This window comes from Amphritea atlantica, from assembly GCF_018860855.1.
Taxonomy (GTDB): Bacteria; Pseudomonadota; Gammaproteobacteria; order Pseudomonadales; family Balneatricaceae; genus Amphritea; species Amphritea atlantica_A.
In genome coordinates this window covers 1-54,865 of sequence record NZ_JAHKQE010000042.1, presented here as the reverse complement: position 1 = coordinate 54,865, position 54,865 = coordinate 1, and the positions used below count along the sequence as shown (strand labels likewise).

General features: G+C 48.6%; 56 protein-coding genes. 42 read left to right on the top strand and 14 right to left on the bottom strand.

Annotation, left to right across the window (positions count from 1 at the left end; genetic code table 11):
* Positions 1 to 59 precede the first annotated feature (59 nt).
* Together KO512_RS17705 and KO512_RS17700 are read right to left on the bottom strand one after the other, a co-directional pair.
* Positions 60 to 491: a DNA polymerase III subunit chi gene (locus tag KO512_RS17705; RefSeq protein ID WP_215953649.1), complete on the bottom strand. Its 432-nt coding sequence runs from the start codon at positions 489 to 491 to the stop codon at positions 60 to 62.
* Positions 492 to 564: 73 nt separating this feature from the next.
* Positions 565 to 2,061, bottom strand: coding sequence for a leucyl aminopeptidase (locus KO512_RS17700; RefSeq protein WP_215953648.1), 1,497 nt, complete (start codon positions 2,059 to 2,061; stop codon positions 565 to 567).
* Between the two features lie 178 nt (positions 2,062 to 2,239).
* Here KO512_RS17700 and lptF point away from each other — a divergent pair, with 178 nt between their 5' ends.
* Positions 2,240 to 3,343, top strand: a complete 1,104-nt coding sequence (gene lptF / locus KO512_RS17695; protein WP_215953647.1) for an LPS export ABC transporter permease LptF — start codon at positions 2,240 to 2,242, stop codon at positions 3,341 to 3,343.
* Entirely contained in the window at positions 3,333 to 4,394 is a 1,062-nt protein-coding gene (lptG, locus tag KO512_RS17690; protein ID WP_252735102.1) for an LPS export ABC transporter permease LptG, read from the top strand. Before lptF ends, lptG begins: the two co-directional genes overlap by 11 nt.
* A 46-nt stretch (positions 4,395 to 4,440) precedes the next feature.
* Here the strand turns inward: lptG and KO512_RS17685 are convergent, their stop codons facing one another.
* The 3 genes from KO512_RS17685 to gloA form a co-directional block, all read right to left on the bottom strand.
* The gene (locus tag KO512_RS17685) at positions 4,441 to 4,878 is read right to left on the bottom strand and encodes an RDD family protein (RefSeq protein WP_215953646.1); all 438 of its coding nucleotides are present in this window, start codon (positions 4,876 to 4,878) and stop codon (positions 4,441 to 4,443) included.
* A gap of 181 nt (positions 4,879 to 5,059) precedes the next feature.
* On the bottom strand, positions 5,060 to 5,866 hold the full coding sequence (locus tag KO512_RS17680; RefSeq protein ID WP_215953645.1) for a tetratricopeptide repeat protein: 807 nt from the start codon (positions 5,864 to 5,866) through the stop codon (positions 5,060 to 5,062).
* A 270-nt stretch (positions 5,867 to 6,136) separates the two neighbouring features.
* Positions 6,137 to 6,532 carry a lactoylglutathione lyase gene (gene gloA / locus KO512_RS17675; RefSeq protein ID WP_215953644.1) on the bottom strand — a complete coding sequence of 132 codons (396 nt, stop codon included), beginning with the start codon at positions 6,530 to 6,532 and terminating at the stop codon, positions 6,137 to 6,139.
* A 144-nt stretch (positions 6,533 to 6,676) separates the two neighbouring features.
* Here gloA and KO512_RS17670 point away from each other — a divergent pair, with 144 nt between their 5' ends.
* Together KO512_RS17670 and fldB are read left to right on the top strand one after the other, a co-directional pair.
* On the top strand, positions 6,677 to 7,003 hold the full coding sequence (locus tag KO512_RS17670; protein WP_215953643.1) for a phasin family protein: 327 nt from the start codon (positions 6,677 to 6,679) through the stop codon (positions 7,001 to 7,003).
* A gap of 35 nt (positions 7,004 to 7,038) precedes the next feature.
* Positions 7,039 to 7,557 carry a flavodoxin FldB gene (fldB, locus tag KO512_RS17665; RefSeq protein WP_215953642.1) on the top strand — a complete coding sequence of 173 codons (519 nt, stop codon included), beginning with the start codon at positions 7,039 to 7,041 and terminating at the stop codon, positions 7,555 to 7,557.
* Positions 7,558 to 7,611: 54 nt separating this feature from the next.
* Here the strand turns inward: fldB and nhaD are convergent, their stop codons facing one another.
* Entirely contained in the window at positions 7,612 to 9,075 is a 1,464-nt protein-coding gene (nhaD, locus tag KO512_RS17660; protein ID WP_215953641.1) for a sodium:proton antiporter NhaD, read from the bottom strand.
* 211 nt (positions 9,076 to 9,286) lie between these two features.
* Here nhaD and prfB point away from each other — a divergent pair, with 211 nt between their 5' ends.
* From prfB to KO512_RS17630, 6 genes are all read left to right on the top strand, one after another.
* Entirely contained in the window at positions 9,287 to 10,381 is a 1,095-nt protein-coding gene (gene prfB, locus KO512_RS17655; RefSeq protein WP_215953640.1) for a peptide chain release factor 2, read from the top strand.
* A 121-nt stretch (positions 10,382 to 10,502) separates the two neighbouring features.
* Positions 10,503 to 12,005 (top strand): lysine--tRNA ligase, encoded by a 1,503-nt coding sequence (gene lysS, locus KO512_RS17650; RefSeq protein WP_215953639.1) that lies wholly within the window; start codon positions 10,503 to 10,505, stop codon positions 12,003 to 12,005.
* Positions 12,006 to 12,333: 328 nt separating this feature from the next.
* Positions 12,334 to 12,783: a hypothetical protein gene (locus tag KO512_RS17645; protein ID WP_215953638.1), complete on the top strand. Its 450-nt coding sequence runs from the start codon at positions 12,334 to 12,336 to the stop codon at positions 12,781 to 12,783.
* A gap of 28 nt (positions 12,784 to 12,811) precedes the next feature.
* Positions 12,812 to 13,501, top strand: coding sequence for a uracil-DNA glycosylase (ung, locus tag KO512_RS17640; protein WP_215953654.1), 690 nt, complete (start codon positions 12,812 to 12,814; stop codon positions 13,499 to 13,501).
* 109 nt (positions 13,502 to 13,610) lie between these two features.
* Complete coding sequence (locus KO512_RS17635) at positions 13,611 to 14,165, top strand: hypothetical protein (RefSeq protein WP_215953637.1); 555 nt, start codon at positions 13,611 to 13,613, stop codon at positions 14,163 to 14,165.
* An 88-nt stretch (positions 14,166 to 14,253) separates the two neighbouring features.
* Positions 14,254 to 14,433 carry a hypothetical protein gene (locus KO512_RS17630; protein ID WP_215953636.1) on the top strand — a complete coding sequence of 60 codons (180 nt, stop codon included), beginning with the start codon at positions 14,254 to 14,256 and terminating at the stop codon, positions 14,431 to 14,433.
* Positions 14,434 to 14,485: 52 nt separating this feature from the next.
* Here the strand turns inward: KO512_RS17630 and efpL are convergent, their stop codons facing one another.
* The 6 genes from efpL to rsgA all read right to left on the bottom strand — a co-directional run bounded on the left by efpL (position 14,486) and on the right by rsgA (position 20,729).
* Complete coding sequence (gene efpL / locus KO512_RS17625) at positions 14,486 to 15,052, bottom strand: elongation factor P-like protein EfpL (protein WP_126157663.1); 567 nt, start codon at positions 15,050 to 15,052, stop codon at positions 14,486 to 14,488.
* A 99-nt stretch (positions 15,053 to 15,151) separates the two neighbouring features.
* Positions 15,152 to 16,186 carry a CAF17-like 4Fe-4S cluster assembly/insertion protein YgfZ gene (gene ygfZ / locus KO512_RS17620; protein WP_252735101.1) on the bottom strand — a complete coding sequence of 345 codons (1,035 nt, stop codon included), beginning with the start codon at positions 16,184 to 16,186 and terminating at the stop codon, positions 15,152 to 15,154.
* A gap of 76 nt (positions 16,187 to 16,262) precedes the next feature.
* Positions 16,263 to 17,105, bottom strand: coding sequence for an archaetidylserine decarboxylase (gene asd / locus KO512_RS17615; protein WP_215953635.1), 843 nt, complete (start codon positions 17,103 to 17,105; stop codon positions 16,263 to 16,265).
* 79 nt (positions 17,106 to 17,184) lie between these two features.
* Positions 17,185 to 17,997, bottom strand: a complete 813-nt coding sequence (locus tag KO512_RS17610; RefSeq protein ID WP_215953634.1) for a sulfurtransferase — start codon at positions 17,995 to 17,997, stop codon at positions 17,185 to 17,187.
* The gene (locus tag KO512_RS17605) at positions 17,997 to 19,688 is read right to left on the bottom strand and encodes an HDOD domain-containing protein (RefSeq protein WP_215953633.1); all 1,692 of its coding nucleotides are present in this window, start codon (positions 19,686 to 19,688) and stop codon (positions 17,997 to 17,999) included. Before KO512_RS17605 ends, KO512_RS17610 begins: the two co-directional genes overlap by 1 nt.
* Before the next feature lie 18 nt (positions 19,689 to 19,706).
* Positions 19,707 to 20,729 (bottom strand): small ribosomal subunit biogenesis GTPase RsgA, encoded by a 1,023-nt coding sequence (gene rsgA, locus KO512_RS17600; RefSeq protein WP_215953632.1) that lies wholly within the window; start codon positions 20,727 to 20,729, stop codon positions 19,707 to 19,709.
* A gap of 97 nt (positions 20,730 to 20,826) precedes the next feature.
* Here rsgA and orn point away from each other — a divergent pair, with 97 nt between their 5' ends.
* The 3 genes from orn to KO512_RS17585 all read left to right on the top strand — a co-directional run bounded on the left by orn (position 20,827) and on the right by KO512_RS17585 (position 24,548).
* Positions 20,827 to 21,369 (top strand): oligoribonuclease, encoded by a 543-nt coding sequence (gene orn / locus KO512_RS17595; RefSeq protein ID WP_215953631.1) that lies wholly within the window; start codon positions 20,827 to 20,829, stop codon positions 21,367 to 21,369.
* Between the two features lie 159 nt (positions 21,370 to 21,528).
* Complete coding sequence (locus tag KO512_RS17590; RefSeq protein ID WP_215953630.1) at positions 21,529 to 23,349, top strand: EAL domain-containing protein; 1,821 nt, start codon at positions 21,529 to 21,531, stop codon at positions 23,347 to 23,349.
* 206 nt (positions 23,350 to 23,555) lie between these two features.
* Positions 23,556 to 24,548 carry a patatin-like phospholipase family protein gene (locus KO512_RS17585; protein ID WP_215953629.1) on the top strand — a complete coding sequence of 331 codons (993 nt, stop codon included), beginning with the start codon at positions 23,556 to 23,558 and terminating at the stop codon, positions 24,546 to 24,548.
* 8 nt (positions 24,549 to 24,556) lie between these two features.
* On the opposite strand, the gene queG is transcribed toward KO512_RS17585, so the two are convergent.
* Positions 24,557 to 25,681: a tRNA epoxyqueuosine(34) reductase QueG gene (queG, locus tag KO512_RS17580; RefSeq protein ID WP_215953628.1), complete on the bottom strand. Its 1,125-nt coding sequence runs from the start codon at positions 25,679 to 25,681 to the stop codon at positions 24,557 to 24,559.
* Between the two features lie 59 nt (positions 25,682 to 25,740).
* On the opposite strand from queG, the gene KO512_RS17575 reads away from it, so the two are divergent.
* The 12 genes from KO512_RS17575 (at position 25,741) to KO512_RS17520 (ending at position 38,685) form a co-directional block, all read left to right on the top strand.
* Complete coding sequence (locus tag KO512_RS17575) at positions 25,741 to 27,243, top strand: NAD(P)H-hydrate dehydratase (protein WP_215953627.1); 1,503 nt, start codon at positions 25,741 to 25,743, stop codon at positions 27,241 to 27,243.
* Between the two features lie 10 nt (positions 27,244 to 27,253).
* A complete protein-coding gene (gene tsaE / locus KO512_RS17570) occupies positions 27,254 to 27,736 on the top strand; it encodes a tRNA (adenosine(37)-N6)-threonylcarbamoyltransferase complex ATPase subunit type 1 TsaE (RefSeq protein WP_215953626.1) in 483 nt (160 codons plus the stop codon).
* A gap of 53 nt (positions 27,737 to 27,789) precedes the next feature.
* Positions 27,790 to 29,136 carry an N-acetylmuramoyl-L-alanine amidase family protein gene (locus KO512_RS17565; protein WP_215953625.1) on the top strand — a complete coding sequence of 449 codons (1,347 nt, stop codon included), beginning with the start codon at positions 27,790 to 27,792 and terminating at the stop codon, positions 29,134 to 29,136.
* A gap of 22 nt (positions 29,137 to 29,158) precedes the next feature.
* Positions 29,159 to 31,054, top strand: a complete 1,896-nt coding sequence (gene mutL / locus KO512_RS17560) for a DNA mismatch repair endonuclease MutL (RefSeq protein ID WP_215953624.1) — start codon at positions 29,159 to 29,161, stop codon at positions 31,052 to 31,054.
* A gap of 55 nt (positions 31,055 to 31,109) precedes the next feature.
* On the top strand, positions 31,110 to 32,015 hold the full coding sequence (miaA, locus tag KO512_RS17555; RefSeq protein ID WP_215953652.1) for a tRNA (adenosine(37)-N6)-dimethylallyltransferase MiaA: 906 nt from the start codon (positions 31,110 to 31,112) through the stop codon (positions 32,013 to 32,015).
* Between the two features lie 118 nt (positions 32,016 to 32,133).
* The gene (hfq, locus tag KO512_RS17550; RefSeq protein WP_091361235.1) at positions 32,134 to 32,370 is read left to right on the top strand and encodes an RNA chaperone Hfq; all 237 of its coding nucleotides are present in this window, start codon (positions 32,134 to 32,136) and stop codon (positions 32,368 to 32,370) included.
* A gap of 8 nt (positions 32,371 to 32,378) precedes the next feature.
* Positions 32,379 to 33,698: a ribosome rescue GTPase HflX gene (hflX, locus tag KO512_RS17545; protein WP_215953623.1), complete on the top strand. Its 1,320-nt coding sequence runs from the start codon at positions 32,379 to 32,381 to the stop codon at positions 33,696 to 33,698.
* 55 nt (positions 33,699 to 33,753) lie between these two features.
* Positions 33,754 to 34,941 (top strand): FtsH protease activity modulator HflK, encoded by a 1,188-nt coding sequence (gene hflK, locus KO512_RS17540; RefSeq protein WP_215953622.1) that lies wholly within the window; start codon positions 33,754 to 33,756, stop codon positions 34,939 to 34,941.
* Positions 34,941 to 35,822, top strand: a complete 882-nt coding sequence (gene hflC, locus KO512_RS17535; protein WP_215953621.1) for a protease modulator HflC — start codon at positions 34,941 to 34,943, stop codon at positions 35,820 to 35,822. The genes hflK and hflC overlap by 1 nt, the downstream gene beginning before the upstream one ends.
* 128 nt (positions 35,823 to 35,950) lie before the next feature.
* Positions 35,951 to 36,148: a DUF2065 domain-containing protein gene (locus KO512_RS17530; RefSeq protein ID WP_215953620.1), complete on the top strand. Its 198-nt coding sequence runs from the start codon at positions 35,951 to 35,953 to the stop codon at positions 36,146 to 36,148.
* A gap of 23 nt (positions 36,149 to 36,171) precedes the next feature.
* Positions 36,172 to 37,356: an ATP phosphoribosyltransferase regulatory subunit gene (locus KO512_RS17525; protein ID WP_215953619.1), complete on the top strand. Its 1,185-nt coding sequence runs from the start codon at positions 36,172 to 36,174 to the stop codon at positions 37,354 to 37,356.
* 33 nt (positions 37,357 to 37,389) lie between these two features.
* Positions 37,390 to 38,685: an adenylosuccinate synthase gene (locus tag KO512_RS17520; RefSeq protein WP_215953618.1), complete on the top strand. Its 1,296-nt coding sequence runs from the start codon at positions 37,390 to 37,392 to the stop codon at positions 38,683 to 38,685.
* Positions 38,686 to 38,830: 145 nt separating this feature from the next.
* On the opposite strand, the gene KO512_RS17515 is transcribed toward KO512_RS17520, so the two are convergent.
* Positions 38,831 to 39,643, bottom strand: a complete 813-nt coding sequence (locus KO512_RS17515) for an inositol monophosphatase family protein (RefSeq protein WP_252735100.1) — start codon at positions 39,641 to 39,643, stop codon at positions 38,831 to 38,833.
* 129 nt (positions 39,644 to 39,772) lie between these two features.
* Between KO512_RS17515 and KO512_RS17510 the strand changes: the two genes are divergently transcribed.
* From KO512_RS17510 to der, 17 genes are all read left to right on the top strand, one after another.
* Entirely contained in the window at positions 39,773 to 40,507 is a 735-nt protein-coding gene (locus tag KO512_RS17510) for an RNA methyltransferase (RefSeq protein ID WP_215953617.1), read from the top strand.
* Between the two features lie 150 nt (positions 40,508 to 40,657).
* Positions 40,658 to 41,143, top strand: a complete 486-nt coding sequence (gene iscR / locus KO512_RS17505) for a Fe-S cluster assembly transcriptional regulator IscR (protein WP_215953616.1) — start codon at positions 40,658 to 40,660, stop codon at positions 41,141 to 41,143.
* Positions 41,144 to 41,176: 33 nt separating this feature from the next.
* Complete coding sequence (locus KO512_RS17500; RefSeq protein WP_215953615.1) at positions 41,177 to 42,391, top strand: IscS subfamily cysteine desulfurase; 1,215 nt, start codon at positions 41,177 to 41,179, stop codon at positions 42,389 to 42,391.
* 35 nt (positions 42,392 to 42,426) lie between these two features.
* On the top strand, positions 42,427 to 42,813 hold the full coding sequence (gene iscU / locus KO512_RS17495; protein WP_126157641.1) for a Fe-S cluster assembly scaffold IscU: 387 nt from the start codon (positions 42,427 to 42,429) through the stop codon (positions 42,811 to 42,813).
* 36 nt (positions 42,814 to 42,849) lie between these two features.
* On the top strand, positions 42,850 to 43,173 hold the full coding sequence (gene iscA, locus KO512_RS17490) for an iron-sulfur cluster assembly protein IscA (protein ID WP_215953614.1): 324 nt from the start codon (positions 42,850 to 42,852) through the stop codon (positions 43,171 to 43,173).
* Positions 43,174 to 43,228: 55 nt separating this feature from the next.
* Positions 43,229 to 43,768, top strand: coding sequence for a Fe-S protein assembly co-chaperone HscB (gene hscB / locus KO512_RS17485; protein WP_215953613.1), 540 nt, complete (start codon positions 43,229 to 43,231; stop codon positions 43,766 to 43,768).
* A 6-nt stretch (positions 43,769 to 43,774) separates the two neighbouring features.
* Complete coding sequence (gene hscA / locus KO512_RS17480; RefSeq protein ID WP_215953612.1) at positions 43,775 to 45,649, top strand: Fe-S protein assembly chaperone HscA; 1,875 nt, start codon at positions 43,775 to 43,777, stop codon at positions 45,647 to 45,649.
* A complete protein-coding gene (gene fdx / locus KO512_RS17475; protein ID WP_215953611.1) occupies positions 45,649 to 45,987 on the top strand; it encodes an ISC system 2Fe-2S type ferredoxin in 339 nt (112 codons plus the stop codon). The genes hscA and fdx overlap by 1 nt, the downstream gene beginning before the upstream one ends.
* Positions 45,988 to 46,019: 32 nt before the next feature.
* Complete coding sequence (gene iscX / locus KO512_RS17470) at positions 46,020 to 46,214, top strand: Fe-S cluster assembly protein IscX (protein ID WP_215953610.1); 195 nt, start codon at positions 46,020 to 46,022, stop codon at positions 46,212 to 46,214.
* Positions 46,215 to 46,381: 167 nt separating this feature from the next.
* Positions 46,382 to 46,789, top strand: coding sequence for a nucleoside-diphosphate kinase (gene ndk, locus KO512_RS17465; protein ID WP_215953609.1), 408 nt, complete (start codon positions 46,382 to 46,384; stop codon positions 46,787 to 46,789).
* A gap of 57 nt (positions 46,790 to 46,846) precedes the next feature.
* Entirely contained in the window at positions 46,847 to 47,980 is a 1,134-nt protein-coding gene (gene rlmN, locus KO512_RS17460) for a 23S rRNA (adenine(2503)-C(2))-methyltransferase RlmN (RefSeq protein WP_215953608.1), read from the top strand.
* A 41-nt stretch (positions 47,981 to 48,021) separates the two neighbouring features.
* The gene (pilW, locus tag KO512_RS17455) at positions 48,022 to 48,783 is read left to right on the top strand and encodes a type IV pilus biogenesis/stability protein PilW (RefSeq protein ID WP_215953607.1); all 762 of its coding nucleotides are present in this window, start codon (positions 48,022 to 48,024) and stop codon (positions 48,781 to 48,783) included.
* Positions 48,780 to 49,745 (top strand): RodZ domain-containing protein, encoded by a 966-nt coding sequence (locus tag KO512_RS17450; RefSeq protein ID WP_215953606.1) that lies wholly within the window; start codon positions 48,780 to 48,782, stop codon positions 49,743 to 49,745. Before pilW ends, KO512_RS17450 begins: the two co-directional genes overlap by 4 nt.
* Positions 49,746 to 49,798: 53 nt before the next feature.
* Complete coding sequence (gene hisS, locus KO512_RS17445) at positions 49,799 to 51,037, top strand: histidine--tRNA ligase (protein ID WP_289847262.1); 1,239 nt, start codon at positions 49,799 to 49,801, stop codon at positions 51,035 to 51,037.
* A 43-nt stretch (positions 51,038 to 51,080) separates the two neighbouring features.
* Entirely contained in the window at positions 51,081 to 51,728 is a 648-nt protein-coding gene (locus tag KO512_RS17440) for a YfgM family protein (protein ID WP_215953650.1), read from the top strand.
* Between the two features lie 3 nt (positions 51,729 to 51,731).
* On the top strand, positions 51,732 to 52,883 hold the full coding sequence (bamB, locus tag KO512_RS17435; protein ID WP_215953604.1) for an outer membrane protein assembly factor BamB: 1,152 nt from the start codon (positions 51,732 to 51,734) through the stop codon (positions 52,881 to 52,883).
* Positions 52,884 to 52,975: 92 nt separating this feature from the next.
* On the top strand, positions 52,976 to 54,391 hold the full coding sequence (gene der / locus KO512_RS17430; protein ID WP_215953603.1) for a ribosome biogenesis GTPase Der: 1,416 nt from the start codon (positions 52,976 to 52,978) through the stop codon (positions 54,389 to 54,391).
* Positions 54,392 to 54,865: the final 474 nt, after the last annotated feature.

The window sequence follows — 54,865 nt, the reverse complement described above, 5'->3', positions numbered from 1 at the left end:
ATTTTATTGAGCTGGTGCGGTTCGCAAAGCTCACCGGAACCCTGCGAGGGCTTTAATGACTAACCTTTGGGTCGCATATCATGCATTTTCGGGGTGATGCCGTTTTGTTTGTATAACGCGAAGTTTTTGCGGGTGGCGGCGAGGATGTCTGGTTGTTGAATCACAATCTCGAGGATGCGATCGAACTTGAGGGTTTCATCGGAGGCTTCGAGCCCTAAATTGATGTAGACATCTCGGTGTGAGGGGAGTTGATCTTCCCAGCCAATCTGTACGGGGGCGCTGGGTTTGTGATTGAGTATGCCGTGGGGGATAAATGCATCGGGGCGATAGTCCCATAGCAACTGATCGAGACGGTTGGCTTCGGTTTCGTTAGCGACGTGGATAAAGACGTTAAGCCCGCGCCCTAAAACCTTATCGGCCAAGCGGCAGAGAAATGCGTTACGGCTTTCCGGTTCGGCATTTGGCAGAACATAGAAATCAGCCTGACTCATAAGTGCTCACTCTTTGCAGCGGAAGGATTAACCTATCAGCGGGTTGTTAATACCGCTGATAGGTTGGGCTCGCTTACTCTTCAGTTAGATCGTCAACCTGAGCGATCAGGTGCTGGCACAGTAGAGGAACACAACGTCCGGTAGCCCCTTTCGCTTTGCCATTACTGTTCCAAGCGACACCGGCGATATCCAAGTGCGCCCAGCGGTACTTCTTAGTAAAGCGTGAAAGGAAACACGCCGCGGTCACGGTACCCGCGGCTGGGCCGCCAATATTGGCTATATCGGCAAAGTTGCTGTCTAACTGTTCCTGATACTCATCCCACAGCGGCAGACGCCATGCTTTGTCCGCAGCAAACTCACCGGCGGCTAATAGATCATCCGCTAGCAGGTCATCGGTGGAGAGCAGACCGGTCGCATGGTTACCCAGGGCAACGATGCAGGCACCGGTAAGCGTCGCGACATCAACGACGGTTTCTGGCTCGAAACGTTCGGCATAGGTGAGTGCATCGCACAGTACTAAGCGACCTTCCGCATCGGTATTGAGGATTTCAACGGTTTGACCAGACATGGTGGTAACGATATCGCCCGGTTTAGAGGCATTACCGGATGGCATATTCTCAGCAGAAGCGATAATACCAACGACATTTAGATCGAGGCCGAGTTGAGTCAGTGCTTCCATAGCGCCCATGACGCTGGCGGCACCGCACATATCAAACTTCATCTCATCCATCTTGGCGCCCGGCTTCAGGCTGATACCACCGGTGTCGAAGGTGATCCCTTTACCAACAAGGACGTGGGGATGCTGATCTGGCTCGCCACCTTTGTATTCCATGACGATCAATTTAGAGGCTTCTGAACTGCCTTTACCCACTGATAGTAGGGAGTGCATACCCAGTTGTTCCATCTCATCTTCGTCGAGAATGGTCGTGGTGAGTTCTTCGCACTCTTGCGCCAACGTCAGGGCTTTTTCTGCTAGGTAGGTTGGGGTGCAGATATTACCGGGCAGGTTGCCCAGTTCGCGGGCAGTATCAATACCATTAGCAATAGCAGAACCATCGCTGATTGAGAACTCGCCAAGCTCAGCATTGTCATGGCTTAACAGAAAACCAATGCTTTCTAGGCTGAGGGCGTCGGTTTTTTTGCTCTTCGTTGCATCATATTGATACAGCTCAGCGCTGGCCCACTCGGTGTTGTGACGCAGTTGACGGTAGAGATCTTGATCAGCACTTTCCATACCATCCAAGGCAATTACAATGGATTTGCAACGAATCGCTTTCACATTGCTCATGACGCTTTTGATGATTTTTAGCTGATTGCGGTCACTACGCTCATCGGCCTTGCCTAGACCGACCAGTAATACTCGCTTAGCGCTAATACCGGGTACTTTATGCAGCAGTAGGGCTTCACCGCATTTGCCTTGATGATCGGCGACCACATCTTTCAGATAACCGGCAGATGCTTTATTGATCAGATCTGCAGAGGGAGCCAGCTCACCATCAGGGGATACGCCAACGATTAAACAGTCAGTTTCAAGGGACTCTACTGACCCGGTAACTATTTCAAATTCCATGCTTTCTCCACACAAGACATCGTGTCTGGTTTATAAGATAATGACGCACCGGTTCAGGTGTTGATGTTGAACCGACTTTAAATTGATACTGGGATTTTATCCTAATGCAGCAGAAACAAAACCCCGTTTTCGGTATCAGAGAGAATTCTTTACCGGCAATAACACAGGATATGGCAGTTTGATTATCTTTCGCTACCTGGCCAAAGAAGTGCTGATCAGTATGGCCGCAGTTACATTAGTGCTGCTGCTTATCATCATGAGTGGTCGTTTTATCAGTTACTTAAGTATCGCTGCAGCCGGAGAAATTCCGATGGAAGCGGTATTTTACTACCTTTTGTTCCGTCTGCCAGGGTTTCTTGAGCTGATTTTGCCGCTCGGGTTGTTTTTAGGCATTTTGCTGTCTTATGGTCGCCTATATCTTGAAAGTGAGATGGTGGTGTTACAGGCGACCGGTATGAGTCAGCGGCGCCTCACAATGTACACCCTAGGGCCAGCGGTTATTTGTGCCTTGTTGGTCGGTGGCATGAGTCTATATCTATCGCCGCTGGGGGCAAATATGACCGAAATTATGCTGCAGAAACAGCGCAATATCGGTGAGTTTGATGTGATAAGTGAAGGTCGCTTTCAGTCGATGCCCCGTGGTAATCGGGTGACTTATATTGAAAAGCTGGATAAAGCCAGTGGCACAATGAATGGTGTGTTTATCTCCGAAAAAGTCACGTTGGGAGGTAAAGAGAAAGCGGTGATGGTGGTGGCTGATAAAGGCCGTAGTTATACCAACCCGGAAACCGGTATTCGTTATCTGGTGCTCGATAATGGTTATCGTTATGAGGGCAACCCCGGTGAGGCTGATTATCGACAGATAGCCTTTGAAGAATATGGCATACGGTTGCCGGATCAACAGCCGATACAGCAGGTCAATAAACTGTACTCGTTACCCTCCGTCGATCTGATTGATGGTTCGGCGGCAGAACGGGCTCAGCTTCACTGGCGCTTATCTCTGCCAATGCTGACCTTGATTGTCGCCTTGCTTGCAGTGCCTTTGAGCAAGACCAATCCTCGACAGGGGCGTTATGCCAAACTGATACCTTCGATTCTCCTGTATATGACCTATCTGATGCTGTTAACCAATGTGCGTAAATATATTGAGAGTGATGGCGCATCGGTGATACTGCTCTGGCTGGTACATCTGTTGTATTTTGCTTTGGCGATGGGGTTGCTGTATCTGGATGGTTCTTGGAAAAAGTTGCTAAGCCGAGGGAGAACCCAGCATGCTGCTTAAGTTAGATCGCTATATCGGTCGGCAGGTTTTAGTCAGTATCTTGGTGGTGATGTTGATCGTCGTCGGTCTGGATTTCTTGTTCAAGGTCATTGACGAGATGTCCGAGCTCACCGAGGGCTATACCTTGCTGATTATGCTGGGTTACTCGGCATTAAATATGCCGGCGGCTTTTTATGAGTTTTTGCCGTTGGGCTGTTTGGTCGGGTGCTTGCTGGGGCTGGGTGCACTGGCGAGTGGCAGTGAGTTAACCGTGATGCGAGCAGCGGGCATTTCGGTCTGGCGGCTGGTGAGAATGGTCTTAAAACCGATTGTTCTGCTTTCACTGTTGGCATTATTGCTCGGGGAATATGTTGCCCCTTATAGCGGTGCACTGTCTGAAAGTATTCGCGCACAGCATCTTAATCAGGGAACGATTTCTGCCCGTACCGGTGTTTGGCATCGTGAAAACGGCGAGTATATCCATATTAATGTGGTGACCCCAGAGGGGGATATTCAAGGTATAACCCGCTTTGCGTTGGCGGAGGATGGCCATCTACTTTATAGCAGTAATGCTAAGTCTGGCCATTATGACAACGGCGTCTGGCTATTGACTGATGTGGTGGAAACCCGCTTCTTGGATGATCAGACACAGACGAACGTTTATGACGCCCAGCCTTGGTCTATCGAGTTGACCCCGCAGCGGTTGAAAGTGTTGCTGGTTAAACCGAAGGAGATGTCTACCAGTGAGCTGTATCGCTATAGTGAATATTTGGACGATCAAGAGTTGGATAATGATCGCTATATGCAAAGTTTCTGGCGCAAGGTGTTTCAGCCATTGGCGATTATCGGTTTAGTGCTGGTGGCGGTATCGTTTATCTTTGGCTCACTGAGAAGTGTCTCCACTGGACAGCGTATCATTACGGGGGTCGTGGTCGGGATGGCGTTTAAGATTAGTCAGGATATTCTCGCGCCGTTGAGTAGTCTCTACGGTATTGATCCGGTCTGGTCGGCACTGGTGCCAATATTGATCTGTATGACTCTTGGCGGCTGGCTGATTAAACGAGCGGGGTAGCAGCCCTCGCTCGTTGCTGAATGTTTGAGTGTTTCACCAATGTGAGCTACTTAGGCAATAAGACTATCTGCGTTTCTGAGAAGCTGTCATGCCAAGTCGCTTTGTTGGCGGAGAATAGCATCCAGAAGAAGCCTAAACCGAAGCAGGCTAAGGAGACGATCGCGGTCATAAAGCGGATAAGAGCCTGTCGTAGGCTAATATGATGACCATCGACCGTTTGCACTCTTAATTTCCAAGCTTGCATCCCCAGTGTTTGTCCCAGTCTGACCCAGAAATAGGCGTAAAAGGCGAAAGTCAGTAAAAACAGCACCGACTGAAATATCGGTCCACTCACCGCTTCACCTTGGTTCAATCCTACCGCCGCAAAACCGGCACACATCCAGATGGCAACAACCAGAAAACCATCGTAGATCATTGCGGCAAAACGGCGCATTAGGCTGGGCTGGCGTAGTTCGCCTTCAACTTCAGGGAAAGATATGCTCATGTCGATTATTACAATCTCTTACTAATTATGTGTACGGTTAAGGCTGGATTGTATGGTGTTAATACCATTACTGAACCCAATAAATTGTTGCCGACTATATCACCAAAATGCACCCCGATGTTATTGTCGGTGGCATAAAAAAGCCGAGCGTAATGCTCGGCTTTTCGTGATTGAGTGAGCCTTATTTGAATGGCGTGACAAACTTCTCTTTGTATTCAGTGGCCAGTGTTTTAGCTTCGGCCAGCTCGGTATCAGATAATTTCATGACGATACGCGATTGAATCGCCGTCGCTGTTCGATTGCCCAGCTCCAGTGCATTTTGCAGCCACGCATAGGCGATGATGTTGGTTTGTTGATTAGCGTCGGCACCGTGATCGTTGGAGTAGAGGGCGCCGAGGAAGAACATAGCATCCATGTAACCCTGTTCGGCTGCTTTGCGATACCATTTTTCAGCTAGAGCAAAATCCTGCTGAACACCGGTGCCAAAGTTATACGCCCGACCGAGGTTGTATTGTGCGGCGACCAGTCCCTGATCGGCAGCAAGTTGGTACCACTTAATCGCTTGTGATGCATCACGGTTAAGGCCATAACCAAACTCATACATTTCGCCGAGCCGATTTTGTGCAGTGGCATCGCCGGCTTCAGCATTAGGTTGAACGGTTTTCAGTTCAACTTTATAACCTTTGTCTTTGTAGGCGCGAAGGCTGTTAACACACTCTAGATGGCCTTGGTTACTGCAGCGGTTGTAGAGTTTGACCGCCTCTTGTTCATTGGCATCAACACCTAGACCGAATTCATACATCTGGCCAACTAGATTCATTGCATCGAGATTATTCTCGCTGACAAGAGGCTTCAGCTCATTCATTGCCGTACTGTAGTCTTTGGCTTCAAAGGCTTTCATACCTTTTGCCAAACTAGCGGCATAGGCAGAGGCTGTGTTGAGAGTCAGTAGCAGGCCGGTCATGGCCAGTAGTAGTTTCTTACTCATCGAGTTGCGCCCTTATGATTAAAGGTAAAAATTTGGAGCCTATTATAGACCTGTATTCCGTTGTTGATAGGGACAAAACGGATCTTTTTGGCAGGCCCTGTTGGCGCAGGTCAGTTAATTGGTTAATTAGCAGAATCTAATGTTGGGCGCATTCTACATTATCAGAGGTAAAAAATCATGATTTTGATAACGTCTGCTGATGAGTGGGTAAAAGTAGGCATCGATACGTCGATGCCTAGATAGGCAGGCATAATGAGTCTTAGCGAAAGGCTAGCTTAGCGAACGATTGCTACCGAGCAGCTCGATCATATAACCGTCGGGATCACGCACAAAGGCTAGAATCGTGGAACCGTGCTTCATTGGGCCTGCTTCTCTGACCACCTCGCCACCGAGTGTTTTTATTTTATCGCAGGCCGCATAGACATCATCGACTTCGATAGCGATATGGCCATAAGCATTACCCATTTCATAACTGTCCGTTTCCCAGTTGTGAGTGAGTTCGAGGACGGTGGAATCTGCTTCATCACCATAGCCAAGAAACGCTAGAGTAAATTTGCCGTCAGGAAAATCGTTACTGCGTAACAGTTTCATATCAAGCATTTCGGTATAGAAAGCGATCGATTTTTGCAGATCGGTCACCCTGAGCATGGTGTGTAATAGTCTCATTTTGTGTTCTCCTGTTTGTGGCCTGACAGTAATTCATCGTAAACTATCCCTCTGCCAGCGCAAATTAATCCATCAGCGGCTTGTTAAGACCGGTCCATGGGTAATCTTTCATCAGTAGGCAGAATGGCGAGCAAGGATACTGTTATGTTTCAAGATATGTCAAAAGCCGTAAATCAATCATTGGGACCATTTAAAGAATTGGTCAACATTCAAACGAAAATGTTAGAAGAGCTGACGCGTCAGCAGATGATGTGTACCAAGGCCTGTATTGAGGCGACCGTTGCCCAAACTCGGCAGATGCAAAGTTGTTCGTCGACAGATGATTTGATCCAATCACAGCAAGCCTATGCGATGCAGCTAGAGGAAACGCTAAAACAAGCGAATGATCGGAACATTAAAGCGCTTAAGATGGCTCGCGAATCCGTTGAACAACTGGCGAATAGTGCCTTTGATGCGTTTGCGCCGAAATAATAGTTTTTCAGATTTGATGAATTAAGTGAGATGTAATGAGTAAGGAAATTGGTCTTTTTTACGGATCAACAACAGGCAATACAGAGAGTTGTGCCGAACTAATTGCGACACATATTGGTTTTGATCGTGTTGATCTACATGAGTTAGCAGCCGAAGGGCTAGAGGGTGTGTCGGATTATCGTTACCTGATTTTTGGTATTCCGACTTGGGATTATGGTGAGCTACAGGAAGACTGGTCGGATGTTTGGGCTGAGCTCGATGAACTTGATCTAAATGGTGTTAAATGTGCTCTGTTTGGTTTGGGTGATCAGGTAGGTTATGGCGAATGGTTTTTGGATGCCATGGGGGCGTTGCACGATAAATTAGTGAGCCGTGGTGCGATAATGTGTGGTTATTTCCCCATAGAGGGGTTCAACTTTGAGGCGTCTAAGGCGTTGACCGAAGAGCAAGACTGTTTTGTCGGCTTGGGGTTAGATGAAGACTGTCAGAATGAGCTGACTGCCGATCGCGTGGCCCGCTGGGTTCCTGAAGTGCTAGCGGCCTTTGATCTTTAAAGTTGTTGAATGATTCGATTCAACGGTCGATACCGTTGAATAATTTCACAGGACCTAAAAACCGTTGATCCATAAGTGGGCCGCGATGCTGAGCAGGTAACCGAGTCCGATCGCCCAGCTCCATTTTAGGTGGCTGTAAAAAGTATAAACCCCTTGAGCCTGTCCCATTAAGGCGATGCCTGCCGCTGAACCGATAGAGAGTAGTGATCCACCAATGCCTGTGGTGAGGGTGATAAGCAGCCATTGATGGGTCGACATATCCGGTTGCATCGACAGGACGGCAAACATCACGGGGATATTGTCGATCAGAGACGACAGCACACCGATCAAGCTGTTGGCCAGTGTTGGTCCTAGGTTGTTGTACACTAGATCAGACAGCAGCCCAAGATAGCCCAACGTGGCTAATCCGCCCACGGAGAGTACCACACCGTAGAAAAACATCAGCGTATCCCAAGAGGAGCGCTCCACCACCTGAAAAATATCAAAGCGGCGGATAACGTCGGTATGATCGCCTTTCATTTGCCGGATGTCTGATAGGTTGTCGATATGATGGTTATAAATATGGCCGGTATCACGGATATTCGATTCAAATCGACTTAAGTAATAGCCGTAGAGTTTTAAAATACCCAGTCCAGTCATCATTCCCAGTACAGAGGGGAGATTGAGTAGGCTATTACTGACGACAGCCAGCATAATGGTCAGCAGGAATAACACCAAGATAGTCACTGCGCCGGGTTTCATATGTCGTTTTTGCTGCCGCTTTTCTGGGGTCGGATGGGCTTTTTCGATCGTTAGCGACATGATAATGGCCGGGGTTAGCCAACTAATCACGGCCGGAATAAACAGGCTGAAAAAATCCGCAAAGGGAATAATACCTTTTTGCCAGACCATCAATGTGGTGATATCCCCAAAGGGGCTAAAGGCTCCACCGGCGTTGGCCGCTACCACCACATTGATACAGCCGACGGCGATGAATTTTACACTTTGTTGACCGATGGCCATCACCACGGCGCCCATTAATAGAGCGGTCGATAGGTTATCGGCTATGGGTGACAGGAAGAAGGCCAGTGCGCCGGTGGCCCAGTAAATCTGTACAAGAGTGAGCTCGCAGGAGATGAGCCATGCACGCAGTGCGGCAAACACCTGGCGTTCCTCTAACATGGTAATAAACGACATCGCCGCCAGTAGAAAGAAAAACAGTTCGGCATACTCCAATAAATTATGTCGAAAGGCGATAGCGGCGGTTTCGCTGTCCCCTTCCAGGGTATAAGCCAGACCAACTAGCAGCCAGATAAGCCCTGCGGCGACAATCACCGGTTTCGATTTTCGTAGGTGAAAAAACTCCTCGCCCAGCACAAAGAGATAACTGATGAGGAAGATACACACGCAAGTGATGCCAATAAAACTGTGGCTGTGTAGCGCTACGTCATTCGTGGTCTCAGCGGCCATCAGTGAGGTCGGAAATAGCGTGGCAACAACGGTGAAAAGAGAGCTGAGTCGTATGAGTAGGCGGCGCATTTTGTTTCGGGTTGTCTCTAAGTTAGCGATATCTGTTCTGATTCTTGCTGATAAAGGGAGGTAAAGTCGAGTTTTTTCAGTTCATTGGATACACAGGTGCCGGGTAATCGGGTAAAATGTGCTGCTTTTTTAAACGGCCATTTCACTCCGGCGTACAACCTGGGAGCCAAGATGTGCTCCCCGTGCAGATAGAGAGAGTTAAGCGAATACGATGGAAATCAATCCGATCACCAATAGCTTGAAAGATATTACCGAACGTACTGAGACTCTGCGTGCCTATCTGGAATATCCAGAGAAGCAGGAGCGTCTAGAAGAGGTAAATCGGGAGTTGGAAGATTCTGCTGTCTGGAGTGAGCCTGAACGTGCACAGGCGTTAGGTAAAGAACGTGCAATGCTGGAAGGGGTGGTAAAAACCATCGATGATCTGACCAGTGGTGTTACCGATGCCCGAGAGCTGCTGGATATGGCGGTTGAAGAGGATGATGAAGACACCGTTGAGGAAGTCCGCACGGAAGTCGCCAACCTTGAAGCGATGCTGAATCAGTTAGAGTTTCGTCGCATGTTTTCCGGTGAAGCCGATGGCAACAACGCTTATCTCGATATTCAAGCCGGCTCCGGTGGTACAGAGGCTCAGGATTGGGCCGAGATGATGCTGCGGATGTATCTGCGTTGGGGTGAAGATAAAGGTTTCAAAACCGAGCTGGTGGAATGCTCTGCCGGTGATGTGGCGGGTATTAAGTCGGCGACTATCAGCTTTCAAGGGCCATACGCCTTTGGTTGGCTGCGGACCGAGACCGGTGTTCACCGGTTAGTGCGTAAGTCACCCTTTGACTCCGGCGGTCGTCGCCACACCTCTTTCTCCTCGGTGTTTGTCTCCCCTGAAATAGATGACAACATTGATATCGATATCAACCCAGCTGATTTGCGGGTGGATGTCTACCGGGCCTCCGGCGCGGGTGGTCAGCACGTTAACCGAACGGAGTCCGCCGTGCGTATTACCCACGGGCCTTCCGGCATCGTGGTGCAGAGCCAAAGTCAGCGTTCACAGCACCAGAACAAAGACACCTGTATGAAACAGCTGCGGGCAAAACTCTATGAAATGGAGATGCTGAAACGCTCGGAAGCGGCACAAGAACAGGAAGACAGTAAGGCGGATATCGGTTGGGGTAGCCAGATCCGCTCTTATGTACTCGATGATCAGCGCATTAAAGATCTGCGCACCGGTGTGCAGAGTAGTAACTGCGATAAAGTGCTGGACGGCGATCTCGATCAGTTTATTGAAGCCAGCCTAAAAGCGGGCCTGTAAACGAACACCTGTGTAACGCTGAAACTATTCAGTTATGACGAAAAAACGACGGGATCTGTCTGTTGTCATATGACTAGATCGCCATGAATTAAAGATTTAACCATTGAAGGTTCAACATAAAATGTCTGATAACACCCAGCAGCAAGATGAAAACCGCCTGATTGCAGAGCGTCGTGAAAAACTAAACACGCTGCGTGAAGCGGGTAACGCTTTTCCTAATACTTTCCGTCGTGATAGTTATGCACAGGATTTGCAGGATCAGCATGGTGATAAATCGAAGGAAGAGATTGCAGAAGAAGGCATTACGGTTAGCATTGCTGGTCGAGTGATGCTGAACCGTGGTGCTTTCGGTGTTATTCAGGATATGACGGGCCGAATTCAGTTTTATGTTAATAAAGAAGCGCGTCCTTTTGCTAAATCTCTGGATTTAGGCGACATCATTGGTGTGACCGGTGTGCTGCATAAATCCGGTAAAGGTGATCTGTATGTTGATCTGGGTGAGTATGAACTGCTGACTAAAAACCTGAATCCATTGCCTGATAAGCATAAAGGTTTGCAGGATACCGAGACACGCTACCGTCAGCGTTATGTTGACCTGATCATGAACGATGACTCTAGAAAGGTTTTTGAAGCGCGTTCTAAAATTGTGGCCGGTATTCGTAACTACCTGACTGAAAAACGCTTTATTGAAGCTGAAACACCGATGTTACAAGTGATTCCCGGTGGTGCAACAGCTCGACCTTTTGTTACCCATCACAATGCGCTGGACCGAGATATGTATCTGCGGATCGCGCCTGAACTGTATCTCAAGCGCTTGGTTGTTGGTGGTTTTGAGCGAGTGTTCGAAATTAACCGTAACTTCCGTAACGAAGGTTTGTCGACCCGTCATAACCCTGAGTTCACCATGATTGAGTTCTATCAGGCTTATGCTGATTATCGCGATCTGATGGATCTGACGGAAGATATGTTGCGCACCGTGGCACAGAAAGTGTTGGGTACGACAACGATTATAAACACCGTGCGTAACGATGATGGTGAAGTGCTGGAAACGTTCGAATACGATCTAGAGAAGCCATTCACCCGTCTGAGCGTATTTGATTCTATCCTGCACTATAACGATGATATTACCGCTGAAGCGTTAGCTGATGATCATGCCGCGCGCCAAATCGCTGAACGTCTGGATATTGATGTGAAAGAGATCTGGGGGCTGGGCAAGGTTCAGATCGAGATTTTCGAGAAAACCGTTGAGCATCGTCTACAGCAACCAACCTTTATCACTGAGTATCCAACCGAAGTTTCACCGCTGGCTCGTCGTAGTGATTCCAACCCGTTTGTCACCGACCGTTTTGAATTCTTTGTTGGTGGCCGTGAGCTAGCTAATGGTTTCTCCGAGTTGAATGACTCTGAAGATCAGGCTGAGCGTTTCCGCGCTCAGGTGGCTGAAAAAGACGCCGGTGATGATGAAGCGATGCATTACGATGCAGACTATATCAACGCACTGGAATACGGTTTGCCACCAACCGCCGGTGAAGGTATTGGTATCGACCGTTTGGTGATGCTGTTCACCGATTCCGCCTCCATTCGGGATGTTATCCTCTTCCCGGCTATGCGTCCTCGAAGCTAAGCATTCTGCATATCAAGGCTGCCCAAGGGCAGCCTTTTTTATGCACAGGACGTGCAGTATGCCGCGGGCGCAGGGATGCGCAGGAGCGGCGATGTACAGGCGCTTGTCTTAGCGTATGCCGCGGGCGCAGGGATACGCAGGAGCGGCGATGTACAGGCGCTTGTGGGCGCAGAGATGCGCAGGAACGGCGATGTACAGGCGCTTGTATTGGCGTATGCCGCAGGCGCAGGGATGCGCAGGAGCGGCGATGGACAGGCGCTTGTATAGGCGTATGCCGCGGGCGCATGAATCTGATAACAGCATTAACCGCATAATGAGGAGCCGGCGTATGAGTTGGTTAATACCGCAACATAAACGACATCTGCCCGGTAAACGTTGGCTCAGCATTGTGCTGCGCTCTCTGCATTTAGTGGGTATCGCCGGATTGGCGGGCGCCTATCTGTTTGATCAGCCGGAAGCTGCTTGGTGGCCCTTTATGATCCTCGGGATTGGCAGTGGTATATTGATGGCGGCTAAAGAGTTGTATGTTGATTCGATCTGGTTGTATCAGTTACGAGGGCAACTGGTGGTATTAAAAGTGCTGTTGCTGCTGAGTGGTTTATATTGGTTTAATCAAGCGGACGCTTGGATCTATATTGTTGTGATCCTGATTTCGGGTCTGATCTCTCATGCTCCCGGTAAGGTTCGTTATTACTCGGTGATCTATGGCAAAACACTCACGCGTGATATATGGCAGGGTGATACGCATGCGAAAGTTCGTGATAGCGGCGATAATTAGGGATAATTGAATGAGTGATAATCTGGTGATGACGTTAAACAATGCACCCAGTTGGCAGCCGTGGCTAGAAGTTGAGTTTACTAAGCCCTATATGGTGCAGTTAACACAGTTTTTACAGCAGGAAATAGCCGCCCAGAAGCGAATCTATCCCCCTGTTCATCAATGGTTTCATGCACTGGAAACCACACCGTTGGATCAGGTGAAAGTCGTTATCATAGGGCAAGACCCTTATCATCAACCTAATCAGGCGCATGGCCTCTGCTTTTCAGTGCGGCCCGGTATCAAAATACCCCCTTCGCTAGTCAATATTTATAAAGAGTTGCACAGTGATTTAGGCATTGTCCCCGCCAGTCATGGTTATTTGGAAAGCTGGGCAGAACAAGGGGTGTTGATGCTCAATGCAGTGTTAACCGTAGAAGATTCCCAGGCGGCATCCCATCAGGGAAGGGGGTGGGAGCTGTTTACCGATCGAGTAATCGCCACGGTCAATGAACAGTGTGAGCATGTTGTATTTCTGTTGTGGGGGAGTTATGCACAGAAAAAAGGTGCCATGATCGATACGCAGCGTCACCTTGTGTTGAAGTCGGTTCACCCGTCACCGTTGGCGGCCTATCGCGGCTTTTTTGGCTGTCGACATTTTAGTCAGACGAATGACTACCTCTTAGCGCAGGGGCGAGGCTTGATCGATTGGCAGTTACCAGCAACCATTAGTGGTTAGGCATCATGGTCTCAATGACGATAATGAGCAAGGCTGTCTAAATCGAATATTGCGGCGCAAGCTGCTGTTTATGTTATGAGTTTTTGAGTGGCGACTTAAGGGGCGTTTTATGACCGATACTGTGCGTTTGAAAGTCTTTCACCTGAATAGTGAGGCGCAGGCCCATCTATCTAAACTGCTTGAGTTACGTCTGGATGAGATTTGGGCCGGTGGGCTACATACCTGTCTGGGACAGGAGATGAATCGAGCTTGCTGGTTACGTTTTCGTTTGGATGATGAGCATTGGATTGAGATCAGTGTGGCGCGACATCCCTTTAGTGACGGTTTTACCGTCGGTTGCTTAGCGGCTGCCGAGGTTGAGGCTGTGATGCCTAGGCCAGATCAGTGTAGTTGGATTAGCCTGCCCGCCGCGGCGAAGCTTGTATCGATCGATATTTATGAGCAACGTGAGTTGATTGATGTTATTGCGCCTGATTTGAATGTGCCGTCTGAATCACTTAACTACGATGCGTTGCTGGTACTGCATCTCGATAACGACTCCGCCATTATGTTGGGGATGGAGCAGGATTTTGTTGATGGCGAACTGGTGATATTGCAGACCGGCCAACCTGATACGCAGATAGGTCCAGGGTTGCGTCTGCGACGAACGTTAGTCGCCCACTAATGTGATCTGTTTTAACTACGGCAAAAAATCACTCCTTTTTGAGGTGTGCTCAGAAAAGCGTCCGGATGCTCCCTGTCAGCAAGCTCAGTTGTTTGTTCATAAAGCCAAGTCGTTAGGTGCGCGGGCAGAGGTGTTGATGGTTGATCTGTCTCATAGCGCTATTAATGTTGAATTGGGTAAGTCCACTATACCGCGTCGGTTGAAACTTTCATGGCGTCACTGGATGAATCGGTCGCGGCACTGCTGCGGCGGTAATAAGCAGAAATGACAGGCCGAAAAAAACCGCTACAATGAGCGGTTTTTTGCAGCCTTGGTGGGTATTAAGCACGGCCGGTGAATTTGCGCTCTTCGACATTTACCTTAATACGATCGCCGGTAGAGATATGCTCTGGTACTTGAATAATCAGTCCAGTCGACAGGGTTGCCGGTTTTGTACGGGCCGTTGCCGAGCCACCTTTAATGGATGGGTCGGTTTCGGTGATTTCCAGTTCAACGATGCCAGGTAGGTCGAGAGCAACCGGTGCATCATTCACTATCATCACGTGCAGACCTTGCAGGTCATCGGTGATAAACATCAGTTCATCTTCGATGTTCTCTTTGTTCATGCTGTATGAGGAATAATCTTCGCTGTCCATGAAGACATACTCATCGCCATCAGAATAAGAGAATGTCACTGCACGGCGGGTTAGATCGGCCAGTGTCAGCATATCTGAATCTTTAAAGGTTTCATCGATCTTTGCGTTGGTAGCAACATTGTACATGCGCATACGATAGAGACTGCCGCCAGCACGTCCTTGAGGGACTGAGCGCTCGATATCGCGAACAATGTAAGCTTCACCATTAATGTCGATTGCTGCATTTCTTTTTATTTCACTAGCTTTTGGCATGATAACGGGTTCCAGAATAAAAATGGGTGAATAATATCATCAGGTCCATCATTGGACAAAATGGGGCGGCGAAAATAATACGTCCACCGCGCCTGATGTTTAGTGTGTTTTTCGTTCAAACAGTTCAGGGTCGAGCGTGTAGGGAAGATCAAGGCGCTGTAGCGGTTGATCGTTACCATCAAGCATTAATGGGGTCTTGCTGTCGTCGAAACTGGTTTTCAAAATGACGGCTAATAATTCGCCTCCTTGCGCTGAGCTCATCGCGGCACTGACAACGGTGCCGACCCCTGCGCGGTCAGCGGTATTGATGCTGCTGCCGGGAGTAGGTGGGTTATCTGCGCTAAAGGCTAAGCGGAACATTGGCCGGTTAAGCTTGCCCCGGTGTTGCAACCGTGTCACGACTTCTTGGCCGGTATAGCAGCCTTTAGTGAAACTAACGCCATCGAACACCTGCAGGTTGGTCATCTGTGGAATAAAGGTTTCAATGGTGTCAGTGTGCAGCGCAGGAATGCCAGCGCGGATCTCAGCTAGCAACCAAGTGTTTGTATCGGATAGTGAGGCTTGTTCTACTAATGATGTTAATAGCGGCGTGGCCTGTTCAACCGGCAGCCAGAGTTCAAAACGTTCTCCAGGAACGCGGATCAGTAGACCATTAAGATGGGCACTGAATTCACCATCCTTAAGCGGAATGCTGAAACCTTGAGCGGCGAGTAATTCCGCCGCTTGCTGACCGCTGAAGCCTAGCCCGACAATCTCATCTGAGCGGTCTTGGCTTTCGGCTTTAGAAAAAATCATATATTTTTTCAGGTTAGCCATAGCGGTGCCGAGAATCGCACGTTCGGTACGCAACCAGAAACCATTTTCCACTGGCATCAGGCGACTGAGACTCACCATACTGCCTTTGATATTGCAGTGTGAACCTAACAGGCTTTTGCCTGCGCTAACGGTGCTAACATCGCAAGACAGTTGCCCTTGAAGAAATTTTTCAGCATCCGGCCCGAGTACCTCAAACAAGCCTAAGTGGGTCAGTGGCGTAATCACCACAGATGCACTGCTATCGGTCTCTGAAACTAGGCAATGGCCCAGCTCATTAACCTGAATACCTAATGTATTTAGCGTATTTAACCAGCTCATAATTAAACCTGAAACAGTGTTGTATGTGAGTTCCCGTGAATATGGGGAATATCTAAGTGACTAGCGAAAACGGTTACTAGTCATCCATTTGTTGGCCTAAACGGACGGGATCATCCGCTTTCAATGATTCTGACCAGGTTATCGCTTCTTTGCCAAACAGCATGATTACAGTGGAGCCGAGTTTAAAGCGGCCCATCTCTTCGCCCTGTTGCAGTATAACCGGCTCGATAGGCTTTTGGTGGTCCATGCGCCAGCTGTTTTTCGGCGGTGGAGCTACCTGGCCGCCCCAAACGGTTTCGATACCGGCGACAATCATCGCGCCGACGAGAATCATCGCCATGGGGCCCTGTTCGGTATCAAAAATGGTGATTAGACGCTCATTGCGGGCAAAAAGATTATCGACACCTTTCACGGTAGTCTGATTCACAGAGTACAGATCGCCTGGAACATAGATGCTTTCTCGCAGTGTGCCGGTGATCGGCATATGGACCCGGTGGTAATCGCTGGGTGATAGATAGATAGTGGCAAAGCTGCCGTGGATAAATTGCTCGGCGAGATCTGCGTGACCACCTAGCAGTGTGCTGAGGCCGTACCCTCGACCTTTCGCTTGTAGAATGCGGCCGTGTTGCAGTGTGCCGATCTGACTAATCTCACCATCAGCGGGTGATACCACGGTTGCCTCATCCAGTGGGCGTGCATCGGGTTTTAGTGCGCGGGTGAAAAATGCGTTGAAATTGTCGTATTGATCTAGATCTTCAATCAGGGCTTCGGACATATTTACCCCATAGCGTTTGGCAAAGATCTTAATAAAAGGGCGTTTGATCCAGTTGCAGCGGCTCTCAGCCAGATAGCCGACTGCACGGGACAGCAGGTGTTGAGGCAGCAGATGTTGCAGCAGAATAAAGAGGGAATCTTTCACTGTAAGGGTTCCGAAAAAACATTGTATAAAAAGTACCGGTATTATCCGGTGAATTTAGGCACGTTGAGCATACCGAGGTTTAGGACTCGATGGGCGTGTCATCCCGATTGCCCCACTCAAACCAAGAACCATCGTAGCAGCGTACCTTATCGAACCCAAGATGTTTTGTGAACAGATAACTCAGGCCTGAGCGCCGATGGGTCTGACAGTGGGTGATTACGGTTTTATCCGGAGTTACACCTAGAGCCGCCAGTTCGGCGAGAATGTCGGCATCGGGACGTAGCTGTGGACAGTCAGTGGATTCTAGTGCCTTGGTCCATTCGTAATTCACCGCGCCGGGGATGTGACCCCCATGCTTAGCGTTAATGACTTTTTCGCCGCTATATTCAGCGGCTGAACGAACATCCAATACAATATGATCACTATCATTGAGATGATCGGTAATATAGTCAATGTCCGCTAGATAGTCGGGATTGAGTGTTCCGCTGTAGTGGCTGGTGACCGCTGTATTCGGCGTAGTCTGTAGTGATAATCCTGCTTTTTTCCAAGCGGCTAGATGACCATTGAGGACTGAGCACTGTTGATGCCCGATACTGTTGAGGGTCCAGATCATGCGTCCGGCCCAAGCCCCCATTTGATCATCATAGACGACGACTGGGCGCTCAGGGGTTAGGCCGATCTCGCTCATTAATCGGTTTAGCTGAGTGAGATCGGGAATTTTATTGGGAACGTCACCCTGGCCACGTAATAGCCGAGTCGGATCGACTTGGATCGCACCGGGGACATGGCCTTTGAGGTAGTTTTCGGTTGATGATAGATCAATGATCAGTAATTGTGGATTGGATAATTCGTTAAACAGTTGTTGAGGCGAGATAACCAGTGGCAGGCTCATTATTTGGCTCCGGCGCGTGATGCGTAAAGTTGATCAAGGCAGCGTCCGGCTGCTAGACACAACGTTTTAAATTGTTGATGGTGAGTACTCTGTACCCCATTGGGTAAGCCTTCTCTGTCGGCATAGATAATCACCATTGATCGATTAGAGGCGATCAGTGACATAAATAGATAATTTTGCTCGCTTACTGAACGACTAAAGGTGGTCGGCAGCATGGTATTGACCTGTTGACGATTCTTTTGCGTGATCAGCAGACAAGCGGGTTTTTTATTCAGCTGGTGGAACAAACTATTAGGGGGCAGTTGATGGGTGGAGTGGGGTAGTGGGTGCCCCTCTTCAAAGCCTATCGCCTTGACGACTTTCAATGTTTGGCTATGCGGCGGCAGAATATTCAGTGCGACACGCTGCATGCCTACACCGCGAACCAGTCCCTTGAGCAGATCTGTCAGAATTTGCGGGCCCTGAGTGTAAGAATCTCCCAGAACGTTGAACTTCTCCAAATAGGCTTGATAGGCATCCTGCTGAAGTTTGTCTGTCTTTGCTACCGAGGGATTGACGGTGTCATTCGTGTCGTGGTGTGTGCGTGATGTCCGGTCGGTGTTATTAGCTTCTGATATCGCCGTGGGTTTATCCGGTGATTGTTGGGCTAAGACGACCCCATGCTGGGGTTGTGCAAATAGTTTTTTATCTGTCTGGGTGAGCCGGTAAGCAGGCGCAAGGTCCGACGGTAGCATCAGCATCTCGGTGGCAGGGGAAAGCGTACCGGGTACATGATAAAGGCGTGCGGCGGCAGCGCAGTTTTTGTGTAGAAGTGCGCAGGTGTGATTGAGCTCGCCACGCAGGTAATCATTAATGATATCTATCAGGTGCAGGGTTGCTTCACTCTTCCAGCTGTAATTGGCGGTGAAGGCTAGCCAGTTGCTTAGCTTGACGGGGAAAAACTTTTGTTGGGTCAGGTGATTTAATTGACGCAGTTGATTGCCCTGTAAACGTGGATCGCCTAATGCCCGCTGATGTAGCTGCATGATCATATGTTTATTTAGAGGTGAGCTCGTTTCTAGGGTGATTCGGGCCAAGGAGGAGATCGGCCAGTGGCTCAGTAGTCGTTTGGATATGGCATCGATGGTGCTACCGAGGATGCGGGCTTCGGCAAGTTCTGGGTGAATCTGTTTCTCGCGGATCAAAATTTGGATCTGAGACATTTGCAGTGGGGCGAAACACCACAACAGCCAGTGGCCAATATTATAAAACAGGGCGGCTTGATAACTTTCTTCGGCAAACATCCCGCCACGGCACTGGATCAGCCATTGTCGCGCCTGAATCGCCGCATGGTGACTATTCGCCACCGAACGGAAATACATTTTCTGGGCGGTACTCGTTGGTTTTAAGCGGACGGTTGGCAGGCTGTTGATCAGTTGTTCGAGTTTTCGTATACCCAATGAGCCGATGGCGTGATCAATACTCGTGATCTCAGATTTTTTTGCGCCATGTAGTTTGCCCGCCGTGAGTGCCACATAGAAACACAGTAGAGGATCGGTTTTGATAAAGCGACTCAGATGGATGACCGAACAGTTTTTGTCTGTCAGCATACGCTGAAATCGTAGCACCATACTGGCCCTGACCGGAGGTTGCTTATCGCTCAGGAATAGGTACCACTGTTCAGCATTTTGTGGCTTGCGTTGTTCGGTCATCCGCCGGCACTATCCTCGTCAATTCTGATTTAGGCTAGTTAGAATATGTTTGTAGCTGTTTACCCGCTGTGCACTGATTTTACCCTCTTCTATCGCATTTTTGATAGCGCAACCGGGTTCTTGTTCATGGTTGCAGTCACGAAACTTACAGTAGCCGATAAAGGGCGCAAATTCGCGGAAGCCATCGAGGAGGTTGTGTTCATTGATGTGCCACAGAGCGAACTCTCGGATTCCGGGGGAGTCGATTAGATCGCCGCCATCGGGAAAGTGAAACAGCCGCGCGGTAGTGGTGGTGTGTGTGCCTTTGCGAGTCGCTTCGGATAATGCGCCTACCTTGAGATCAATGCCCGGTAACAGGGCGTTAATCAGAGATGATTTACCTACCCCTGATTGACCGACAAAGACGCTAATACGGTCGTTAAGTTGGGCTTGTAGTGGGGCAAGACCTTCTTTATCGACCGATGATACCGTCATGACCTGATAGCCGATCGAACGGTAAAGCTCGATCATGGTGTTTATACGTTCACGGTTGTCGTCATTAATCAGGTCTGTTTTGTTGAGCAGGATAATTGGCTCAATACCACTTAATTCGGAGGCAACAAGATAGCGGTCAATCAGGTTGTAATGGGCCAGAGGCTCAACGGCGATGGTAATAATGATCTGGTCGATATTGGCAGCGACGGGTTTTAATTCACCATGGTTATTCGGCCGTTGCAAAATGGTCGTCCGGGGCTGAGTGGCCACCACCACGCCATACTCCACCCCAGCCCGCCAAATAACGCGATCACCGGTTACCAAGGCATCGAGGTTGGTGCGCATATGACAGCGAAAGATCTGTCCAGCCGATTCGCCTTCTTGCGCCTCTACATCAACCTGACGGCCAAAGTGAGAGATGATCTGGCCATGTTGCTCGGGGCCCAGATCGCCGCCTTCTAACTGCTGGTCGATATCTGAATCTTTGCGAGCGGCTCGTTGGGCGCGCTCGTCTTGGATTTTTTGTACACGCCATGTTTGGCGGCGGTTAAGTTTTCGTTTCGACATTTATCAGCTAATTCTAGAGTAGGGGTGAATTTTTACAGCCTGCTAAGGTATTCTATTCAGTCTTAAATTTATAGTACTGACGCTAAGGAATACCACTATGTCACGGCAGAATAACCTGATCTGGATCGATCTTGAGATGACCGGTTTGGATCCGGAGCATGACAGGATCATTGAGATTGCTACCATCGTAACAGATTCGCAGCTGAATATTTTGGCAGAAGGGCCAAATTTGGTCATCCATCAGTCGAATGCTTTGCTCGATGGAATGGATGAATGGTGTACTAATCAGCATGGTAAATCTGGATTGACGCAAAAAGTTCGAGATTCTCAGATTAGTGAACGACAGGCAGAATTGGATACCATAGCGTTTATTAATCAGTATGTTGATCAGGGCGCATCACCTATCTGTGGTAATTCAATCGGTCAGGATCGCCGCTTTTTGGTGAAATATATGCCGGAGTTGGAAAGCTGGTTCCATTATCGCAACCTAGACGTCAGTACGATCAAAGAGCTTGCTCGTCGTTGGGCGCCTGAGGTGCTTGATGGTGTTGTGAAGAAAGGTTCGCATCTGGCCCTTGATGATATTATTGATTCAATTAATGAGCTGGCGCATTACCGTAAAACCTTTTTTAAAGGCTGATTAGTAGGCTAAGCGAGCATTAATAACCGCTCTAATGTTATTCGATAGTTCCTTAACCCAGTCGTTAACGGGTCGTAAGGCTTGTAGCTTTTGGTTAAAAAGCTTATATATAACAGGGTTATTTATTTAAAGTTGGAAGGATTGAGCGCTTGAGTACCCATGATTGATGAAGTCGATAATGTAAGCTCGCATAGCGATATATCGCTGACGATGTCGATTGAAGAGTTGGATAAAATTCTGAGCTTACAGCAGACGATTTTTACTCAAGTCGCCCATAATGAGCCTTTTCTCGATATCCTCACCGCGTTATGTCAGATGGCTGAGCAGTTGCTGCCGGGGTCGGTAGCGACCGTTATGTTGCTCGATAAAGAGACGGGCCTGCTGAATGTGCTTGCGGCTCCGAGCGTGCCGCAAGCAGGGATTGATGCATTGTGTCATTTATCGCCCGGGCCGGGTGCTGGTTCGTGCGGTAACGCCGTGATGCGAAATGAGCCGGTGTTTGTTCGGGATACTTTCTGCGATCCCCGTTGGGCGGATCTGCGTCATTTAGCCCGTGATTTTAACCTGTGTGCCTGCTGGTCAATGCCTGTTCATGATGGTGATGGCGCCGTCATTGGTTCATTTGCTCTCTCTTCGTTTGAACATCGTTCGCCTTCACCCTTTCATGCTCGGTTGCTGGATGTAGGGGCATTAGTGGTGAGTATTGTGCTGGCTAAGCAAACTCAGGAACAGGCGCTTGACGAGCAGCGTCAACAGCTTATAACCGCCCTTGAATACGATAGTCTGACATCACTGCCGAACCAGTCTAAGTTAAAATTGAAATTGAAAAACTGCATTGCTCAGCAATCCTTGCTGCTGATCAATCTAGATAATTTTCGGTTTATTAATACTGCTTACGGCCCTGCGTTTGGCGACCTATTTCTGTGTGAAGTAGCTAATCTGCTGGCCGAGCAGTTTCCCGAAGCGGAACTTTACCGCATCAATGCGGATGAGTTTGCCCTGTATTATCGAAAACTCATCGATCTTGAACCGCAGGTAGAGCGCTTTCGTCGGTACCTGTTTGCCCACTCGTTGATGATCGATAATCAGTGTTTCAGTATTACCTTTACGATTGGTGGTGCGACAGGGCGAGCTGCCTTGCTTGAACAGGCTATTCAGGCGATGAGTCAGGCAAAGGCGTTAGGGAAGAACCGCTTTCACCTCTATAACGCTGAGCGAGACGAGCCTGATCAAACGTTGCGGCGAGAGTATATTGGTTGGAATTCGATGCTGCATCGGGCGCTTAATGATGGCCGAGTCGTCCCCTATTTTCACGGCGTTCGGGATAATGCAACCGGTGAGATTATTAGCTATGAGGCATTGGTACGGTTAGAAGATGACGATGGTACCGTCTACACACCCTATCATTTTCTTCATGCGGTGAAGCTATCAGGGCTATTTCCGACGATTAGCCGTCTGATGATCGATAAAGGGCTAGCCAAGATCGCAGGCACTGGCTTGATGCTGTCTGTCAATATTACCGAAGATGACCCACTAATGGAGTATTTGGAAGCCTATCTGAGCGAGAAGATTGCCCAGTATGGTGTTAAACCCGAACAGTTAGTGCTGGAGATTCTCGAAGGAGTTAGCTCGGCGGGTAAGAGTAGTCATGTTGCTCAGTTGTGTCGTCTCAAAGCGCTGGGTTATGTATTGGCTATCGATGACTTTGGCACTGAATATTCTAACTTTGAGCGTATTCTTGAGCTACATGTGGATGTAGTGAAGATCGATGCGAAATATATTAAGAATATTGATACCGATAGTAAAAGTTATGAAATTACTCGGGCAATCGTCTTCTTTGCCCGTAACGCAGGTATCAAAACCGTCGCAGAATTTGTTCATAACGAAGCCGTGCAGCGTGTAGTTGAATCCTTAGGGATCGACTATTCCCAAGGGTATCTGTTTAGCGAACCTGCCCCAACGCTCTCTGCCCATGAATAACGGTTCAAAGCAGTACTATTGGTTATTGTATTAGCGCAACGGCGGTACAAGAAATCATCATCAGGAACCGCTTTGTTACAGTATTTGGCATCAATTTTATATCCCCTTAACGCTTTTGATGAAGAGTATTTATCCTTATGTCAGCGTTTTTGTGCTATTTTTTGTGCAGTGCACAAAAAATAGCAATACGAACGTAGAGGTGAATTATGAAGTCAGTGTCTCTTAATCTTGCATTGCAAGGTGGTGGTGCTCACGGCGCATTTACTTGGGGAGTATTAGACCGTTTACTGGATGAAACTTGGATCAACTTTGAGGGCGTGAGTGGCACCAGTGCCGGTGCGATGAATGCTGTTATGTTGGCTGAAGGTTGGCGCCAAGGTGGGCGAGAGGGAGCGAAGCAGCAGTTGGCATCTTTCTGGCTGGCGGTGGCTGCCAGTGATTTTTCAATTCGTTTACCTGAACATGTGGAAGGCGCGGTGACACGCTTTTGGCTGCATGCGATGCGCTATCTGTCGCCTTATGACGTGAATCTACTGGATATTAATCCTTTGGAAGATCTATTGGCAAAACAGGTGTGTTTTGAAAAATTACGTCAGGATTGTCCATTCAAGTTGTTTATTGCCGCTACAGAAGTGGCAACCGGTAAGTTGAAACTGTTTCATGAGCGGGAGTTAGATTTGCCCCGTCTGCTGGCTTCGGCTTGCTTGCCGAACATTCATAAAGCGATCGAGATCGATGGTGCCTATTACTGGGACGGTGGCTTTTCAGGTAATCCAGCGGTATTTCCTTTGATTTATGAATGCGTTAGCGATGATGTACTGATTATTTTATTACAATCGCTGCAGCGAGAAACTTTGCCTGTATCGGCCGAATCGATTGCTGAACGAGTCACCGAGTTAGGCTTTCAAAGTACTTTTATGCGGGAGATGCGGGCGGTGAGTAATATTCGCCAGTATAGCTCAGGCTCACGTTGGCGGCAGGGTTGGGCGGAGCGTAAAGTCAATGGCATGCGTTGTCACTTATTAGAGAGTGATGCGTCACTGGAAGGACTGCCTCGGATGAGTATGTATGATAATAGTAAGCAGTTTTTGACCAGTTTGAAGGAATCAGGTCGCGAGGCCTGTGATCAATGGTTGTATGCTAATCAGGCGAATCTGGGCAAACGAGAAAGTAGTGATCTTAATACGCTATTTAGTTAATTGAATCCTTAATCTGGTAGTTTGGCCGCACGGGGGTGATGCAAGATAGGTGTGCTATCGTCCGTTGTTTCAGATCGAAGAGACTCCAAGGCCCATTGTGCATGCTCACGCACCAAGGGGTCATCACCATCAATCATTTTTTGTAAGGTACTGAGGACGGCATCTCCGCCGCGGCTATTACCTAGAGCGACGGCGATATTGCGTTGCCAACCACTATAGCCGGTGCGTCGAATGGCTGAACCTTCGGTACGTTTTAGAAAGGTCGCCTCATCCCAGCTTTGTAATTCCAGTAATGAGATATGATCGAGCTGATGTCGCGGAGTGAAATCAGCTTCTTCGCTGTGTTTAGCAAAGCGATTCCAAGGACAGATTAGCTGGCAATCATCGCAACCAAAGATTCGATTGCCGATCAGAGGGCGGAATTCAGTGGGAATGGCGCCTTTTAGTTCGATCGTTAGATAGGAGATGCAGCGACGGGCGTCCAGTTTATAGGGGGCGATAATCGCTTGGGTTGGGCAGACATCGATACAGGCCTGACACTGACCGCAGTGTTCTTCGGTGTAGGGGGCATCGATCGGCAGTGGTAGATCGACAAATAATTCACCGAGTAAAAACCAAGAACCGGCTTCTCGGTTTAAAATCAGCGTGTGTTTGCCCTGCCAGCCTAGGCCACTCTTCCGGGCTAGAGGGCGCTCCAGCACCGGCGCGCTATCCACAAAGGCACGATAACCGAATTCGCCGATCAACTTTTCAATCGCTTTGCCCAACAAGGTTAGTTTTTTACGCATCACCTTATGATAATCACGCCCCATGGTGTAGCGGGATATGTAGGCTTGATCGGGATTTTTGAGGATCTTAAGCGTCTCGATATCGGGAGGCAGACAGTTCATACGGACGCAGATAATTCGCTGGGTTCCCTCTGTCAGTAAAGCGGGGTTAAGCCGTTTATCAACGTTATTCTCCAGATAACTCATCTCACCCTGATAGCCTTTATCGAGCCACTCCTTCAAAGGAGCCTCTTCAGCGCTAAGATCCGTATCAGTAATGCCACATTGCTGAAAACCCAAGGCTGCAGCCTCTGTTTTGATCTGTATCACCAGGTTTTGCAGTGTTTCGGGGTCGTATTGAGTCATTGGCACTATATAATAAAGTTAGGAATGGAAAAGTTAGAAGTACTTTCAGAGAATATCTTATGTCACATTCAGGTCTGCCAACAGCATTATACACAGCGGAACAGAGCCGTGCTCTTGATCGTATGGCGATCGCTTCGGGGGTACCCGGTTTTAAACTGATGCAGCGGGCCGGTCATGCGGCGTTTGATCGATTGCGACAACGCTGGCCGGAGGTGCGTAAATTAACGCTGTTGTGCGGTGGCGGCAATAACGGCGGTGATGGTTTGATCGTGGCAGGATTAGCGCATCGTCAAGGGATGTTAGTGCAGCTTCTCTGCGTTGGTAGCGATGATTTTGCTGACCGCCTCTGCGGTGAAGCGCAGGAGGCTTGGGCGTGGTTACAGCGTGAAGCAGTGCCTAGTCAGATCTACCGAGGGCAGACTTTTACCGGTGAGTTGATTGTCGATGGGCTGTTAGGTACGGGTATTAGCGGTGCGGTGCGTGATCCTTTTATGACAGCGATTAAGCAGATCAATCATGCCAGTTTGCCGGTGGTTGCTTTGGATATTCCTTCAGGGTTATGTAGCGATACCGGTGCGGTTCAGGGGATTGCAGTACGGGCTGATATGACCGTGACCTTTATTGGTGTTAAACGCGGCTTATTGACCCATCAAGGGCCTGAGTATACAGGTGAACTGTTATTTGATGATCTGCGGGTGAGTGATGATGTGTATGAGTCGGTCGATGTGTCCGGTTTTATTACGGGGGCGGATGATGTCGCTCACCTACTGCCCGCTCGCGCTAAAACCGCTCATAAAGGTAGTTGTGGTCATGTATTAGTGATTGGTGGAGACAGTGGTATGGGGGGCGCTGCGATTATGGCGGCGCAGGCGGCGGGTCGTTGTGGCGCAGGGTTGGTGACCGTAGCCACCCGTAAGGAGCATCTGGCAGCGTTGTTGAGCCGTTACCCCGAAGCTATGGCTGTGGGGGTGCGTTCGGGGGCAGAGCTTGAGCCTTTGATCGCGCGCGCCACCGTGCTGGTATTAGGGCCGGGGTTGGGGCAGCAGGCTTGGGGTGAACAGCTGTTGATGGTCGCGCTGAAAAGTGGCAAACCACTGGTGCTGGATGCCGATGCCTTAAATTTATTGCAGCAACGTGGCGAGTTTGGCCAGCGTGATGGTGAACATTGGGTGATTACACCTCATCCGGGTGAAGCGGCTCGGTTGCTCGATTGCACAGTCGGTGAACTGCAAGCGGACCGCTTTGCCGCCGTTGTTGCGTTACAATCGGCGTTTGGCGGCGTGGCATTGCTCAAGGGGCCCGGTAGCCTGAGTTTTGATGGTGATGCCCTGCACCTCAATCCCACGGGTAATCCGGGAATGGCCAGTGGTGGTATGGGCGATGTGCTCAGTGGTGTGATTGGTGGTTTAATCGCTCAAGGGTTGTCTACTGCGGATGCTGCCCGGTTAGGTGCTTGGTTGCATGGTGCGGCGGCCGATCGAAGTGCGGCACAATATGGTGCTCGAGGTATGCAAGCGACGGATCTATTGGCACAATTGCGTTTGTTGGTTAATGGCTTGTGAGGAATAACAGGTGCCGCAAGAATCAGATTACAGTGTGTTCGTTGCCGATGAAACAGCGATGGTGATGTTTGGTCGGCAGGTCGCTCAGGCGAGCAGCGGTGGGGAGGTTATTTTCCTCAACGGCGATCTGGGTATGGGTAAAACAACTCTGAGCCGGGGTGTGTTGCAGGGCTTTGGTCATCAAGGTTCAGTTAAGAGTCCTACCTATACACTGGTTGAACCTTATGAATTAGAAGCATTGACGGTATTTCATTTCGATCTATATCGCTTAGGTGACCCAGAAGAGCTTGAATATCTCGGGATTCGCGACTATTTCACCGATCAGAGCCTCTGTCTGATAGAGTGGCCAGAAAAGGGCGAGGGAGCATTGCCGCTGGCTGATCTACTGATCGATATTAGTGTTGAAAATAGAGGTCGGCGGATTTATTGGCAGGCGCAGACTGAAAAAGGTCAGTTGTTGGCCGATAAGCTTAAGTGTTCGCTTGTTAATTGATAAATCATGAGTGTCTAGGGTATGCAGGATATATGAGGGGAAGAGTAAACCGAATGATGCAACGCTTCTGGCTATTAGTGCTATTACTGACCGGCGGGTTTGGGACTGTCAGCGCCTATGCGGCTGAAGTTCATAACGTGCGGGTGTGGATCGCGCCGGATCATGCACGGCTGGTATTTGACCTTTCGTCAGCAGTGCAGCATAAATTGTTTACCCTAAAAAAACCTGATCGTATTGTGTTGGATATGTCAGGGGCGACATTAGAATCGAATTTAGCATCCGTTGATCTAAGTAATAGCCCTATCTCTTTGATGCGTTCAGGTTCCCGCAATGGGGGTAAAGACCTGCGTATCGTGTTGGAACTCAATGAACATGTAAAACCTAAAAGCTTTGCTTTAAAGCCGAATGATCAATACGGAGATCGCTTGGTTGTTGATCTATACCGAGATGTGGCCGAAGCTCCGGCAAAAACGGCCGTGGCTTCTGTCAACGACCCTTCCGCTCGGCGGGATATTATTATTGCTATCGATGCGGGTCATGGCGGTGAAGATCCGGGCGCGATCGGGCCTGGACGGGTGAAGGAAAAAACAGTGGTGTTGGGAATCGCCAGAGAACTCAAAGCATTACTGGACAAAGAACGAGGCTTTCAGCCTAAGCTGACTCGGGACGGCGATTACTATATTAGCCTACGCAGCCGTACTGAGCGGGCTCGAAAAATGAATGCGGATATGTTTGTATCGATTCATGCGGATGGCTTTCGCGATCATCGAGCTAAAGGTGCATCGGTGTGGGTATTGTCGCCTCGGGGTGCGAGTAGTGAAATGGGCCGCTGGCTAGCGCAAAAAGAGAATAGTGCTGATCTGATTGGTGGTGTTGGTAGTGTCAGCTTGGAAGATAAAGACGAAGTGCTGGCCAAGGTATTGTTGGATATGTCGATGACGGCTAGTCTTAGTGATAGTCGGGATATTGCTCATAGCATTCATCGTAATATGAGTAAGTTCGCCAAAATGCATAAAAAACAGGTCGAACAGGCGGGCTTCGTGGTGTTGAAATCACCGGATATCCCCTCCATTTTGGTTGAGACCGGCTTCATTACCAACCATGATGAAGCGGCTAAGCTAAAATCTAAAGCCTATCAGCGTAAGATGGCTCAGGCTGTTTTTGCGGGCATCAAAGCGCACTTTACCGCGAAGCCTCCGGCCCTCACTTGGTTAGCCTGGAAAAAAGAGGGTGCAAATGGTGCGTTGGCATCCTCGAGTTATAAGGTGGTGAGAGGGGATACTCTCTCTGTTATTGCCAGTAGGAACGGTGTATCGTTGGCTGCTTTACGCAAGGCGAATGGGTTGCGCAGTGCCGATCATATTATGATTGGTCAGGTACTGAAAATACCCGCCAGTTAATCAATTACGTGTAACCTGTGATATGTCCCGAATACACCTACTGACTCCTCGACTGGCGAACCAAATTGCCGCCGGCGAAGTGGTTGAACGTCCCGCTTCTGTTGTTAAAGAGATTCTTGAGAATAGTCTTGATGCGGGGGCCAACCGAATCGAACTGGATATCGAGCAGGGCGGCGTCAAACTGATTCGATTACGTGACGATGGTCAGGGGATCGAAAAAGATGATTTGGCACTGGCGCTTAGTCGTCATGCCACCAGTAAAATCCTTAATTTAGATGATCTCGAAGCGGTGGAAAGCCTCGGTTTTCGTGGCGAAGCACTGGCGTCGATCAGTTCTGTTTCTCGTCTTACGCTGACCTCGCGCACGGCGGATCAAGAAGCTGGCTGGCAGGTGCAGACCGAAGGGCGAGATATGACCGCTGAAGTCTCGCCGGCGGCCCATCCGCAGGGTTCAACCGTTGAAGTGCGGGATCTGTTTTTTAATACCCCCGCTCGACGCAAGTTTCTCAAGACCGAAAAAACCGAGTTTAAACATCTGGAAGAGGTGGTTAAACGGCTGGCACTGAGTCGCTTTGATGTGGGCTTTACCCTTAAACATAACCAAAAAATTATTCATCAGTTGCGTCCGGCGGTGAGTGAGACTGAACAAGAGCGGCGTATTGCGACGCTGTTATCCCCTGCTTTCATTGAAAATGCTATGAAGGTGGATGTGAGTGCGCAAGCCTCAGGGCTTAGGTTGTGGGGCTGGGTGGCATTGCCAACCTTCTCTCGTAGTCAGGCGGATTTGCAGTATTTCTTTGTCAATGGTCGTATTATTCGCGACAAAGTGGTTGCCCATGCATTGCGTCAGGCCTATCAGGATGTGCTCTATCATGGTCGCCATCCCGCCTATGTGCTGTATATGGAGCTGGACCCTAAACTGGTGGATGTAAATGTACATCCGACTAAACACGAAGTGCGTTTTCGCGAAACTCGACTGGTCCATGACTTTATTTTTCGCACAACCCATCGGGTTATCGCTGATATTCGCCCAGAGCAGGGCAGTGAGCCGGCCATTTCTGGGGCGGCCGCCAGTGAGTTGCTGAGTAACGTGCCGGGACAGGCACTGACGTCACAGAATTTTGAGCAGAGCCGGATGCCGCTGCACCAATTGCAAGGTAATACTAATAGCATGGCTGGCTCAGGATTTGCTCCGTCCAGTCGCTATGCTGCCGACCGTCCGAGTGCGGGGCAGGTGAGAGATCAGATTTCTGGATATGCTGCTCTACATCCGCAGGCTGACGCGGCGTTAGCATCAATGCCCGGTCAGATGGCGGAAGCGGATGACAGCGAATGTCCACCATTGGGATACGCCATCGCACAGCTGCACGGTATTTTTGTTTTGGCGCAGAATGATGCGGGCTTGGTTGTTGTGGATATGCATGCCGCCCATGAACGGGTGGTGTACGAACGTATGAAGTTAGCCTATGAAGCCGAGGGCGTGCGGAGTCAGCCTTTGCTGGTGCCTGTGAGTATGGCCGTGAGTTCGATGGAAGCTGATTGTGCTGAAGAGCATGCCGAGGTGTTTTCTAAACTGGGTATCGAGATTGCACGAATGGGTGAGGAGACTCTCGTCATTCGGCAGGTGCCGGTAGCGTTAGCCAGTGCCGACATCAGCAAACTAATCCTCGATGTACTCGGTGATATGGTGATGTTTGGTACCAGTCAAAAAATCCAGCAGCATACCAATGAGTTATTGGCGACGATGGCGTGTCATGGTTCGGTCAGGGCCAATCGACAACTGACCATCCCCGAGATGAATGCGCTGTTAAGAGATATGGAACACACCGAACGAAGTGGTCAGTGTAACCATGGTCGGCCCACTTGGACGCAGATGTCGATGACCGATCTCGATAGTCTGTTTATGCGAGGGCAATAAGTTGAGTCAACCCGTTGATACAAATGGTGCCCCGCTACCACCGGCTATTTTTCTGATGGGGCCAACGGCCTCCGGTAAAACCGATCTGGCGATGGCCTTATGCGACCGATTGCCCTGCGATATTATCAGTGTGGATTCGGCGATGATCTATCGCGAGATGAATATTGGCACGGCCACGCCGGATGCTGAGTTTTTATCCCGTTATCCACACCGGTTAGTCGATATTCTTGATCCGGCAGAGAGTTATTCAGCGGCCGATTTTAGAGCCGATGCGTTACGCGAAATGGCAGAGATTCGTACCGCCGGTCGAATTCCACTGCTGGTGGGCGGAACCATGCTCTACTATCAGGCGTTGTTGAAGGGGTTGGCGGTCTTGCCTCAGGCGGATCAATCAATTCGTGATCGTTTAGTTGCTGAAGCGGAGGTGCATGGTTGGGGCTATCTACATCAGCGTTTGCAGCAGATCGATCCGGTGGCAGCCCAGCGCATCCACCCTAACGATCCACAGCGTATGCAGCGGGCGTTGGAAGTGTTCGAACTGACCGGACGCACGATGACCGAGTTATGGCAAGAACAGACGTTGCAGCAGTTGCCTTATGACGTTACCCAGATCTGTGTGATGCCTGAAGCGCGTAAAACGCTGCATGAACGGATTGAAAAACGTTTTCACATGATGCTCGAACAAGGCTTCGAAGCAGAAGTCAGAGCGCTGTGGGATCGTGGTGACCTGAATGCGCAGTTGCCATCGGTGCGATGCGTTGGTTATCGACAGATGTGGGAACACTTTGAGGGGCAGTGGGATTACCCCACGATGATCGAAAAAGGTGTCATCGCTACGCGACAATTAGCCAAACGACAGATAACTTGGCTACGTAGTTGGGAGAATCTGCACTATTTTGAATCAGCAGACCCTAATTTAACGAATAATGCCTTGAAATTGTTGGATGGGATCATTATATAATGCAGTACAGAAAATAAATTTTGGGCTGTCCGGCTTTTTAGTGACAGCATATTGTATCGCGGGGCACGAATTATGCTTCAATCGCGGTGCACCACTTACTCATAGGAAGGAGCTTCCAATGTCAAAAGGGCAATCGTTACAAGACCCTTATCTAAACGTACTACGTAAAGAACGGGTACCTGTTTCAATTTTTCTTGTAAACGGCATCAAACTTCAAGGACAGATTGAGTCCTTCGATCAGTTTGTGATTCTGCTGAAGAATACTGTCAGCCAGATGGTTTACAAGCACGCTATTTCTACTGTGGTTCCAGCCCGTCCGGTAAAACTACCGCAGGGTGATGAATCAACTGACTGAGGTTTTCATTGTTCTTTGAGCGCCCTAAGTCTGGCGAGTGCGCCATTCTTGTTCATATCGATATGGCTGATGAAGTGGACCGTGAAAGTCCTAAAGAGCTTGAAGAGCTCGCTTTATCTGCCGGTGCAGATCCGGTTGCTTTTTTAACCGGATCTCGCAGTCTCCCCAACCCTAAAACATTTATCGGCTCTGGTAAGGTAGAAGAGCTGAGGGATCTTGTGCATCTGCACGACGCTGAGTTGGTGATTTTTAATCACAGCCTTAGCCCCGGTCAGGAACGTGAGATCGAGCGCGCGATTGAGTGTCGAGTGCTCGACCGTACTGGGTTGATTCTAGATATTTTTGCCCAGCGTGCCCGTACCTATGAAGGTAAACTTCAAGTGGAATTGGCACAGCTGGAGCATATGTCAACGCGTCTGGTGCGCGGCTGGACCCACCTAGAACGACAAAAAGGTGGTATCGGTCTGCGTGGTCCGGGTGAAACCCAGCTAGAAACCGATCGGCGTCTACTACGAGCTAGAATCAAAAGTATTCTCAAGCGATTGGGAAAAGTGCGTAAGCAGCGAGAGCAGGGGCGTCGAGCCCGGAGTCGCTCAGAAGTGCCGACGATCTCTTTGGTGGGTTATACCAATGCGGGTAAGTCGACGCTGTTTAATCGTATCACTGACGCTGAAGTCTATGCGGCAGATCAGCTATTCGCTACTCTAGATCCTACCTTGCGCAGGATTGATTTAGCAGATGTCGGACCTGCGATTCTAGCGGATACCGTGGGTTTTATTCGGCACCTGCCGCATAAGCTTGTTGAAGCGTTCCGTGCTACTCTGCAAGAAACAACTGAAGCGGAATTGTTGTTGCACGTGATTGATGCTTATGATGAAGATCGGCAGTCGCATATGCATGAAGTGCATACCGTACTGAAAGAGATCGGCGCTGATGAGGTGTTGACGCTTGAGGTTTATAACAAAATCGATATGCTCGAGAGGGCTGAGGCCCGTATCGATCGTAACGATGAAGGTAAACCGATCCGAGTTTGGTTGTCCGCTGTCTCAGGTGAAGGTATAGATCTGTTATTTAAGGCGATCACAGAGTTGCTCGTCGACGATATTTTTCATGAGCAACTCAGTTTGCGGCCGGAGGAAGGTGGTCTACGTGCCCAGCTTTATGCTCAGGGGGCTGTGCTTAATGAGGTGGTTGATGAGCAGGGGATGATTGATCTGGAAGTTCGGATTCAGAAAAAAGATCTACTGCAATTATTGAGTCGTATGCACATTGCACCGGAACGATACCTCGGTGCTAATGTCAACAAACCCGAGTGGTTGCATAGTTAACGTATGCTGCTTACAATTTTTTTAATGGTTTCAAAGTTCAATAACGGAGTACAGTATGGCTTGGAATGAGCCTGGTGGTAACGGCAATAATCAGGACCCCTGGAATAGCGGCGGTGATCGTCGTGGCGGTGGTAAAAAAGATCAGGGCCCACCTGATCTCGATGAAGCGCTGCAAAAACTACAGGAAAAACTGAGCGGCATCTTTGGCAAAGGTGGCGGCAATAAAGGTACTGGGGGCTCCGGTCCTTCATCTTCCTCTTCAGCGGGATTTTTTGCCGTTGTGGTTGTGGTGGTGCTGGTAGGCTGGGCTGCGATGGGTTTCTATACTGTCGATCAGCAGGAGCGAGGTGTGGTGCTTCGCTTGGGTAAATATCAGGAAACTGTGATGCCAGGTCTGCAGTGGAATCCACCGCTGATTGATGAGGTGATCACCGCCAATGTTACCCGTGTTAGTGCCTATGAGCATCGTTCACTGATGCTGACAGAAGATGAAAATATCGTTGATGTCAGTATGACAGTTCAATATGTTATTTCGGATCCTGTTAATTATGCATTGAAGGTTCGGGATCCTAATGGAAGTTTGCAGAATGCTGCTGAATCAGCGTTACGTCATACGGTGGGTTCATCTGAGATGAACTCTATTCTGACCGCTGGCCGTGAAGTGCTTGGTAGTGACGTGAAGTTGCGTCTGCAGAATTTCATGGACGCTTATCAGACGGGTTTACGGATTACGCAGATCAACATTAAAGAGGCTAAAGCCCCTTCTCAGGTGCAGGATGCGTTTGATGACGTTATCAAAGCGCGTGAGGATGAGCAGCGCTCGATTAACCAATCTGAATCTTACCGTAACGGTATCGTACCTGAAGCGCGTGGTATTGCTCAGCGTATGAAGGAAGAGGCCAACGGTTATCGTGAGCGAGTTGTTGCGCAAGCGAAAGGTGATGCGCAGCGTTTCTCTTCTTTGCTAACCGAGTATCAGAAAGCACCAGAAGTAACCCGCGAACGTCTCTATCTTGATGCGATGGAAGAGGTGTTGTCGAAAAACTCTAAAGTGCTGATTGATGTTGAGGGTGGCAATAATATGATGTATCTGCCGCTGGATAAGTTGGTCGAGAACCGTCCTCGGACATCAACTGGATCTTCAAGTGGTCGGTTGAATAGTTCTGAATTACAGGATGTGACTGATCAGGTAATCGATCAATTGCGTCAGCGTCAGCAAACGACTACACGGGAGGCACGCTAATGTCGGGTAAATCAATGACAGGATTGGTGATCGCACTCTTGCTGGTGGTGGTTGGCTTTAATACCCTGTATATCATTAAAGAAACGGATCGGGCGGTATTGCTGAAGTTTGGTGAAATTGTTAATCCGGATATCAAACCCGGTTTGCATATCATGATTCCAGTGATCAATAAGATACGTAAGTTTGATGGCCGAGTGCAGACATTGGATGCGCAGGCTCAGTCATACCTTACTGTTGAGAAGAAGCGTCTGATCGTTGACTCTTTTATCAAGTGGCGCATCGTTGATCCGCAGAAATACTACACCGCAACATCGGGTGATGAGTATAAAGCAGCAGAACTGCTGTTCCCGAACGTTGATGCGGGGCTGCGTAACCAATTCGGTGAGCGTACGTTGACTGAAGTTGTGTCTGGTGAGCGTGATGAGCTGATGGTCGAGTTGGTTAACTCTTTGAGTGTGCAAACCAAAGACGAACTGGGTATCGAGATGATCGATATTCGAGTTAAGAAGATCGACCTACCTCAGGAAGTATCAGCCTCTGTATATGAGCGGATGCGTACCGAGCGTGAGCGGGAAGCCCGTGAACTGCGTTCTCGTGGTAAAGAGCTTGCTGAAGGTATTCAGGCTGATGCTGATCGTCAAAAAGCGGTTATCGAAGCCAATGCCTATCGTGATGCTCAACAGGTTCGTGGTGAGGGTGATGCTCTGGCGGCTAAAGTGTATGCAGATGCATATAATAAAGATGCTGAGTTTTATTCCTTTTATCGCAGCTTGAATGCTTATAAAGCGGCCTTTAATCAGCAAGGTGATATCATGGTGTTAAAACCAGATAGCGAATTTTTCCGCTACTTGGGTAACCCTAGTGGTAAGCCTGCGAAATAGATCGTTTGTCGTATAAAAAATCCACGGAATAGGCTGCACTAATATGTCTATTCCGTGGTAGAATTTATTAACCGGGTTATGACCCGGTTTTTTTATGTGACGGCTGTGCCGTTGTGTTGAGGTAAAGCATGCATTCTGATCTTTGGCATCCGCTACTGATAGGCTTTTGTCTGATGCTGGTGATGGAAGGTATCGTCCCTTTTCTTTATCCACAACGTTGGCGCAACTTGGTACATCAATTAGCCTTGGTGAGTAACCGAGGGCTGCGCATAACTGGTTTTGTAAGTATGATGACCGGTGTCATCTTGCTTTATATATTCAACTGATCCACTGTATTTCGGAGAGTTACATGTCCTTGGCAGAACGCTGGTTGCTACCAGACGGCGTCAAAGAGGTGCTGCCGCCTCAGGCACAACAGGTTGAGACTGCGCGTCGTCGCTTGCTGGATCTTTATGATAGCTGGGGTTATGAGTTAGTCATGACACCGCTGATCGAACACCTAAACTCACTGTTAGTGGGGGTGGGTCGAGATCTGGAGCTGAATACGTTTAAAGTAACGGATCAGTTAACGGGTCGAATGCTGGGTATTCGTGCAGATATTACCCAGCAAGTCGCGCGTATTGACGCGAACCACTTGAGTTATCAAGGGCCGGTTCGTCTTTGCTATTGCAGTACTGTATTGCATACCCTGCCAGCTAATCCGTTGGCGTCCCGAAACCCGCTACAAGTGGGTGCTGAACTGTTTGGTCATTCCGGTGTTGCCAGTGATGTTGAGATTATCTCGCTGATGGTAGAAACCTTGAATGCGATGCAGGTAAATCAAGAACTAAGTCTCGATTTAGGCCATGTCGGTATCTACCGCGGTTTGATGGGTGAGGCTGCCTTGAGCGCTGACCAGGAAGCTGAATATTTCGAATTGCTGCAACGTAAAGATCTTCCTGAAATTGGGCGATTTTTAGCGCAATCTGATCTGGATGAGCGTATTAAGTGTTATTTGGCTGTTTTGCCGACACTGCATGGTGGGCGGGAAGTGTTGCAACAAGCTCGTGAGTGTTTTGCGGGTGTTGAGCAAACGATTATTGAAGCGTTGGATTATCTGGATGCACTTGCAGAGCAGATCTCCCAGCGTTATCCGCAACTAGATCTGTATTTCGATCTGAGTGAGTTGCGGGGTTATAACTACCATACGGGGGTCGTGTTTGCTGCTTATGTTCCGGCATTTGGGCAAGCGGTGGCTAAGGGTGGTCGTTATGATGAAGTCGGGCGCGATTTTGGTCGTGCTCGTCCGGCAACTGGATTCAGTGCAGATTTGAAAACGCTTGTAGGTTTAGCGGTAATGCCGCCTAAGCTTACGCGTAAAGTTGTACGGGTACCGGCTGTCGAAGACTCTGCAGCGCTGGAAGTTGTGGCTAAGTTGAGAGCTCAGGGAGAGCGTGTTGTGCAGTTGCTGGATAGTACGGTTGTGGAAGATGCGCAGCAGTTTACTCATCAGTTAGTACAGCAGGATGGTACGTGGGTTCTCGAGAGCCTTTAATTATTAAGATAGACTAATCGCTAGAGACAACCAATGGGCAAAAACGTAGTTGTTTTAGGAACACAGTGGGGCGACGAAGGTAAAGGTAAAATCGTCGACCTGTTAACAGATCAGGCTACCGCCGTGGCACGCTTTCAAGGTGGTCACAATGCGGGTCATACGCTGGTAATCGATGGTGAGAAGACGGTTCTTCATCTAATTCCATCCGGTATCCTGCGTGAAAATGTGCTTTGCATGATCGGTAATGGTGTAGTGCTTTCTCCGGAAGCGCTGCTGGAAGAGATAACCGAGTTAGAGGGGCGTGGCGTTCCTGTACGTGAACGTCTGCGTCTAAGCCCTGCCTGTACGCTGATTCTGCCGTACCATGTTGCACTAGACCAAGCGCGTGAACTTGCGCGTGGTGAAGCCAAAATTGGTACGACGGGCCGCGGTATCGGGCCTGCGTATGAAGATAAGGTAGCGCGCCGTGGTTTACGTGTAGACGACCTGATGAATCCGGAACGTTTTGCAGTGAAGCTCAAAGAGGTGTTGGAATATCACAACTTTGTGTTGCAGAACTATTACAAGGTCGAGGCTGTTAGCTATGATGAAGTGCTGAAAGAAGCGCTGGAGATGGCTGAGATCATACGGCCGATGGTTGCTGATGTAACGTCGATGTTGCATGAGTATCGTGAGCGTGGTGAAAACATCATGTTTGAAGGTGCGCAAGGGTCGCTGCTCGATATTGATCATGGTACCTACCCATACGTGACATCATCCAATACAACGGCTGGCGGTACCTCTACAGGTAGTGGTTTTGGTCCGTTATATTTGGATTATGTGCTGGGTATTACTAAGGCCTACACGACTCGTGTTGGTTCAGGTCCTTTCCCGACTCAGTTGGATTGTGAGATTGGTGATCGACTCGCTACGCGCGGTCACGAATTTGGCGCGACGACGGGTCGTGCACGCCGTTGTGGTTGGTTTGATGCGGTTGCGCTTAAGCATGCGATCCGAGTTAACTCCGTTTCTGGCATTTGTTTGACTAAGCTGGATGTTCTTGATGGCTTAGAAACCATTGAGATCTGTGTTGGTTATAAAGATGCGCAGGGTAATTTGGTTAGCTCTCTGAGTGGCAGTGAAGATTATGAAGCGGTTGAGCCGGTTTATGAAACAATGCCAGGCTGGACAGAGTCTACTTTAGGGGCGAAAACCCTGGATGAGTTACCTGCCGCTGCGGTTGCTTACATTAAGCGTCTTGAAGAGTTAACGGGTGCGCCGATTGATATTATCTCAACCGGCCCTGATCGACTTGAAACAATTGTTCTGCGTCATCCGTTTGATGCTTAATCGTTGTTTGTATTCGGTCTGATAGTGGACTGAAAAAAAATCCCAGCTTCGGCTGGGATTTTTTGTATCGAGTGTTTGTTGCTCTTGTGCATCAAAAAAAACCGAGCGAGGCTCGGTTTTTTAACATTAGACGTATGTTATGTAATTACTTGAGCTCATCGTTTAATGCAGGATGGATAGCCTGTAACAATGCCTTAAGTATTTTAGGGTTGCCTGCCACTAGGTTGCCGGAACTCATGTAGTTATTGTTACCGGTGAAGTCGGACAGTAAACCGCCCGCTTCTTGGATCATGAGTGTGCCTGCTTCCATCTCTGATTGTTTCAAACCAATTTGAAAGAAACCATCCAGCCGTCCAGCAGCTGTATAAGCAAGATTCAGTGCGGGTGACCCACCGCTGTGTATGCGGCCATTTTCCAGCGATATATTTTTGAAAATCTGCTGGAAGCTATCGAGATGGGCTTTGTCGCTGCTGCGGCCAAAGAAGCCGCTGCCAATCAGGGCGTTATCTAGCAGCTTGCGATTGCTGACGCGCAGACGTTTGCCGTTCAGTTGCACGCCTCTGCCACGGCTAGCGGTAAACTCTTCACCCGTAATAGGGTTGAGGATGATAGCGTGTTCCAGTTTTCCTCGTTGATGACAGGCAATGCTTAGGGCAAAGACTGGCAACGCGTTAGAAAAGTTAGAAATGCTGTCAATCGGATTAACTGACCATATAACATCACAAACTCTATCTTCAGGTTTGTGTGTGCCGGTATATTCACAGTTGATCTGATGATCGGGATACGCCTTATAGATCGTATTAACGATAGTGCGTTCAGCTTGTTTGCAGGTGTCTTCGATATATTCGATAACACTTGATTGTTCTGATTTGATCAAATCAAGTCGTTCAATAGAACGGGAGATTTGTTCACCTGCGACGCGCGCTCCGCGCAGGGCGATATTAACCATCGGTTGCATCTGTAAATACCAGTAAGGGAACCAAAACGCGCATTATACAAAACAGTTGGCATATAAAGAACAGTCCATGATTAATAGTTGCAAAATATCTGCTAAAATATGGGCCTTTTTTGTAATGGCGGGTTAAAGATGCTGGAAAATATCCGAATCGTGCTGGTTAACACAACCCATCCTGGCAATATCGGTGGTGTAGCTCGGGCGATGAAAAATATGGGCTTGTCCGATCTTTGCCTGATTGAGCCGCGGCGTTTCCCTCATGCAGATGCGAGTGCTCGTGCGGCGGGTGCTGACGATATACTGACAAATGCCACGGTGGTGGAGAGTCTTGAGGATGCGTTGGCCGATTGTCATTTAGTGGTGGGCACCAGTGCGCGTAGTCGTACTATTCCTTGGCCTTTGGTGAATCCACGAGAGCTCGCGGCAATTGTGTCGCCACTGCCGGTGACAACCCGTGTTGCTATTGTCTTTGGGCGGGAAGATCGTGGATTGACTAATGAAGAGCTGCAGCGTTGTCATCAGCATGTGCATATTCCCGTTAATGAGCAGTTTAGCTCGTTAAATCTTGCTGCTGCAGTTCAGGTGATTACCTATGAAATGCGCATGGCGAAAGAGGTTGATGTGAGCGATGCCAAGCCGCGCTGGGGTACGGAGTGGGATGTTGATCTTGCTGAGGGACGTGAGCTTGAAATGTTGTTCGATCACTTTGAAGAGGCGCTAACGGATATCGACTTTCTTGATCCTGAGAAGCCTCGCAATCTGATGCCAAGGTTGCAACGGCTGCTATTAAGAGCGGTGCCTGATAAAATAGAAGTCAATATTCTGCGTGGGATGTTAACGGCAATTCAGAAAGGATGTCGTCGCTAACGTATTGATAAGTAGATGGTTTGTGCTTGATGTAATGGTTGCTGCCTATAGTTGACTGTTTTACTGGGTTTTATAGTTGACCAAAATGGTTGGTTATTGCATAATGTGGTTAGCTTCGTTGACGTGCGAAGAATGACGGAGAGATTGCTAATGCGATTAACAACAAAAGGCCGCTATGCGGTGACAGCGATGCTTGATCTGGCAATCCATGCCGGCAACGGGCCTGTAAGTCTGGCCGATATATCAGAGCGGCAGGGCATTTCCCTGTCATATCTTGAACAGTTATTTGCAAAGTTGCGTCGCAACGAATTGGTTCGCAGTGTGCGTGGGCCCGGTGGTGGTTACCAGTTGAATCGGGAACAGCAAGGTATTAACGTTGCGCAGGTTATTGACGCAGTGAATGAATCAGTTGATGCAACAGGCTGTGGTCATACTGGAAGTTGTCAAGACGGTAGCATCTGTCTGACACATCATTTATGGTGCGACCTGAGTAGCCAGATCCATGATTTTTTAAGCCAGATAACATTGGCTGACCTGATGGAAAGAAGTGATGTACGTACTGTTGCTAAGCGACAGGATCGAGAGCATTTATCCTCATTTGAAGATTCACTCATTTCCGCAAAAGTAACGGCCTGAAACACGGTTCAGGTTTTTGGAGAAGTATAGACAATGAAATTACCAATCTACTTTGATTATTCCGCTACAACACCTGTAGATCCCCGGGTTGCAGAGAAGATGATTGAGTGTCTCACGATGGACGGTAATTTCGGTAACCCGGCATCTCGCTCTCATTTATATGGCTGGAAAGCTGAAGAGGCTGTTGAAACTGCGCGTCGTCAGGTTGCTGACTTGCTGAATGCAGATCCACGAGAGATTGTTTGGACTTCCGGTGCTACTGAATCTGATAATCTGGCTATTAAAGGCGTGGCGCACTTCTATCAGAAGAAGGGCAAGCACATTATTACCTCTAAGATTGAACACAAGGCGGTACTGGATACTTGTCGTCAATTAGAGCGTGAAGGTTTTGAAGTTACTTATTTAGATCCAGACAAAGACGGTATTATTCAACCTGAAGCGGTGGCGGCAGCGTTGCGTGATGATACGATTCTGGTTTCTCTGATGCATGTTAATAATGAAATTGGCGTGATCAATGACATCGCCGCGATCGGTGAAATTACCCGTGCGAATGGTGTGTTGTTTCATGTTGATGCGGCCCAGAGTGCTGGTAAGGTTGATATCGATGTTGTAGCAATGAAGGTCGACCTGATCTCTCTTTCTGCGCATAAGATGTACGGACCAAAAGGTATGGGCGCGCTTTATGTTCGTCGTAAGCCTCGTGTGCGTCTGGAAGCTCAAATGCACGGTGGTGGCCACGAACGTGGTATGCGCTCTGGTACGCTGGCAACGCATCAAATCGTCGGCATGGGTGAGGCTGCAGCAATTGCTAAAGCCGAAATGCATGAGGAAATTGAACGCATTACCGCTTTGAAAAAACGTTTCTGGGATGGTCTTTCCGATATGGAAGAGATCTACCTGAACGGTTCTCGAGATCAGCGTTATATTGGCAATATGAATGTTAGCTTCAACTTTGTTGAGGGTGAGTCGCTGTTGATGTCGCTTAAAGATTTAGCGGTATCTTCAGGGTCTGCCTGTACTTCAGCAAGCTTAGAGCCTTCTTATGTGCTGCGAGCGTTAGGATTGAATGATGAGATGGCGCATAGTTCTATTCGTTTCTCAATCGGCCGTTTTACTACAGAAGAAGATATAGATCGAGCTGTCGTTGAAATTCGTACAGCCGTAGGTAAGCTCCGTGAATTATCGCCTTTGTGGGATATGTATAAAGACGGTGTGGATTTAAGCAAAGTTGAATGGGTCCATCACTAGTCTTAACTAGGTGGATACTGCTTTAGGAGGTCGTTATGGCTTATAGTGAACAGGTTATCGATCATTACGAGAATCCTCGTAATGTCGGCAAAATGAATGATCAAGACGATAACATCGGTACAGGTATGGTCGGTGCACCTGCTTGTGGCGACGTGATGCGTCTGCAGATTAAAGTCAGTGACGACGGCGTTATCGAAGATGCCAAATTTAAGACCTATGGTTGTGGTTCGGCTATCGCCTCTAGTTCACTCGTTACCGAGTGGGTGAAAGGGATGACCTTGGATCAGGCCCAGGAACTTAAAAATACGACAATCGCTGAAGAGCTGGCGTTGCCGCCGGTTAAAATTCACTGCTCTGTATTGGCAGAGGATGCGATTAAAGCGGCTGTTGCTGACTATAAAGAGAAGCAGGCGAAGAAGTAATAACGGAGCCCTAGGCTCAATGGAGTAAACGGATTCATGGCAATTTCAATGACACCGGCTGCGTCTGATCATATTGGCAAATATCTGAAGGGGCGTGGCCACGGGTTTGGTATTCGTCTTGGGGTTCGCACGTCGGGCTGCTCTGGCATGGCTTATGTGCTGGAGTTTGTTGATGATATTCAGGAAGAAGATCAGGTGTTTGAATCGGACGGTGTTAAAGTTGTGATTGATCCTAAGAGTCTTCTCTATCTTGACGGAACCGAGTTGGACTTTGTTAAAGAGGGTCTTAACGAAGGGTTTAAGTTTAATAACCCTAACGTCAAAAATGAGTGTGGTTGTGGCGAAAGCTTTAATATTTGATGCATCATTGGTTTAAGTCGCTCACAACCACTCTTTTTCACCTGCTGGTTATATGATGGATATTACCCAGAACTATTTCGAATTTTTAGCTCTGCCGGTGACGTATCAGCTGGATCTGCAAGCTTTATCTGAACGAAGCCGGGAGTTGCAAAAGACGCTGCACCCGGATCGTTTCTCTCACCTGTCCGACAGAGAGCGTAGACTTTCTGTTCAATACACGGCATACCTCAATGAAGCGGTCGCGACGCTTAAAAATCCTTTGTCGCGCGCTCAGTATCTGTTGAAATTAGAAGGGATTGATACCTTCTCTGAATCTCAGGTACAGCTTGATCCCATGTTTCTTATGCAGCAGATGGAGTTGCGCGAGTCGCTAGAGGATATCGCCAGTGCATCGGATCCGGACGCTGATATTGAGCGGCTCCGGCAGACGGTAGAGCAGGAGATGAAGTCACTGCGTGAACAGTTTGATAGTTACTATCAACAATCGACGCCTTCAGCCCATGAAGCCGCAGCCGTCTGTGTCAGAAAGATGCAGTTTATTGATAAGCTGGGCCGTGAGATTGAAGTTTTGGAAGATCAACTTTTCGACGAATAAATAAATATGGCGTTATTGCAGATTGCAGAACCGGGACAAAGTCCTGAGCCTCACAAGCGTAAGCTGGCGGTGGGCATTGATTTAGGTACGACTAATTCACTGGTTGCGGCTGTTCGCAGTGGCGAATCAACAACATTATCTGATGAGGGCGGCAGTCACTTATTGCCCTCTGTTGTCCGTTATACGGAACAGGGCGTGGTGGTTGGCCAGGCAGCATTGGCAAAAGCCTCGGTCGATCCTTTCAATACGATAGTGTCAGTAAAGCGACTAATGGGTCGTGGTATTACCGATCTGAAAGGCTTGCAAGGTGAAGCGGTTTACCGTTTCAGCGAGCGCGAGGGGGGGATGCCGTATTTGCAGACGGTCGCCGGGGATAAAAGCCCTGTTGAGATCTCTGCGGAAATTTTAAAGACTTTGAAGGCCCGAGCACGCGCAACCTTAGAAGGCGAGCTTGAGGGAGCGGTTATTACCGTACCGGCCTATTTTGATGATGCACAGCGTCAGGCAACCAAAGATGCGGCACAGTTGGCGGGCATTAAAGTGCTACGCTTGCTCAATGAGCCAACGGCGGCTGCGGTTGCCTATGGTTTAGATCAAGCGGCTGAAGGGGTTATTGCTGTTTATGATCTCGGTGGCGGTACCTTCGATATCTCTATTTTGCGCCTCAACAAAGGTGTATTCGAGGTTTTGGCGACCGGCGGCGATAGTGCGCTAGGTGGCGATGATTTTGATTTAGCGTTAGCTGGGTGGTTTTTGGATCAGCTTGGCGGTAAAGAGGTTGTGGCGGGTGAATCCCGTTATCTGACGGAGAAAGCGCGTTGGGTTAAAGAGCAGCTGACCGATCATGAGTCGGTGACGGTAGATCTTGATCATGCGGGACAGAGAATCTCGTTAGATGTTTCCCGTGAGTTGTTTGATAGTCTGGTTGATTCGCTGATTAGTAAAACCATTCGGGCTTGTCGTCGATCCTTAAGGGATGCGGGTGTCGAGCTTGATGAAGTTCAAGATGTTGTCATGGTCGGTGGTAGTACGCGGGTTCCGGCAGTGCGTGCTCGGGTTGAGCAGTTTTTTCAGCGTGCTCCTCGAATCGATATTGATCCCGATCGCGTTGTGGCGGTAGGTGCCGCCATTCAAGCGGATGTCTTGGCTGGTAATAAGCCTGATAGTGAAATGCTGCTGCTGGATGTATTGCCGCTGTCGCTGGGCCTGGAAACCATGGGTGGGTTGGCGGAAAAAGTTATCCACCGTAATTCATCGATCCCAGTGGCTCGGGCGCAAGAGTTTACCACCTATCAAGATGGTCAGACCGCGATGATGATCCATGTGGTTCAGGGTGAACGAGAACTGGTATCAGATTGTCGCTCTTTGGCTCAATTTGTGCTCCGTGGTATTCCGCCAATGGCGGCTGGAGCAGCGAAAATTAGAGTCACATTCCAAGTGGATGCCGATGGTTTGTTAGGAGTGTCTGCTAAAGAGTTATCCACCGGGGTTGAAAGTGAGATTCAGGTGAAGCCTTCGTATGGGCTGGATGATAATGAAATTGCTGATATGCTAAAAGCATCATATAGCTTTGCTGAAGAAGATATGGTGCTGCGCAATCTACGTGAGCAGCAGGTTGAGGCGGATCGGTTGTTATCGTCACTTGAACAGGCGATGCAAGCCGATGGGCAAGCGTTACTTACCGCTGAAGAGCTCGATCATCTGCGTGAGCAGATGGCTATTCTGCAAACGTTACGTGACGGCTCTGATGCGGGCTTGATTGAGCAGGGCGTCAAGGTGCTATCCCAGGCCAGCGATTTCTTTGCTGCGCGACGGATGGATCAAAGCATTAAAAACGCTCTTAAAGGGCATAGTATTGACGAGATTGAGGGGAATTCCTGATGCCGCAAATTATTTTTCTGCCCCATGATGAACTTTGCCCAGAGGGTAAAGTGATTGAGGCCGAAGTAGGCGAGTCCATTTGTGATGCTGCGTTGCGCCAAGGTATCGAGATTGAGCACGCATGTGAAAAGTCCTGCGCCTGTACCACTTGTCACGTTATTGTGCGTGAGGGGTTTGATACGTTGGAAGAATCAGATGAGCTTGAAGACGATATGCTGGATAAAGCATGGGGGCTTGAGCCGGAATCTCGTTTGAGTTGTCAGGCGTTGGTTGGCGACGATGATCTAGTGGTTGAAATTCCTAGGTATACCATTAACCAAGTGTCAGAACGGCATTGATTATTAAGTTATAGGCGTGATCGGAGATAGTTATGAAATGGGTAGATGTTTACGATATCGCAATAGACCTTGATGAAAAGTATCCCGAAACAGACCCGCTGACGGTGAGTTTCCCTGACCTGTACGAATGGGTTATGGCGTTGGAAGGTTTTGAAGATGATCCTGATCGGTGCGGTGAAAAAGTGCTGGAAGGGATTCAGATGGCCTGGATTGAAGAGCGTCAGTAGATGAAATTCAAATAGCCCGCATTAGCGGGTTTTTTCATGGGCACTGATGCTGTTCAGTTAGCATTGGTTAGCGTATAATTGCGCGTTTCATTTTTCTGGCATCCCTGCGACTTTGGTCTGCTGGCCGCCAAACTGCCCTGAACTTTTATACAAAGGATTAATAGCACATGGCTATCGAACGTACTTTTTCTATCATTAAGCCTGATGCCGTTGCAAAAAACGTTATTGGTAAAATCGTTTCTCGTTTCGAGTCTAACGGTCTGAAAATCGTTGAAATGCAACTTAAGCAACTGACTCGTGAAGAAGCTGAAGGTTTCTATGCAGAGCACAAAGAGCGTCCTTTCTTTGGTGATCTGGTTGAATTTATGACTTCTGGTCCTGTTGTTGTTCAGGTGCTTGAAGGCGAAAACGCAATTGCGTTGAACCGTGAACTGATGGGTGCGACTAACCCACAAGAAGCGGCTGAAGGAACTATCCGTCGTGACTTCGCTCAATCTATTGATGCGAATGCGGTGCACGGTTCTGATTCTCCTGCTTCTGCAGAACGCGAGATCGCTTACTTCTTCGGTAAGTAAGTTGTCCCTGCGGGCCGCTATTCGGCGGCCCGTCATTTCATGAACGTTGAGGTCAATATGACTGAATCCACCCGTAAAATTAACCTGCTCGGATACTCTCCTAAAAAATTGGAAGAGTTTTTTGTGAGTATCGGCGAAAAGCCTTTTCGGTCGACCCAGGTGCTGAAATGGATTCATCAGTTTGGTGCCAGCAGCTTTGATGAAATGACCAACATCAGTAAGTCACTTAGGCAAAAGCTAAGTGAAGTCTCCGAAATTCGTGAGCCTGACATACTGGTGCAGAATATTTCCAAAGATGGCACTCGCAAGTGGGTCATTCAGCTAGATGGCGGTTCCGCTGTTGAGATGGTACTGATCCCCGATAATGGCCGTGCGACCCTGTGTATCTCATCACAGATTGGCTGTTCGTTAGACTGCAGCTTCTGTTCGACCGGTAAGCAGGGTTTTAATCGTAACCTCAGCGCCGCCGAAATTATTGGTCAGGTGAGGGTTGCGATCCGCTCATTTGGACCCTTTGATCCCTCCGGTGACCGTCGGGTGACCAATGTGGTATTCATGGGGATGGGCGAGCCATTGATGAACTTCGACAATGTTGTCGATGGTATTCATCTGATGATGGACGATAATGCTTATGGGTTATCGAAGCGGCGTGTTACGTTAAGCACCGCCGGTGTTGTGCCGCAAATTGATAAGCTGAGTCAGGTGACTGACGTATCGTTGGCGATCTCCTTGCATGCGCCCACCGATGAGTTGCGTGATCAACTCGTGCCGATCAATAAACGTTACCCGATTGCCGAATTGGTTGATGCATGTAACCGTTATATGGCGAGTTTGAAAGATAAGCGTGTTATAACAGTTGAATATACCTTGATTGCAGGTATTAATGACCATCCAAGTCAAGCAAAACAGCTAGTTAAGTTGTTAAAGCGTTTACCCTGCAAGCTAAACCTAATACCATTTAATCCGTTTCCTAATTCAGACTATCGTCGTCCGTCTGAAGATGCGATTCAGGCATTTAAGATGGTGTTGGTCAAAGCGGGTGTTATCACCACGGTACGAAGAACCCGAGGTGATGATGTCGATGCGGCATGTGGGCAGTTGGTTGGCCAGGTTATGGACCGTACCCGACGCAGTGAAAAATATATACCGCTAAAAGATGCCAGTGGGGTGCAGCAGGAACCACCTCGTTAATCAATTAAAGGTGATATAAATCTCGCCAGGAGTGAATAAGATTGAAAGGTTATCTGATATTACTGATTAGTCTATTGATTACTGGTTGCGCGGGACAGGACGTCTCGACGACAGAACAGGATATTCCCAAAGCCGTTCAGGCTTATAATTCGTTAGGGATGCAGTATCTGCGCAGAGGTGATACCCCAAATGCCAAGTTGGCGTTTCAGCGCTCCATTGAAATCGATTCAGATTCAGCACAGGCTTATAACGGCTTGGCGATGGTGTTTCAGCTAGAAGAAGATACAGCGCTAGCCGAAAGTTATTTTACAAAAGCGATTAAGGTTGAGCCGGATAGCGCCATGATGCATAACAACTATGGTGCCTTTCTGTTCAGTCTTGGGCGTTACCCGCAGGCCTGTAAAGAACTTGCCCGTGCAACAGAAGACCCTTTTTATAATCAGCGCAGTCAAGCATTTGAGAATTTAGGGCGGTGTTATCTGCTGATTGATCGTTTAGATGCGGCTGAGCATGCGTTTAAACGCAGCCTCACGTTGACGCCGGGGCGCCCTCTCGCGATGTTGCAGTTGACGGATGTGATGCTTCGGAAAAACAATCTCGAAGAAGCGGTCAATCTTTTCGATCAGTTTAGTACGATGGTGGATGAAAAACGAGTTCAACATAGTGCTCAGAGCCTCTGGCTCGGGGTGCAAATATCTCGATTAAAAAATAGCAGTGTTGATGCTGCAACCTATGGTCTGATCCTAAAGAATATGTATCCGGATTCAGAAGAGTATCGGCAGTATAAGGAGTCTACTCTGTGAGTAATGAGCAGTTACTGAATCATGAAGGTGAAGAGTATGGGCAGGTATTTCCTGCTGCTGAATTTGCCGCCGCTAGGGAACAGCAAGGACTGTCGGTCAATGATGTTGCCCGAGAGTTAAAACTGTCGGAAAAATATATTGATTCTCTCGAGCGCGGAGCGTTTGATGAGCTGCCCAGTATGGTATTTGCCCGAGGCTATGTTCAGTCTTATAGCAAATTACTGAATCTAGATGTTAACCGTTATCTAGCGCTGTTTGATAATCTCTACGGTAGAGCAAGTGCCGGCAGCGCTCCTCAGTTCCGTACAACGCCAGGGGTGCAATCAACAGCTAAACTGGGCGATCCTGTCATCAAGTGGTCCGCTTGGATCTTTGTTTTGGCGATTATTGCCGCGACTGTTTGGTGGTGGAAAATACAGCAGGGCACTGATCCAGCGGTATCGCTTTCTCCTGCAACCGAATCGGTTGAGGTTGAGTCTGTTGATGGTAGTACGTTGATTGTTCCTTCGGGCTTGACGCATAGAAACGATAATCTGGCAGAGGTTCAGCCTGAGATAAACTTGGTAACAGCCGATGATAATAGTGATTTGCTAACTGATGCAGCGGCTGATACAGCCGAAGCAGAGTCGGTCGAGGCAGATGAGGCTATCAATGAAGCGCAAGCTAATATTGAAGAGCCAAAAGAGGAACCGTCGCAACCGGTGACCGGAACGGATGTGTCATTGCGTATTACCTTTACGGATGAATGTTGGGTGAGTGTTGAAGACCACACCGGCAAAGTGCTTGAAATGCGCGTTAAGCCTAAGGGTAGTGAGCTGAATGTGTCTGGTGAGGCGCCGCTTAAGTTATTGCTGGGTCGAGTAGAGGCCGTGGGTAATGTATTTCTTAATGGTTCAGCGATAGAGTTTAATCGTGATAGCCGTTCAGGTGTGGTGCGGTTGACGCTGCCACAGAGTGAATAAAGTTTTAACAGATCAGGTAATGAACATTGGCCAAGATTAATGCCATACGTGGAATGAACGATATCCTGCCAGACCAGACACCGGTTTGGCAGTTTCTTGAGAGTAGTGTGAAGTCGGTACTCGGTACCTATGGGTATACTGAGATCCGTATGCCGATTGTCGAACAGACAGATCTATTTAAACGTTCTATCGGTGAAGTGACCGATATCGTTGAGAAAGAGATGTATACCTTTGATGACCGTAACGGCGAGAGCCTAACGCTGAGACCCGAGGGGACGGCTAGCTGCGTACGGGCGGGTGAAGAGCATGGCCTGTTATTCAATCAAGCTCAGCGCCTCTGGTATCAAGGGCCGATGTTTCGTTATGAGAAGCCTCAGAAGGGGCGTTATCGTCAGTTTCATCAGATCGGTATTGAAACCTTTGGCATGGTGAACGCTGATATTGACGCTGAAGTGATTATGCTGAGTGCGCGTCTTTGGCAGCAGTTAGGCATTGCTGATGCCGTTACCTTGCAGCTTAATTCATTAGGCAGCAACGAAGCGCGAGCTGAGTATAAGGAAGCTTTGGTTGCTTACCTCTCGGCGCACAAAGATCAGTTGGACGAAGATAGTCTGCGTCGCTTGAGTAGTAACCCACTGCGGATACTGGATAGCAAAGATGCTAAGACGCAGGCATTGCTTGATGATGCACCTTCGTTGGCTGATTATCTCGATGATGAGTCCCGTGAGCATTTTTCTGACCTGTGTGAAATGCTTGATCAGGCGGGTATTGCCTATGAGTTGAACCCTCGGTTGGTGCGTGGACTCGATTACTACTGCAAAACCGTGTTTGAGTGGGTCACCGATAAACTCGGCGCTCAGGGGACTGTTTGTGCTGGCGGGCGTTATGACGGTCTAGTTAAACAGTTGGGCGGACGGCCGACACCGGCGGTGGGTTTTGCGATGGGGGTTGAGCGACTTATTTTGTTGCTGGAAACACTATCGGTTATTCCTGATGAGGTGAAACAGCCGTTTGATCTTTATTTGGCGGCGGAACATAAAGGTCTGCAAAAATCATTGATGGTATTGGCTGAGCAATTGAGAAATGAATTGCCTGGTATGAGAATCCGTGTACATTGCTCCGGCCTTAAGAATATCAGTAGTAAAGCGCGACAAACCGGCGCCCCATGGGTGGTGTTGGTACGTGAAGAAAACGAGTCGTTGCTGGCTAACCTATGGTATAACTCTGAACCAACCTACGATGTTCAGGTCAACAACTTGAGCGGCTTGCTGCAACAACAGCAACAGGCATAATAATTAAATTGTGAAAGGCGATTAGGAGCAAGCTGTGTCAGATATGCGCACTGAAGAAGAGCAGGTTGAAGCGTTAAAGAGTTGGTGGAAAGAGAACGGTAGATCTCTATTACTCGGTATCGCTTTGGCCTTGGCCGCCGTGTTTGGCTGGAAAGGTTGGCAGAATAATCAGCAGGTTTCCGCTGAAAATGCGGCGGTGGTCTATCAAAATCTGGTGCAGGCTGTTGCGTTGGCAAGCGCGCCGCAAGCGACAGAAGATCAGCGCACCACTGCGACACATCTGGCTAAGTCCTTAAAAGATGAGTTTGGTGATACAGCTTATGCCCGTTTCGGTGCACTCTTTAGTGCCCGCTTATATGTTGATAGTGGTAATTATTCATCCGCACTGAGTGAGCTTGATTGGGTCTTAGCCCAATCACCGGATGAGGTAATGAAAACGGTTGCTACGATGCGTAAGGCTCGGGTAATGGCTGCTATGGGTGATGTAGATAAAGCGGTCTTGCTACTGGATGATCTTAACACTGCTAGCTTCAGTGTGAGTGTGGCCGAGCTAAAAGGCGATCTTTACCTTCAATTGGGACAGATTGATAAGGCTCGAGATGCTTATCAGGTGGCAGTGGCTGCTGCTCCTGAAGGAGCGCGCCCGCTTCTTAATTTGAAGTTAGACAATCTGGCCGTTAAAGGAAGCTAACCGATGAAACAAATATTATGCCGTGCGTTGCTACTGGTTATGTGTTCTCTGACGATATCAGCCTGTGGTTGGTGGGGTGGAGAAGTTGAAATTGAACCGGCAGAACTGGTCGATTTTGACGCGGAAAAAGATGTTGATGTGCTTTGGAGTAAGTCAGTTGGCGCTGGTTTAGGTGAGGCTTTCAATAAGTTGGGCTTAGCAGTGAGTGGTAATGCTGTTTATGCGACTGATGTCGAAGGGAATGTCTTTGCATTTGACCGCGATAATGGCAGTTTGCTTTGGCGTATAGAACTGGATACACCGATAGTGGGTGGTGTTGGTATCGGGCCAAATCATGTTGCGGTGACCACTGAGAGCGGTGAAGTGGTTATGCTCAGTGCAGAAGATGGTGTCGAGATGTGGCGGCAGCAGATGAGCAGTGAAACGCTCAGCCCTGTGCAGATGAATTCAGAGATGGCGGTTGCGCAGCTTCAAAATGGTAAGCTGGTCGCGATGAATATCAGTACCGGTGAGCGGCTTTGGACTTATGATAGTCAGATTCCACGCTTAACGCTTCGTGGAACAAGCTCGCCAATCGTGGCCGCGAATGCCACCATTGCTGGATTCGCGAATGGCAAGTTGGTTGCGGTGCGTAACGATACCGGTGCTGAATTGTGGGAGCGTCGAGTTACTGTACCTGAAGGTAAAACGGAACTTGAGCGACTGATCGATATTGATGCGCGACCTCTCTACATTGATGGAGTGGTTTACATTGTTAGTTATCAGGGCAAGTTGGTGGCGGTAAGTGCATCTGATGCGCAAATTTTATGGTCGCAAACAGCATCTAGCTATCAGAGTTTGGCAGCAGGCTTTGGTAATATTTATGTTAGCCAGGCGAATGGTTTTATCGAAGCCTTTGATCAGCGTAGCAGTGCGAGTGTATGGCGCCAGGCCGCTTTGGAAAATCGTCAAACTACTTCCCCGTCGGTTCTAGGTACCACGGTTGTCGTGGGCGACTATGAAGGTTATCTGCACTTTATGTCCCAAGTGGATGGGCATTTTGTTGCTCGTTATAAAGTCGATTCTGATGGTCTTCGTGGTGATACGGTCGCGGTTGATGACGTTCTTTATGTGTTGAGTAATGGTGGGCGCCTTGTTGCGTTACAACTAAACTAACCACAGCTTATTTGATTCGGCGGTTATCTGATATCTCAGGTAGCCGCTATTTTGTTTTAGACGAATACGTTTTTTAAATTGGTAATAAAAATATGCTTCCGGTAATTGCACTTGTTGGCCGACCCAATGTAGGTAAGTCAACGTTGTTTAACAGACTGACAAAAAGTCGCGATGCGCTTGTCGCTGACTATTCTGGTCTGACTCGTGACCGGAAGTATGGTGAAGGTCGTTTAGGTGATCGGGATTATATCGTTATCGACACCGGTGGTATTTCCGGTGATGAAGATGGTATTGATTATAAAATGGCTGAGCAGTCGCTGGTCGCGATTGAGGAAGCGGATATTGTCCTGTTTTTGGTGGATGGCCGAGCTGGGCTTAATCCTGCGGATGAAATGATTGCGGACCATTTACGTCGATCAGAAAAAGAAAGCTACCTCATTGTAAACAAAACAGACGGCCTTGATCCTGATATTGCCATGTCTGATTTCTACTGTTTAGGTTTGTCAGAACCTTTGCCGATAGCGGCAGCACATGGTCGTGGTGTTACTCAGTTAGTTGAATATGTATTATCTGAAATTCCGTTGCGCGATGAATCCGCCGAGGATGAAGAGCGTCAACGACAAAAGAAAATAGCTATTATTGGCCGACCTAACGTTGGTAAATCAACCTTGGTTAACCGTATTCTCGGTGAAGATCGTGTTGTCGTCTTTGATCAGGCCGGTACTACGCGAGATAGTATCTATATTCCTTTTGAAAGGGATGGCGAGCCTTATACCCTGATCGATACAGCAGGTATTCGTCGGCGTAAAAATGTGACTGAAGCGGTAGAAAAGTTTTCAATTATTAAAACACTACGTGCGATCAATGATGCCAATGTCGTGGTGCTAGTGATTGATGCTCGCGAGGGCGTTTCTGATCAAGATCTCCACCTGTTGGGATATGTGCTTGATGCCGGACGTTCGCTGGTTATCGCCATTAATAAATGGGACGGCATGACTGGCGAAGAAAAAGAGGAGGTGCGTGAACAGCTGCGTCGCCGTCTTGAATTTGTCTCTTTTGCGCGGATGCACTTTATTTCTGCATTGCATGGTAGCGGTGTTGGTAATCTGTTTGTATCGGTTGATGAAGCCTATGGCTTTGCGATGACTAAGTGGGCTACCAATAAATTAACGCGCCTATTAGAGGATATTGTTGCTGATCACCAGCCACCGATGGTGAATGGTAATCGGATTAAGTTGCGTTATGCACACCAAGGTGGGTCTAACCCGCCGATTATCGTGATTCATGGTAATCAGACAAATTCATTGCCGGGTTCCTATAAGCGTTACTTGGAAAATAAATTTACCAAAGTGCTTGGTATTAAAGGAACGCCACTTAGATTTGAGTTTAAGAGTAGCGATAATCCCTTTAAAGATAAGAAGAATGAGCTAAGCAAGCGGCAAGTCATGAAAAAGCTCCGTCAGAAGCTACATAACGATAAGCAGAAAAAGAAAGGCAGAAAAAAGTAAGCCTGGTTATGTGTATGCCCCACTTGTAAATAGCGTCTATCTAGTTGTCGCTGTATGCAGCCGATAAAAACCGCCGACAGGCGGTTTTTGTCGTTTAGTAGGCGCTTCTTCTAGGATAGGTGGGCTTTAGGTTCTTGATCCTGAGGCAACAGTAAGCGGCGCGCTCGTCGTTTTTGCTTTAAAAAAGCATCCTTTTCATCAAATTGACACTTTTTCGTGCTGCCTCTGTTGACTCACTGGCTGTGCGGTGTAGAATGCGCCTCCTCGCTTGAGACAGCCGCCGGAAACGGTCACTGAAACAGGTTGAGCTGTTCGATTAACCCATTGAAAGCGCGGCGTTTAACGCAGGCTTTTAACAGCGGAAAGTTGAACAGAAAGTCACCGACTTCGTTTGAGAATTTGCTAAAAGTTCTTAAATAAAATGGTTGACTTAATTCGGGTGTTGAGTAAAATATGCACCTCGCTTGAGACAGT

Excerpts from the sequence above, each read along its gene's own strand:
- KO512_RS17705 (WP_215953649.1), bottom strand. The coding sequence starts at position 491 with ATGAGTCAGGCTGATTTCTATGTTCTGCCAAATGCCGAACCGGAAAGC.
- KO512_RS17700 (WP_215953648.1), bottom strand. The coding sequence starts at position 2,061 with ATGGAATTTGAAATAGTTACCGGGTCAGTAGAGTCCCTTGAAACTGAC.
- lptG (WP_252735102.1), top strand. The coding sequence starts at position 3,333 with ATGCTGCTTAAGTTAGATCGCTATATCGGTCGGCAGGTTTTAGTCAGT.
- KO512_RS17685 (WP_215953646.1), bottom strand. The coding sequence starts at position 4,878 with ATGAGCATATCTTTCCCTGAAGTTGAAGGCGAACTACGCCAGCCCAGC.
- KO512_RS17680 (WP_215953645.1), bottom strand. The coding sequence starts at position 5,866 with ATGAGTAAGAAACTACTACTGGCCATGACCGGCCTGCTACTGACTCTC.
- gloA (WP_215953644.1), bottom strand. The coding sequence starts at position 6,532 with ATGAGACTATTACACACCATGCTCAGGGTGACCGATCTGCAAAAATCG.
- KO512_RS17670 (WP_215953643.1), top strand. The coding sequence starts at position 6,677 with ATGTTTCAAGATATGTCAAAAGCCGTAAATCAATCATTGGGACCATTT.
- fldB (WP_215953642.1), top strand. The coding sequence starts at position 7,039 with ATGAGTAAGGAAATTGGTCTTTTTTACGGATCAACAACAGGCAATACA.
- nhaD (WP_215953641.1), bottom strand. The coding sequence starts at position 9,075 with ATGCGCCGCCTACTCATACGACTCAGCTCTCTTTTCACCGTTGTTGCC.
- prfB (WP_215953640.1), top strand. The coding sequence starts at position 9,287 with ATGGAAATCAATCCGATCACCAATAGCTTGAAAGATATTACCGAACGT.
- lysS (WP_215953639.1), top strand. The coding sequence starts at position 10,503 with ATGTCTGATAACACCCAGCAGCAAGATGAAAACCGCCTGATTGCAGAG.
- KO512_RS17645 (WP_215953638.1), top strand. The coding sequence starts at position 12,334 with ATGAGTTGGTTAATACCGCAACATAAACGACATCTGCCCGGTAAACGT.
- ung (WP_215953654.1), top strand. The coding sequence starts at position 12,812 with ATGACGTTAAACAATGCACCCAGTTGGCAGCCGTGGCTAGAAGTTGAG.
- KO512_RS17635 (WP_215953637.1), top strand. The coding sequence starts at position 13,611 with ATGACCGATACTGTGCGTTTGAAAGTCTTTCACCTGAATAGTGAGGCG.
- efpL (WP_126157663.1), bottom strand. The coding sequence starts at position 15,052 with ATGCCAAAAGCTAGTGAAATAAAAAGAAATGCAGCAATCGACATTAAT.
- ygfZ (WP_252735101.1), bottom strand. The coding sequence starts at position 16,186 with ATGAGCTGGTTAAATACGCTAAATACATTAGGTATTCAGGTTAATGAG.
- KO512_RS17610 (WP_215953634.1), bottom strand. The coding sequence starts at position 17,997 with ATGAGCCTGCCACTGGTTATCTCGCCTCAACAACTGTTTAACGAATTA.
- KO512_RS17605 (WP_215953633.1), bottom strand. The coding sequence starts at position 19,688 with ATGACCGAACAACGCAAGCCACAAAATGCTGAACAGTGGTACCTATTC.
- rsgA (WP_215953632.1), bottom strand. The coding sequence starts at position 20,729 with ATGTCGAAACGAAAACTTAACCGCCGCCAAACATGGCGTGTACAAAAA.
- orn (WP_215953631.1), top strand. The coding sequence starts at position 20,827 with ATGTCACGGCAGAATAACCTGATCTGGATCGATCTTGAGATGACCGGT.
- KO512_RS17590 (WP_215953630.1), top strand. The coding sequence starts at position 21,529 with ATGATTGATGAAGTCGATAATGTAAGCTCGCATAGCGATATATCGCTG.
- KO512_RS17585 (WP_215953629.1), top strand. The coding sequence starts at position 23,556 with ATGAAGTCAGTGTCTCTTAATCTTGCATTGCAAGGTGGTGGTGCTCAC.
- queG (WP_215953628.1), bottom strand. The coding sequence starts at position 25,681 with ATGACTCAATACGACCCCGAAACACTGCAAAACCTGGTGATACAGATC.
- KO512_RS17575 (WP_215953627.1), top strand. The coding sequence starts at position 25,741 with ATGTCACATTCAGGTCTGCCAACAGCATTATACACAGCGGAACAGAGC.
- KO512_RS17565 (WP_215953625.1), top strand. The coding sequence starts at position 27,790 with ATGATGCAACGCTTCTGGCTATTAGTGCTATTACTGACCGGCGGGTTT.
- mutL (WP_215953624.1), top strand. The coding sequence starts at position 29,159 with ATGTCCCGAATACACCTACTGACTCCTCGACTGGCGAACCAAATTGCC.
- miaA (WP_215953652.1), top strand. The coding sequence starts at position 31,110 with ATGGGGCCAACGGCCTCCGGTAAAACCGATCTGGCGATGGCCTTATGC.
- hfq (WP_091361235.1), top strand. The coding sequence starts at position 32,134 with ATGTCAAAAGGGCAATCGTTACAAGACCCTTATCTAAACGTACTACGT.
- hflK (WP_215953622.1), top strand. The coding sequence starts at position 33,754 with ATGGCTTGGAATGAGCCTGGTGGTAACGGCAATAATCAGGACCCCTGG.
- hflC (WP_215953621.1), top strand. The coding sequence starts at position 34,941 with ATGTCGGGTAAATCAATGACAGGATTGGTGATCGCACTCTTGCTGGTG.
- KO512_RS17530 (WP_215953620.1), top strand. The coding sequence starts at position 35,951 with ATGCATTCTGATCTTTGGCATCCGCTACTGATAGGCTTTTGTCTGATG.
- KO512_RS17525 (WP_215953619.1), top strand. The coding sequence starts at position 36,172 with ATGTCCTTGGCAGAACGCTGGTTGCTACCAGACGGCGTCAAAGAGGTG.
- KO512_RS17520 (WP_215953618.1), top strand. The coding sequence starts at position 37,390 with ATGGGCAAAAACGTAGTTGTTTTAGGAACACAGTGGGGCGACGAAGGT.
- KO512_RS17515 (WP_252735100.1), bottom strand. The coding sequence starts at position 39,643 with ATGCAACCGATGGTTAATATCGCCCTGCGCGGAGCGCGCGTCGCAGGT.
- KO512_RS17510 (WP_215953617.1), top strand. The coding sequence starts at position 39,773 with ATGCTGGAAAATATCCGAATCGTGCTGGTTAACACAACCCATCCTGGC.
- iscR (WP_215953616.1), top strand. The coding sequence starts at position 40,658 with ATGCGATTAACAACAAAAGGCCGCTATGCGGTGACAGCGATGCTTGAT.
- KO512_RS17500 (WP_215953615.1), top strand. The coding sequence starts at position 41,177 with ATGAAATTACCAATCTACTTTGATTATTCCGCTACAACACCTGTAGAT.
- iscU (WP_126157641.1), top strand. The coding sequence starts at position 42,427 with ATGGCTTATAGTGAACAGGTTATCGATCATTACGAGAATCCTCGTAAT.
- iscA (WP_215953614.1), top strand. The coding sequence starts at position 42,850 with ATGGCAATTTCAATGACACCGGCTGCGTCTGATCATATTGGCAAATAT.
- hscB (WP_215953613.1), top strand. The coding sequence starts at position 43,229 with ATGGATATTACCCAGAACTATTTCGAATTTTTAGCTCTGCCGGTGACG.
- hscA (WP_215953612.1), top strand. The coding sequence starts at position 43,775 with ATGGCGTTATTGCAGATTGCAGAACCGGGACAAAGTCCTGAGCCTCAC.
- fdx (WP_215953611.1), top strand. The coding sequence starts at position 45,649 with ATGCCGCAAATTATTTTTCTGCCCCATGATGAACTTTGCCCAGAGGGT.
- iscX (WP_215953610.1), top strand. The coding sequence starts at position 46,020 with ATGAAATGGGTAGATGTTTACGATATCGCAATAGACCTTGATGAAAAG.
- ndk (WP_215953609.1), top strand. The coding sequence starts at position 46,382 with ATGGCTATCGAACGTACTTTTTCTATCATTAAGCCTGATGCCGTTGCA.
- rlmN (WP_215953608.1), top strand. The coding sequence starts at position 46,847 with ATGACTGAATCCACCCGTAAAATTAACCTGCTCGGATACTCTCCTAAA.
- hisS (WP_289847262.1), top strand. The coding sequence starts at position 49,799 with ATGAACGATATCCTGCCAGACCAGACACCGGTTTGGCAGTTTCTTGAG.
- KO512_RS17440 (WP_215953650.1), top strand. The coding sequence starts at position 51,081 with ATGCGCACTGAAGAAGAGCAGGTTGAAGCGTTAAAGAGTTGGTGGAAA.
- bamB (WP_215953604.1), top strand. The coding sequence starts at position 51,732 with ATGAAACAAATATTATGCCGTGCGTTGCTACTGGTTATGTGTTCTCTG.
- der (WP_215953603.1), top strand. The coding sequence starts at position 52,976 with ATGCTTCCGGTAATTGCACTTGTTGGCCGACCCAATGTAGGTAAGTCA.